The organism is Streptomyces gilvus (assembly GCF_022513565.1).
GTDB lineage: Bacteria > Actinomycetota > Actinomycetes > Streptomycetales > Streptomycetaceae > Streptomyces > Streptomyces gilvus.
This window is the reverse complement of sequence record NZ_JAKWBE010000040.1, coordinates 1-56652: the sequence shown is the minus strand read 5'-3', so window position 1 is coordinate 56652 and position 56652 is coordinate 1. Positions and strand designations below refer to the sequence as shown.

Annotated in this window: 53 protein-coding genes and 2 pseudogenes (1 of these 55 only partly in view); 33 read left to right on the top strand and 22 right to left on the bottom strand. The window is 70.4% G+C overall.

Going from position 1 to position 56652, the window contains the following annotated elements:
• The 4 genes from MKW14_RS37325 to MKW14_RS37310 form a co-directional block, all read left to right on the top strand.
• On the top strand, positions 1-1035 hold the 3' portion of the coding sequence (locus MKW14_RS37325; RefSeq protein WP_240870688.1) for an extracellular solute-binding protein. It extends 246 nt beyond the left edge of the window; the window shows 1035 of its 1281 coding nt (coding positions 247-1281); the start codon falls outside the window, past its left edge; the stop codon is at positions 1033-1035.
• A 99-nt stretch (positions 1036-1134) separates the two neighbouring features.
• Complete coding sequence (locus MKW14_RS37320) at positions 1135-2127, top strand: carbohydrate ABC transporter permease (protein WP_240870686.1); 993 nt, start codon at positions 1135-1137, stop codon at positions 2125-2127.
• Positions 2124-2969, top strand: coding sequence for a carbohydrate ABC transporter permease (locus MKW14_RS37315; RefSeq protein WP_240870684.1), 846 nt, complete (start codon positions 2124-2126; stop codon positions 2967-2969). Before MKW14_RS37320 ends, MKW14_RS37315 begins: the two co-directional genes overlap by 4 nt.
• 8 nt (positions 2970-2977) lie before the next feature.
• Entirely contained in the window at positions 2978-4465 is a 1488-nt protein-coding gene (locus tag MKW14_RS37310; protein WP_240870682.1) for a glycoside hydrolase family 3 protein, read from the top strand.
• A gap of 152 nt (positions 4466-4617) precedes the next feature.
• Here the strand turns inward: MKW14_RS37310 and nagB are convergent, their stop codons facing one another.
• A complete protein-coding gene (gene nagB, locus MKW14_RS37305; RefSeq protein WP_240870680.1) occupies positions 4618-5403 on the bottom strand; it encodes a glucosamine-6-phosphate deaminase in 786 nt (261 codons plus the stop codon).
• Positions 5404-5603: 200 nt separating this feature from the next.
• Here nagB and MKW14_RS37300 point away from each other — a divergent pair, with 200 nt between their 5' ends.
• The 3 genes from MKW14_RS37300 (at position 5604) to MKW14_RS37290 (ending at position 9174) form a co-directional block, all read left to right on the top strand.
• Positions 5604-6674: an SIS domain-containing protein gene (locus MKW14_RS37300; RefSeq protein ID WP_240870678.1), complete on the top strand. Its 1071-nt coding sequence runs from the start codon at positions 5604-5606 to the stop codon at positions 6672-6674.
• A gap of 34 nt (positions 6675-6708) precedes the next feature.
• On the top strand, positions 6709-7341 hold the full coding sequence (locus MKW14_RS37295; RefSeq protein WP_240870676.1) for a TetR/AcrR family transcriptional regulator: 633 nt from the start codon (positions 6709-6711) through the stop codon (positions 7339-7341).
• A 366-nt stretch (positions 7342-7707) separates the two neighbouring features.
• Entirely contained in the window at positions 7708-9174 is a 1467-nt protein-coding gene (locus MKW14_RS37290) for a sensor histidine kinase (protein WP_133044755.1), read from the top strand.
• Between the two features lie 193 nt (positions 9175-9367).
• Here the strand turns inward: MKW14_RS37290 and MKW14_RS37285 are convergent, their stop codons facing one another.
• Together MKW14_RS37285 and MKW14_RS37280 are read right to left on the bottom strand one after the other, a co-directional pair.
• Positions 9368-9625 (bottom strand): WhiB family transcriptional regulator, encoded by a 258-nt coding sequence (locus tag MKW14_RS37285; RefSeq protein WP_006142322.1) that lies wholly within the window; start codon positions 9623-9625, stop codon positions 9368-9370.
• Between the two features lie 321 nt (positions 9626-9946).
• Positions 9947-10915: a diacylglycerol/lipid kinase family protein gene (locus MKW14_RS37280; RefSeq protein ID WP_240870675.1), complete on the bottom strand. Its 969-nt coding sequence runs from the start codon at positions 10913-10915 to the stop codon at positions 9947-9949.
• 171 nt (positions 10916-11086) lie between these two features.
• Between MKW14_RS37280 and MKW14_RS37275 the strand changes: the two genes are divergently transcribed.
• Entirely contained in the window at positions 11087-11536 is a 450-nt protein-coding gene (locus MKW14_RS37275; RefSeq protein ID WP_240870673.1) for a hypothetical protein, read from the top strand.
• An 8-nt stretch (positions 11537-11544) separates the two neighbouring features.
• Here MKW14_RS37275 and MKW14_RS37270 read toward each other — a convergent pair whose 3' ends face one another.
• From MKW14_RS37270 to MKW14_RS37260, 3 genes are all read right to left on the bottom strand, one after another.
• Complete coding sequence (locus MKW14_RS37270) at positions 11545-12672, bottom strand: RNA polymerase sigma factor SigF (protein WP_240870671.1); 1128 nt, start codon at positions 12670-12672, stop codon at positions 11545-11547.
• Positions 12673-12689: 17 nt separating this feature from the next.
• Entirely contained in the window at positions 12690-13103 is a 414-nt protein-coding gene (locus tag MKW14_RS37265; protein WP_004925829.1) for an ATP-binding protein, read from the bottom strand.
• A gap of 259 nt (positions 13104-13362) precedes the next feature.
• Positions 13363-13623, bottom strand: a complete 261-nt coding sequence (locus tag MKW14_RS37260) for a UBP-type zinc finger domain-containing protein (RefSeq protein WP_240870668.1) — start codon at positions 13621-13623, stop codon at positions 13363-13365.
• Positions 13624-13685: 62 nt separating this feature from the next.
• Between MKW14_RS37260 and MKW14_RS37255 the strand changes: the two genes are divergently transcribed.
• The 7 genes from MKW14_RS37255 (at position 13686) to MKW14_RS37225 (ending at position 21325) form a co-directional block, all read left to right on the top strand.
• A complete protein-coding gene (locus MKW14_RS37255) occupies positions 13686-15281 on the top strand; it encodes a Na+/H+ antiporter (RefSeq protein ID WP_240870665.1) in 1596 nt (531 codons plus the stop codon).
• Between the two features lie 123 nt (positions 15282-15404).
• Complete coding sequence (locus MKW14_RS37250) at positions 15405-15902, top strand: Pycsar system effector family protein (RefSeq protein ID WP_240870662.1); 498 nt, start codon at positions 15405-15407, stop codon at positions 15900-15902.
• A 182-nt stretch (positions 15903-16084) separates the two neighbouring features.
• Positions 16085-16819, top strand: a complete 735-nt coding sequence (locus tag MKW14_RS37245; protein WP_240870660.1) for a hypothetical protein — start codon at positions 16085-16087, stop codon at positions 16817-16819.
• Positions 16816-18981 carry a hypothetical protein gene (locus MKW14_RS37240; protein ID WP_240870657.1) on the top strand — a complete coding sequence of 722 codons (2166 nt, stop codon included), beginning with the start codon at positions 16816-16818 and terminating at the stop codon, positions 18979-18981. The genes MKW14_RS37245 and MKW14_RS37240 overlap by 4 nt, the downstream gene beginning before the upstream one ends.
• Before the next feature lie 29 nt (positions 18982-19010).
• Complete coding sequence (locus tag MKW14_RS37235) at positions 19011-19979, top strand: hypothetical protein (RefSeq protein ID WP_240870655.1); 969 nt, start codon at positions 19011-19013, stop codon at positions 19977-19979.
• A 16-nt stretch (positions 19980-19995) separates the two neighbouring features.
• Entirely contained in the window at positions 19996-20586 is a 591-nt protein-coding gene (locus tag MKW14_RS37230; protein WP_240870651.1) for a hypothetical protein, read from the top strand.
• A complete protein-coding gene (locus tag MKW14_RS37225; RefSeq protein ID WP_240870649.1) occupies positions 20579-21325 on the top strand; it encodes a hypothetical protein in 747 nt (248 codons plus the stop codon). Before MKW14_RS37230 ends, MKW14_RS37225 begins: the two co-directional genes overlap by 8 nt.
• 3 nt (positions 21326-21328) lie before the next feature.
• Here MKW14_RS37225 and MKW14_RS37220 read toward each other — a convergent pair whose 3' ends face one another.
• Together MKW14_RS37220 and MKW14_RS37215 are read right to left on the bottom strand one after the other, a co-directional pair.
• Positions 21329-22234 (bottom strand): 1-aminocyclopropane-1-carboxylate deaminase/D-cysteine desulfhydrase, encoded by a 906-nt coding sequence (locus MKW14_RS37220; RefSeq protein WP_240870646.1) that lies wholly within the window; start codon positions 22232-22234, stop codon positions 21329-21331.
• A gap of 22 nt (positions 22235-22256) precedes the next feature.
• Positions 22257-22847 (bottom strand): N-acetylmuramoyl-L-alanine amidase, encoded by a 591-nt coding sequence (locus MKW14_RS37215; protein WP_240870643.1) that lies wholly within the window; start codon positions 22845-22847, stop codon positions 22257-22259.
• Between the two features lie 299 nt (positions 22848-23146).
• On the opposite strand from MKW14_RS37215, the gene MKW14_RS37210 reads away from it, so the two are divergent.
• The 7 genes from MKW14_RS37210 (at position 23147) to MKW14_RS37170 (ending at position 29393) form a co-directional block, all read left to right on the top strand.
• Positions 23147-24553 (top strand): family 2B encapsulin nanocompartment shell protein, encoded by a 1407-nt coding sequence (locus tag MKW14_RS37210; RefSeq protein ID WP_240870640.1) that lies wholly within the window; start codon positions 23147-23149, stop codon positions 24551-24553.
• Positions 24554-24666: 113 nt separating this feature from the next.
• Positions 24667-25764: a family 2 encapsulin nanocompartment cargo protein polyprenyl transferase gene (locus tag MKW14_RS37205; protein WP_240870639.1), complete on the top strand. Its 1098-nt coding sequence runs from the start codon at positions 24667-24669 to the stop codon at positions 25762-25764.
• A 189-nt stretch (positions 25765-25953) separates the two neighbouring features.
• Positions 25954-26556 (top strand): GNAT family N-acetyltransferase, encoded by a 603-nt coding sequence (locus tag MKW14_RS37200; protein ID WP_240870637.1) that lies wholly within the window; start codon positions 25954-25956, stop codon positions 26554-26556.
• A 647-nt stretch (positions 26557-27203) separates the two neighbouring features.
• Complete coding sequence (locus MKW14_RS37185; protein WP_240870634.1) at positions 27204-27617, top strand: YciI family protein; 414 nt, start codon at positions 27204-27206, stop codon at positions 27615-27617.
• A 6-nt stretch (positions 27618-27623) separates the two neighbouring features.
• Positions 27624-28829, top strand: coding sequence for an RNA polymerase sigma factor (locus tag MKW14_RS37180; protein WP_240870632.1), 1206 nt, complete (start codon positions 27624-27626; stop codon positions 28827-28829).
• A 10-nt stretch (positions 28830-28839) separates the two neighbouring features.
• A complete protein-coding gene (locus MKW14_RS37175; protein ID WP_240870630.1) occupies positions 28840-29154 on the top strand; it encodes a DUF952 domain-containing protein in 315 nt (104 codons plus the stop codon).
• Positions 29151-29393: a hypothetical protein gene (locus MKW14_RS37170; protein WP_240870628.1), complete on the top strand. Its 243-nt coding sequence runs from the start codon at positions 29151-29153 to the stop codon at positions 29391-29393. The genes MKW14_RS37175 and MKW14_RS37170 overlap by 4 nt, the downstream gene beginning before the upstream one ends.
• On the opposite strand, the gene MKW14_RS37165 is transcribed toward MKW14_RS37170, so the two are convergent.
• Genes MKW14_RS37165 through MKW14_RS37155 form a run of 3 tightly spaced genes read right to left on the bottom strand, consistent with a single transcriptional unit; the run spans position 29380 to position 30956 of the window.
• Entirely contained in the window at positions 29380-30126 is a 747-nt protein-coding gene (locus MKW14_RS37165) for a VOC family protein (RefSeq protein WP_240870625.1), read from the bottom strand. The two genes, MKW14_RS37170 and MKW14_RS37165, sit on opposite strands and share 14 nt — an antisense overlap.
• Complete coding sequence (locus tag MKW14_RS37160) at positions 30123-30536, bottom strand: VOC family protein (protein ID WP_240870624.1); 414 nt, start codon at positions 30534-30536, stop codon at positions 30123-30125. The genes MKW14_RS37165 and MKW14_RS37160 overlap by 4 nt, the downstream gene beginning before the upstream one ends.
• 15 nt (positions 30537-30551) lie before the next feature.
• Positions 30552-30956: a helix-turn-helix domain-containing protein gene (locus MKW14_RS37155; protein ID WP_240870622.1), complete on the bottom strand. Its 405-nt coding sequence runs from the start codon at positions 30954-30956 to the stop codon at positions 30552-30554.
• 113 nt (positions 30957-31069) lie between these two features.
• On the opposite strand from MKW14_RS37155, the gene MKW14_RS37150 reads away from it, so the two are divergent.
• From MKW14_RS37150 to ppk2, 3 genes are read left to right on the top strand one after another with little or no spacing between them, the layout of a single operon-like run.
• On the top strand, positions 31070-32224 hold the full coding sequence (locus tag MKW14_RS37150) for an inorganic phosphate transporter (RefSeq protein WP_240870620.1): 1155 nt from the start codon (positions 31070-31072) through the stop codon (positions 32222-32224).
• A gap of 16 nt (positions 32225-32240) precedes the next feature.
• Positions 32241-32474: a hypothetical protein gene (locus MKW14_RS37145; RefSeq protein ID WP_240870616.1), complete on the top strand. Its 234-nt coding sequence runs from the start codon at positions 32241-32243 to the stop codon at positions 32472-32474.
• Between the two features lie 29 nt (positions 32475-32503).
• Positions 32504-33412, top strand: a complete 909-nt coding sequence (ppk2, locus tag MKW14_RS37140; RefSeq protein WP_240870612.1) for a polyphosphate kinase 2 — start codon at positions 32504-32506, stop codon at positions 33410-33412.
• A 417-nt stretch (positions 33413-33829) separates the two neighbouring features.
• On the opposite strand, the gene MKW14_RS37135 is transcribed toward ppk2, so the two are convergent.
• Both MKW14_RS37135 and MKW14_RS37130 read right to left on the bottom strand, forming a co-directional pair.
• A complete protein-coding gene (locus MKW14_RS37135) occupies positions 33830-34063 on the bottom strand; it encodes a hypothetical protein (RefSeq protein WP_240870610.1) in 234 nt (77 codons plus the stop codon).
• Between the two features lie 547 nt (positions 34064-34610).
• Positions 34611-38666: pseudogene (locus tag MKW14_RS37130) on the bottom strand (RHS repeat protein); the annotation flags it as partial.
• A 2-nt stretch (positions 38667-38668) separates the two neighbouring features.
• On the opposite strand from MKW14_RS37130, the pseudogene MKW14_RS37125 reads away from it, so the two are divergent.
• A pseudogene (locus tag MKW14_RS37125) lies at positions 38669-39379 on the top strand (site-specific integrase); the annotation flags it as partial.
• A 7-nt stretch (positions 39380-39386) separates the two neighbouring features.
• Here MKW14_RS37125 and sodN read toward each other — a convergent pair.
• A complete protein-coding gene (gene sodN / locus MKW14_RS37120; protein ID WP_004983535.1) occupies positions 39387-39782 on the bottom strand; it encodes a superoxide dismutase, Ni in 396 nt (131 codons plus the stop codon).
• A gap of 145 nt (positions 39783-39927) precedes the next feature.
• Here sodN and sodX point away from each other — a divergent pair, with 145 nt between their 5' ends.
• Entirely contained in the window at positions 39928-40359 is a 432-nt protein-coding gene (gene sodX, locus MKW14_RS37115; protein ID WP_240870693.1) for a nickel-type superoxide dismutase maturation protease, read from the top strand.
• On the opposite strand, the gene MKW14_RS37110 is transcribed toward sodX, so the two are convergent.
• Complete coding sequence (locus MKW14_RS37110; protein WP_240870606.1) at positions 40245-40892, bottom strand: CGNR zinc finger domain-containing protein; 648 nt, start codon at positions 40890-40892, stop codon at positions 40245-40247. The genes sodX and MKW14_RS37110 overlap by 115 nt on opposite strands.
• A gap of 113 nt (positions 40893-41005) precedes the next feature.
• Between MKW14_RS37110 and MKW14_RS37105 the strand changes: the two genes are divergently transcribed.
• Complete coding sequence (locus MKW14_RS37105; RefSeq protein WP_240870604.1) at positions 41006-41779, top strand: class I SAM-dependent methyltransferase; 774 nt, start codon at positions 41006-41008, stop codon at positions 41777-41779.
• A gap of 112 nt (positions 41780-41891) precedes the next feature.
• Here the strand turns inward: MKW14_RS37105 and MKW14_RS37100 are convergent, their stop codons facing one another.
• Genes MKW14_RS37100 through MKW14_RS37090 form a run of 3 tightly spaced genes read right to left on the bottom strand, consistent with a single transcriptional unit; the run spans position 41892 to position 44628 of the window.
• Positions 41892-42644, bottom strand: coding sequence for an amino acid ABC transporter ATP-binding protein (locus MKW14_RS37100; protein WP_165954883.1), 753 nt, complete (start codon positions 42642-42644; stop codon positions 41892-41894).
• A gap of 50 nt (positions 42645-42694) precedes the next feature.
• The gene (locus tag MKW14_RS37095; RefSeq protein WP_240870602.1) at positions 42695-43630 is read right to left on the bottom strand and encodes an amino acid ABC transporter permease; all 936 of its coding nucleotides are present in this window, start codon (positions 43628-43630) and stop codon (positions 42695-42697) included.
• A gap of 32 nt (positions 43631-43662) precedes the next feature.
• Positions 43663-44628 carry an ABC transporter substrate-binding protein gene (locus MKW14_RS37090; protein WP_240870600.1) on the bottom strand — a complete coding sequence of 322 codons (966 nt, stop codon included), beginning with the start codon at positions 44626-44628 and terminating at the stop codon, positions 43663-43665.
• A gap of 571 nt (positions 44629-45199) precedes the next feature.
• Between MKW14_RS37090 and MKW14_RS37085 the strand changes: the two genes are divergently transcribed.
• From MKW14_RS37085 to MKW14_RS37070, 4 genes are all read left to right on the top strand, one after another.
• Complete coding sequence (locus MKW14_RS37085; protein ID WP_240870598.1) at positions 45200-46423, top strand: NAD(P)-dependent malic enzyme; 1224 nt, start codon at positions 45200-45202, stop codon at positions 46421-46423.
• Between the two features lie 245 nt (positions 46424-46668).
• The gene (locus MKW14_RS37080) at positions 46669-47634 is read left to right on the top strand and encodes a zinc-binding dehydrogenase (RefSeq protein WP_240870597.1); all 966 of its coding nucleotides are present in this window, start codon (positions 46669-46671) and stop codon (positions 47632-47634) included.
• 108 nt (positions 47635-47742) lie between these two features.
• Positions 47743-47952 (top strand): helix-turn-helix domain-containing protein, encoded by a 210-nt coding sequence (locus tag MKW14_RS37075; protein ID WP_016437953.1) that lies wholly within the window; start codon positions 47743-47745, stop codon positions 47950-47952.
• Complete coding sequence (locus tag MKW14_RS37070; protein WP_240870596.1) at positions 47952-48524, top strand: Clp protease N-terminal domain-containing protein; 573 nt, start codon at positions 47952-47954, stop codon at positions 48522-48524. Before MKW14_RS37075 ends, MKW14_RS37070 begins: the two co-directional genes overlap by 1 nt.
• 715 nt (positions 48525-49239) lie before the next feature.
• On the opposite strand, the gene MKW14_RS37065 is transcribed toward MKW14_RS37070, so the two are convergent.
• Together MKW14_RS37065 and MKW14_RS37060 are read right to left on the bottom strand one after the other, a co-directional pair.
• The gene (locus tag MKW14_RS37065; protein WP_240870595.1) at positions 49240-50298 is read right to left on the bottom strand and encodes a PadR family transcriptional regulator; all 1059 of its coding nucleotides are present in this window, start codon (positions 50296-50298) and stop codon (positions 49240-49242) included.
• Between the two features lies 1 nt (position 50299).
• Positions 50300-51328 carry a DUF4097 family beta strand repeat-containing protein gene (locus tag MKW14_RS37060; protein ID WP_240870594.1) on the bottom strand — a complete coding sequence of 343 codons (1029 nt, stop codon included), beginning with the start codon at positions 51326-51328 and terminating at the stop codon, positions 50300-50302.
• 138 nt (positions 51329-51466) lie between these two features.
• Here MKW14_RS37060 and MKW14_RS41825 point away from each other — a divergent pair, with 138 nt between their 5' ends.
• Complete coding sequence (locus tag MKW14_RS41825) at positions 51467-52510, top strand: hypothetical protein (protein WP_240870593.1); 1044 nt, start codon at positions 51467-51469, stop codon at positions 52508-52510.
• 470 nt (positions 52511-52980) lie between these two features.
• Here MKW14_RS41825 and MKW14_RS37050 read toward each other — a convergent pair whose 3' ends face one another.
• Together MKW14_RS37050 and MKW14_RS37045 are read right to left on the bottom strand one after the other, a co-directional pair.
• Positions 52981-53160, bottom strand: a complete 180-nt coding sequence (locus tag MKW14_RS37050; protein WP_153482227.1) for a DUF6104 family protein — start codon at positions 53158-53160, stop codon at positions 52981-52983.
• An 85-nt stretch (positions 53161-53245) separates the two neighbouring features.
• A partial coding sequence (locus MKW14_RS37045; protein ID WP_240870592.1) for a multifunctional oxoglutarate decarboxylase/oxoglutarate dehydrogenase thiamine pyrophosphate-binding subunit/dihydrolipoyllysine-residue succinyltransferase subunit occupies positions 53246-56652 on the bottom strand: 3407 nt, incomplete at its 5' end.

Here is a 56652-nt window from a genome sequence, read left to right as displayed (position 1 = left end):
AAGCTCGACGCGGTCCTCGCCACCGACAAGGTGCCGGACGTGGTCGAGATGGGCAACACCGAGATGCTGAGCTACATGGTCAAGGGCGCCTTCGCCCCCGTCGACCCCGCGAAGTTCACCAACTCCTCCGCCTGGCTGGACGGCCTGAAGGCCTCGGTGACGTACGACGGCAAGACCTACGGCGTCCCGTACTACGCGGGCGGCCGGGTCGGCAACTGGCGCAAGGACGTCTTCGCCTCGGTGGGCGTGAAGTCCACGCCGAAGACGTACGCCGAACTCACCGCCGACCTCGACAAGGTGCAGGCGAAGGAGGGCGACAAGTTCTCCGCCTGGTACCAGCCCACCCGTGACTGGTACGCGGCCATGTCCTTCGTCTACGACGCCGGCGGCTCCATCGCCAAGCAGGACGGCGGCCAGTGGAAGGGCAACCTCTCCTCGCCTCAGTCCATCAAGGGCCTCACCGAGTTCAAGAACGTCATCGACAAGTACATGCACGGTGACAAGACCAAGGACGAGTCCGACCGCTACATCGTCTACGGCCAGGGCAAGTCCGGCATGATCTTCGGCGCCGCCTGGGAGGGCGCGACCGCCGCCGACCCGAAGAACGACAAGACCGGCAAGCTCAAGAACAACCTCGAGAACTTCGTGATGCCGGGTCCGTCCGGCAAGAACATGCCCGTCTTCCTGGGCGGTTCGGACCTCGCCATCCCGGTCAAGTCCAAGGCGCAGGGCGTCGCCGCCGAGTGGATCAACGCCTTCACCGGTCCCTCCGGCCAGAAGGGCCTGATGGCCAAGGGCAACCTGCCCAACAACAAGACCGACCTCCAGGCCCTGAAGAGCGACCCCGCCACGGCGGTCCCGGCCACCGCGGCCGAGTCCAACTGGTTCGTCCCGATGGCGCCCGGCTGGGGCCAGGTCGAGAAGTCCCAGGTGCTGCAGACCATGCTGCAGAACATCGGCACCGGCAAGCAGTCGGTCGAGGCCGCCGCGAAGGCCGCGGACGCCGCGATCGACAAGGTCATCAACACCAAGTGACCGGAGAGCAGGGCCCTTTCGACCCCCGGGCACCGTTCGGGGCGGGGGCCCTGCTTCTCGTACGACCGTACGACCTGAGGGACCGCTGAGGAGCGCGCGATGAGTGCCGCAGACACCACCACCCCTGCCAAGGTGCCGCCGCCGCGGCCGGCGCCGCCGTCACCACCGTCCGCCCCGAACGCGCCACGCAGAGGCCGTATCTCGGGCGGCGCGGCCACCCCGTGGCTGCTGCTCGCCCCCTGTCTGCTGATCCTCGCGCTGGTCATGGGCTACCCCATGGTCCGCCTGGTCACCCTGTCCTTCCAGAAGTTCGGGCAGTCCCAGCTGTGGGGCTTCCAGCCGGCCGAGTGGGTCGGGTTCGCCAACTTCACCGGGGTGCTGAGCGACACCACGTTCTGGCAGGTCGTGCTGCGCACGATCCTCTTCGCCGCCGGGTCGGTCATCTTCACGATGGTCCTCGGCATGCTGGTCGCGCTGCTGCTGCAGCGGGTCTCCGGCTGGGTGAAGACCATGGTCAACATCGTGCTGGTGGCCAGCTGGGGCATGCCGATCATCGTCGCCACGACCGTCTTCAAGTGGCTGTTCGACAGCGACTACGGCATCCTCAACGCGCTGCTCAGCAAGCTGCCCGGCGTTGAGCTGATCGGTCACAACTGGTTCGCGAGCGGACCGCAGGGTCTGGCCGTCATCATGCTGCTGGTGGTCTGGGGAGCCGTGCCCTTCGTCGTCATCACCCTCAGCGCCGGACTCACCCAGGTCCCGGCGGAGTTGGAGGAGGCGGCCCGGCTGGACGGCGCGGGCTCCTGGGGTGTCTTCCGGTACGTCACCCTGCCCATCCTCAAGCCGATCATCGTGATGCTCACGACCCTGTCGGTCATCTGGGACATGGGCGTCTTCCCGCAGGTCTTCGTGATGCGCGACGGCCATCCCGAGGACGAGTTCCAGCTCCTGACCACCTACTCCTACGACCGCGCCTTCCAGGTCAACGACTACGCGCAGGGCTCCGCGATCGCCCTGATCACCGTGCTGTTGCTGCTGGGCGTGGTCGCCGTGTACATGCGCCAGATGCTGAAGATCGGAGAGGTCGAATGAGCGCGATCTCCACTGGGGGGCGTCCCCGGAAGTCCAAGCTCGGCTGGAACCTCCTCGGTCTCCTCGTCTTCCTGACCGCCGGCTTCCCCGTCTACTGGATGCTCAACACGGCCATCAAACCGGCCAAGGACACCATCGACCCCGACCCGAGCCTGTTCCCGACCGGCTTCACCCTGGCCAACTTCCGCCGGGCGCTGGCCATCGCGGACTTCTGGGGCCCGGTCGGCCGCAGCCTGATCGTCTCCCTGTCCGTCGTGGTGATCGGCATGGTCGTCGGCCTGCTGGCGGCGCTCGCCATCTCCCGGTTCGCCTTCCGCGGCCGCAAGGTGGTCATCGTCGGCATCCTCGCCGTCCAGATGGTCCCGCTGGTGGCCATGATCATCCCGGTCTTCCTGCTCCTCAACGACCTGGAGCAGTACGACAAGCTCTCGGGCCTGATCATCACGTACCTGACCTTCATCCTCCCCTTCACGGTGTGGACGCTGCGCGGCTTCATCGTCAACATCCCCCGGGAACTGGAGGAGGCGGCGATGGTCGACGGCTGCTCCCGCACCGGCGCCTTCATCCGCGTGGTCTTCCCGCTGCTGGCCCCCGGCATGGTCGCCACCTCGGTCTACGCCTTCATCCAGGCCTGGAACGAGTACATCTACGCCCTCATGCTGCTCAGCCAGCAGCACCAGACCGCGACCGTCTGGCTCGGCAACTTCACCACCAAACACGGCACCGAGTACGCCCCGATGATGGCCGGCGCCACCATGATGGCCGTGCCGATCGTCGCCCTCTTCCTCCTCGTCCAGCGCAAGATGGCCGCGGGCCTGACCGCGGGCGCCGTGAAGGGATAACGCCCCCGATGACGACAATCGCCAGCGGCTCCGACACCCTGACCCGCGACGCCCTCACGGTCCTGCAACCGGGCTTCACCGGCACCACCGCCCCCGACTGGCTGCTGCGCCGCCTCGGGGAGGGCCTCGCCTCCGTCGGCCTCTTCGGCCGCAACATCGCCTCCCCCGAACAACTGGCGGCCCTGACCGCGCAGTTGCGCGCCGAGCGGGACGACGTGCTCGTCGCCGTCGACGAGGAGGGCGGTGACGTCACCCGCCTGGAGGTGCGCACCGGCTCCTCCTTCCCCGGCAACAACGCGCTGGGCGCGGTCGACGACGTGGAACTGACCCGGCAGGTCGCCGCCGAGTTGGGCCGCCGCCTCGCCGCCTGCGGGGTGAACCTCAACTGGGCCCCCTCCGCCGACGTCAACTCCAACCCCGCGAACCCGGTCATCGGCGTGCGCTCCTTCGGCGCCGACACCGAGTTGGTGGCCCGGCACACGGCGGCCTATGTCACCGGCCTGCAGTCCGCCGGGGTCGCCGCCTGCACCAAGCACTTCCCGGGCCACGGGGACACGGCCGTCGACTCCCACCACGCGCTTCCCCGCATCGACGTCCCCGCCGAGGTGCTCTCCGCCCGCGAACTCGCCCCGTTCCGCGCGGCCCTCGCCGCCGGCACCCGCGCCGTCATGAGCGCCCACATCCTGGTCCCGGCCCTCGACCCGGCCCGCCCCGCGACCCTGTCCCACCCGGTCCTGACCCGGCTGCTGCGCGGCGAACTCGGCTACGACGGCCTGATCGTCACCGACGGCATGGAGATGCAGGCGATCGCGGCCACGTACGGCATCGAACGCGGCAGCGTCCTCGCGATCGCCGCCGGAGCCGACGCGATCTGCGTGGGCGGCGGCCTCGCCGACGACGAGACGGTACGAAGGCTGCGCGACGCCCTGGTCACGGCGGTCCGCTCCGGCGAACTCGCCGAGGCCCGCCTCGCGGACGCGGCGGAACGCGTACGGACGCTGGCCCGCTGGACGGCCGCCGCGGGCGCCGCCGACACCAGGACGCCGGCCGACGAGGAGGTGGGCCTGCGCGCGGCCCGCCGCGCCCTGCGGCTGACGTCCGCCCAGCCCTTCACGCCCCTCACCGAACCGCCCTACGTCGCCGCCCTCAGCCCGGTCGCGAACATCGCCGTGGGCGCCGAGACCCCCTGGGGCGTGGCCGCGGAACTCTCCCGGCTGCTCCCGGGCACGGAGACCGGCACGTTCGCCGGAGAGGACGCCGGCCTGGCGACCCTGGCCGCGGCCGGCCGTCGCCGGATCGTGGCGGTGGTCCGCGACGAACACCGTCACCCCTGGATGGGCAGGGCCCTGGACACGGTCCTGCGCACCCGCCCCGACACCATCGTGGTCGAGATGGGCCTCCCCCAGGCCCCACCCCGAGGCACCCTCCACATCGCCACCCACGGAGCGGCCCGCGTCTGCGGCCGAGCGGCGGCGGAGATCATCGCGGGGGAGTAGCCGGTAGTTTGCTCGTCAAGACGTCAGGCGCCGGTCCCTCAGAGGGACCGGCGCCTGACGCGCCCCCTCAGGGGCGCGGGGCTGTGTCCGATATGCGGCTCCGCCGCGCGAGCGCGACCAGCCCCCACCGACCCGCACCCCGCACCAAACCGCTAAATCCCCTGCCAATCCGGCTTGTTCGCATAAGTGTGCCGGAAGTAGTCAGCCAGCTTGAGCTTCGACGCCGCAGCCTCGTCCACAACCACCGTCGCATGCGCATGCAGTTGCAACGCCGACGCCGGACACACAGAGGCAAGCGGCCCCTCGACCGTCGCGGCCACCGCCTCCGCCTTCCCTTCCCCCGTCGCGAGCAGCACCACGTGCCGGGCCTCGAGAATCGTCCCGATCCCCTGCGTGATCACATGGTGCGGCACCGCCTCGACGTCCCCGTCGAAGAACCGCGCGTTGTCCACCCGCGTCTGCTCGGTCAGCGTCTTGATCCGCGTCCGGGAGGCCAGCGAGGAGCACGGCTCGTTGAAGCCGATGTGCCCGTCCGTCCCGATCCCGAGCAACTGCAGGTCCACGCCCCCGGCGCCCGCCAGCGCCGCGTCGTACGCCGCGCACGCGCCCTGCACGTCCTCGGCCGTCCCGTCGGGCCCCAGGAACGCCTCCATCCCGATGCCGAGCGGCTGAAGCACCTCGCGCCGGAGCACGGAGCGGTACGACTCGGGGTGCTCGGCCGGCAGGCCCACGTACTCGTCGAGCTGCGCTATCCGCGCCCGTGAGACGTCCACGGAACCGGCGCGCACCAGGGCCGCCAGCGCCTCGTACACGGGCAGCGGAGTCGACCCCGTGGCCACGCCGAGCAGCGCGTCCGGCTTGCGCCGCAACAGCCGTGCCATGGCCTCGGCGACGAGCTCGCCGCCCGACCTGGCGTCCGGAACGATGACAACTTCCACGCTGGGCCCGCCGTTCTGAAGAACTAGTGGTTTAGACCAATCTGTGCGGGGCCAATCTAACAGAGCGGGATCCCGCGGCCCAGGTGTGTCCAGGCGCTGAAACCGCCCGCTCAGGAGCCGTTCACGCGCCGGACGGGCACCATGGGGGCCGGGGGAGTGCAATGGGTACCGCAGCGCAGCCCGATCCAGGAGGAACCACCATGACCGCCACGCCACCGGAGCCGCAGACCGACGTCCCGGGCCGGATCATGGCCCGTGAGATGGCCGAGCAGCCCGCCGTACTGCGCCGGATCCTGGACGAGGGCGCCCCGGCGATCCGGCAGGTGGCCCAGGAGATCGCCGCCCGCAGGCCCCGCTTCGTCCTGCTGACCGCGCGCGGCACCTCCGACAACGCCGCCCTGTACGCCAAGTACCTGCTGGAGATCCGCCTCGGCCTGCCCTGCGGACTGACCTCGATGTCCACCACCACGGCGTACGGCGCCCGCCCCGACCTCACGGACGTCCTGGTGATCACCGTCAGCCAGTCCGGCGGTTCCCCGGACCTGGTGGCCTCGACCCGGGCGGCCCGCGAGGCCGGCGCGATCACCCTCGCCGTCACCAACAACCCCGGTTCACCGCTGGCCGGCGTCTCCGAGTACCACGTCGACATCATGGCCGGACCGGAGAAGGCGCTCCCGGCGACCAAGACGTACACCGCCTCCCTGCTCGCCCTCTACCTCTTCGTCGAGGGACTGCGCGGCGGCGACGGCGGCGCCGCGAAGCTGCTCCCGGACCTCGCCGAGCAGCTGCTGGCCCGGCAGGACGAGGTCCGCGCCCTCGCCGCCCGCTACCGCTTCGCCGAGCGCATGGTCATCACCTCCCGCGGCTACGGCTATCCCACCGCCAAGGAGGCCGCGCTCAAGCTGATGGAGACCAGCTACATCCCCGCTCTCTCCTACTCCGGCGCCGACCTGCTGCACGGCCCGCTCGCCATGGTCGACAACGTCTCCCCGGTCATCGCGGTGGTCACCGACGGCAAGGGCGGCGAGGCCCTCCAGCCGGTCCTGGACCGGCTGCGCGGCCGCGGCGCCGACCTGTTCGTCGTCGGCCCCCGGGAGCAGGTCGAGCGGGCCTCGGCCGGTCTGGTGCTGCCCACCGAGGGCGTCGCCGAGGAGGTCCAGCCGATCCTGGAGATCATCCCGCTCCAGCTCCTCGCCTACGAGGTCACCATCGCCCGCGGCCAGGACCCGGACGCCCCCCGCGCCCTGGCGAAAGTCACGGAGACCCACTGATCCTTTCGGCGGCGCCCGCTATACAGTTCCGCCCATGGTGGGCGGCGACGAGACGAGCACCCGGGCCAGACCGGTGTCGAGGCCCCGCGGCCGCCCCCGTTCCTTCGACCGCGACGCCGCCCTGGACAAGGCCGTCCTGGCCTTCTGGGAACACGGCTACGAGGCCACCTCCGTCGCCGACCTCACCCGCGTCATGGGCATCGGCGCCCCGAGCCTGTACGCCGCCTTCGGCGACAAACGCGCGCTGTTCGACGAGGTCGTGACCGTCTACCGGGCCCGCTACGGCGCCTTCACCGACCGCGCCCTCGCCGAGGAGCCCACCGCCCGGGCGGCCGTCGAGCGGGTGCTGCGCGAGGCCGCCGCCGAGTACACGGCGCCGGGCCGCCCGCGCGGCTGCCTCGTCCTCCACGCGGCCACCAACTGCACCGCCCGCGAGGTCGAGGAGTCCCTGCGCGCGCGGCGCAACGCCGACATCGCCGCGTTCGAGAGCCGTGTCCGGGCCGGCGTCGCCGCGGGCGAGTTACCTCCCACCACCGACGTGCCCGCCCTGGCCCGGTACACCGGCGCGATGATCCAGGGCATGTCGCAGCAGGCCCGGGACGGGGCGAGCCGGGAACAGCTGGAAGCCCTCGCCGAAATTGCCATGTCCATCTGGCCCCGCACATGAACCCACACGGGTAGGCTGCGTGATGGACACCAGGGCGTCCCAGTAGCCGTCGAGCCGGTGGGGAAATTAACAACAACCAACAGGCTCCAACGCATGGACACGCACAGTGGTCTAGTCCACAATTGAAGCGAACTTCCGCCCTCCCCGCACAGGAGGACGGACCGAGGAACCGGAGCTCTCTGCCCTGACTGCCCCGGCTCCTCGACCTTCGGCCGACCGGGACCGCACACCCCGCGGCCGATACTGCTCCGGGCTGCGGTGCCGGGAGGGTTGAGGGTCCCTCCCAGGCGCCGCGGCCCGCGGGTGTCTTCGAGCCGCTTTTCGGCCACCCACATACCGCCAGGTACGCTCGCACCCGTGCCCTCCATGAACGAACTGGTCCGCCAGCACACCGCCCTCGACGACTCCGACCTCGAGTGGCTCCACCTGCTGGTCTCGGAGTGGCAGCTGCTCTCCGACCTCTCCTTCGCCGACCTCGTCCTGTGGGTGCCCACCAGCGACGGCACCCGGTACGTCTCCGTCGCCCAGATGCGCCCCAACACCGGCCCCACCTCCTACCAGGACGACATGGTCGGACACCTCGTCCCGCGCGGCCGCCGCCCCATGCTGGACGCGGCGCTCGACGAGGGCCGGATCGTGCGCGAGGGCGACCCCGAGTGGCGTGAGGAGGTTCCGGTCCGGGTCGAGTCGATCCCGGTGCGCCGGGAGGGCCGCGTCCTCGGTGTCATCGCGCGCAACACCAACCTGCTCACCGTGCGCACCCCGAGCCGGCTCGAACTGACCTATCTGCAGAGCGCCTCGGACCTCGCGCAGATGATCGCGGCCGGCGCCTTCCCCTTCGCGAACCAGCAGATGGACATGGACGCCGCCCCGCGCGTGGGCGACGGCCTGATCCGTCTCGACGCGGACGGCATCGTCCAGTACGCCTCCCCGAACGCCCTGTCCGCCTACCACCGCATGGGCCTCGCCTCCGACCTCGTCGGCCAGCACCTCGGCCGGACCACCGCCGAACTCGCCCCCACCCGCGGCCCGGTGGACGAGGCGCTCGCCAAGGTGGCCAGCGGCTGGGCGCCCCGCGAGTTCGAGATCGAGGCCCACGACGGGGTCATCCAGTTCCGCGCGATCCCGCTCAAGCCCAAGGGCACCCGCATCGGTTCGCTGGTCCTGCTCCGGGACGTCACCGAACTGCGCCGCCGCGAGCGCGAGTTGATCACCAAGGACGCCACCATCCGGGAGATCCACCACCGGGTGAAGAACAACCTCCAGACGGTGGCGGCCCTGTTGCGCCTGCAGGCCCGCCGTATCGAGTCCGACCGCGGCCGGGAGGCCCTGGAGGAGGCGGTGCGCCGGGTCGGCTCGATCGCGATCGTGCACGAGACGCTCTCCCAGAACCTGGACGAGCGCGTGGAGTTCGACGAGATCGCCGACCGGGTGCTCGCGATGGTCGCCGAGATCTCGCCGGGCAAGGTCACCGGCCGGCGCAGCGGCCGCTTCGGCATCCTGGACGCCGAGGTCGCCACCCCGCTGTCGATGGTTCTCACCGAAGTCCTGCAGAACGCCCTCGAACACGGCTTCCGCGAGGGCGAGACCGGCACGGTCGAGGTCTCCGCCGTCCGTGGCGGCACCACCAAGGAGGCCCGCCTCCTGGTCACCGTCCAGGACGACGGCGTGGGCCTGCCCGAGGGCTTCGACCCGCACACCGCCGGCAACCTGGGCCTGCAGATCGTACGGACCCTGGTGGAGGGCGAGTTGGGCGGTACGTTCGACATGGTGCCGGCGCCGGAGCGGGGGACCCGGGTGATCTTCGACGTACCGGTGCGGGCGCACAAGTAGGCGTGGGGGTGGGCGGCGAGCACAGCAAAAAGCCCCGGATCCGGGGATCCAGGGCCAGTCGCTCGTTGCTGTTCTCTCGTTGCTGCTCTATTGCTAGGCGCACCGGAGGTACTGCGCGCTGCGGCTCGGGGGCGGGAGAAGCGCACTCGCTGTGCGCGCCGCCAAGCTCAGGCTGTTTGCGGGGCGGGTGTTGTCAGGCGGAGGCCTGACGGGCCCGGTTGCGGGCGGCGCGGCGCTTCATGGCACGGCGCTCGTCCTCGCTGAGACCACCCCAGACGCCGGAGTCCTGACCGGACTCGAGCGCCCACTGCAGACACTGATCCATGACGGGGCAGCGACGGCAGACGGCCTTGGCTTCCTCGATCTGCAGCAGCGCAGGACCGGTGTTGCCGATGGGGAAGAAGAGCTCGGGGTCTTCCTCGCGGCAAACGGCGTTGTGACGCCAGTCCATGGCTGCTACCTCTCCTTGGTATTACGTGCGGGTTGCTTGTGAATGTGAACGCTTTCACGAATCCCTCAACAAGTGAAGGGCCGACCGCCGAGTCTTCCTCGGCGTGGTCCTGAGTTTGAAGAGGGGTTCCGGTGATCTGTGGATGCCGGTCTTGCGGGGCTGTCCCGATCGCCACGTAGAGACTCGCAAACCTCAGCGGCGGATACAACCCCTTCCGGAAAGTTTTTTTTGATTCCTCGGTGTCGACTAGGTCACAGCCGTACTTCCATGGGGTGGACCCTGGTCTAAACGTTCGAGTGAAAGGACTTTGGCCCCTTCTACTCACACAATCACACGCAGTGCACGGCGTACGCCTGTGAACGTCACGCTCGTGCGCAGTCCGAGGTGGTCGCCGTCCATCTGAAGGGGGAGGGGCGCCTTCGAATGCAAGGTGAACCCATCCAGGTCGTGCAGGGACACGACGTGCTTGCCGTGGGGTCCCCGCTCGGGGGACGAAGTGAGCAACTGCGTGGCATAACGGGCAGCCGTGACCGTGGACATGCGGCTGACGCCGAGTACGTCGAGCCCGGTATCGAACGAAGCCTTAGGTGACGCGTACACCGGACGATTGCCCAGATACGTCCACGGCGACGTGTTGCAGATTATGGACATCACCAGATCGGTCACCGGTTCCTCGCCGGGGCGCTCCAGCGTGATGGTGCCGTGCCGCCGGTGGGGTTCCTGCAGGAACTGGCGGGCGACCTGGCGCAGGTAAAGGGCGTGTGTGGACTTCTTGCCCAGTTCGCGCTGCTGCTCCACCCGCCCGACCACACCGGCGTCGAAACCGAGCCCCGCGCAGAAGGTGAACCAGCGCGCCGGCACCGCCTCGTCCTCGGTCCCCGGCGTCCCCGAGGCGAGGCCCATGCCGACCGCGCGCTCGCTGCCCTGGTGCAGTGCGTCCAGCACCGCGCCCGTCGCCTCGACGGCGTCGTTGGGCAGGCCCAGGGCGCGGGCGAAGACGTTGGTGGAGCCGCCCGGGACCACGGCGAGCCGGGGCAGGCCGTCCGGATTGGGGCCGGCGTGCAACAGACCGTTGACGACCTCGTTGACCGTGCCGTCGCCGCCGAGGGCCACCACGAGGTCGATGTCGTCGCTGTCGGCGGCCTGCCGGGCCAGGTCGCGTGCGTGGCCGCGGTACTCGGTGGTGACCGCCTCCAGCTTCATCTCGCTCGCCAGCGCGTGGATCAGCACATCGCGTCTGCGTGCGCTTGTGGTGGTTGCCGCTGGGTTGACCACGAGGAGTGCACGCATGAGTTGCAGCGTACCTACTGCCTGGTACCGGGCACAGCGCGAGGTAGGGATCAGGTAAGAGGAGGGGGCGTGAGTCTCGCCACCCGGGGTCGGCTCAACCCCGCCGAGAGGGCCTGCGTCCCCCGGGCCCGCCCCCGGGCCGACCGGCCTGCCCAGGGCTACCCTTCAGGGGTGACCAGTGAGAAGACCCCCGCCACCGAGGAAGACACCGGCCCCCGCCCGCGGCGTCTGACGTACGCCGCCGCGCTCGCCGGGCTGGAAGGGCTCGCGCTGGCCGTCGGGGGCGTCTGGATGCTCGTGGAGGGCCTCGTGGGCGACCCGGACGACCGGGGCTCCGCCGTCACCGGCGGCGTCACCCTGCTCGTCCTCGCCCTGCTGCCGCTGCTCGCCGCGCGCGGGCTGCTCACGCGCAGGAGCTGGAGCCGGGGCCCGGCCGTCATCACGCAGATCATGGCGCTGCCGGTGGCCTACAACCTGCTGCAGGCCGACAGCGTGGCGATCCCGGCGGGGATCGCGCTGGCGGTCGTCGCCGTCGCCGCCCTGGTGCTGCTGGTCAACCCGGCCACGACCCAGGCCCTCGGTATCAAGGGTCCGGGCCGCGCCCAGGACGGCAAGCAGTAGGCGTACGGCTACTCCTCCACCAGCAGCTTCTCCCGCAGCTGGGCCAGGGTGCGCGCCAGCAGACGGGAGACGTGCATCTGGGAGATGCCGACCTCCTGCGCGATCTGCGACTGGGTCATGTTCCCGAAGAAGCGCAGCAGCAGGATCCGCTTCTCCCTCGGCGGCAGGTCCTCCAGCAGCGGCTTGAGCGACTCGCGGTACTCGACGCCCTCCAGCGCCTCGTCCTCGGCGCCCAGGGTGTCCGCGACCGCCGGGGACTCGTCGTCGGTGTCGGGGACGTCCAGGGACAGCGTGGAGTAGGCGTTGGCCGACTCCAGGCCCTCCAGGACCTCCTCCTCCGAGATCGCCAGCTTCTCGGCGAGCTCGTGCACGGTCGGGGAGCGGCCGTGCTGCTGGGACAGCTCAGCGGTGGCCGTGGTGAGCGCGAGGCGCAGTTCCTGCAGGCGCCGCGGCACCCGAACCGCCCAGCCCTTGTCGCGGAAGTGGCGCTTGATCTCGCCAACGACCGTCGGGGTCGCGTACGTCGAGAACTCCACGCCGCGGTCGGGGTCGAAGCGGTCGACGGACTTGATCAGGCCGATGGTGGCGACCTGGGTGAGGTCGTCCAGCGGCTCGCCGCGGTTGCGGAAGCGGCGCGCGAGGTGCTCGACCAGCGGCAGATGCATACGGACCAGCTTGTTGCGCAGCTCCGCGTACTCGGGGCTGCCGTCCTTCAGCCCGCGCAGTTCGACGAACATCGCGCGCGCTCCGCTGCGGTCCTGTGCGTCGTGCTGCGTGGCCCGCTGCACGCTCTGCGCGTCCTGCTGCTCGTCTCGCTCGTGCTCGCTCATCGTCCCGCCCGTTGTCCTTCGCCCAGCCCTCGCCTGCGGCCGGGGCGGGGCGATCCCGTCCGGCCCGTCCGCAGGGGTGCTCGGCGCGGCACCTTCCCGATCCCGCCGGCCGCCGTCGTCCAGGAAGCCGGTCGCCGCCGCGTGGTCCGCGCCCTCCTCCGGATGCGGCCGGGCCTGCTCGGGGATTCCGGCGATACCCGCCGTGGCCTCGATGCCGGCCCTGCCGTCGACGGGCTCCCCCGTGTGACGGGATGCGCCTGTGCCCTCGGCCGGCAGCTCCCGTGTGCCGCGCTCTTCGTCACGCACCGGCCCGTCCCCTGTCCTCACGCCGGCCCGGGTCCCGCGCCGCGCTGTTTGTAGAGGCTGATCGAAACGGTTTTGTCCTCGTCCACGGCGGAGGAGACCTTGCCCGCGAGGGCGGACAGCACGGTCCAGGCGAAGGTGTCGCGCGAGGGGGCGTGACCGTCCGTGGTCGGGGCCGAGACGGTGACCTCGAGCGAGTCGTCGACGAGCCGGAAGACACAGCTGAGCACCGAGCCGGGCACGGCCTGCTGCAGCAGGATCGCGCAGGCCTCGTCCACCGCGATGCGCAGGTCCTCGATCTCGTCGAGGGTGAAGTCCAAACGGGCCGCGAGACCGGCCGTGGCCGTACGCAGCACCGACAGGTAGGCACCCGCGGCCGGCAGCCGGACTTCCACGAAGTCCTGGGTCGCGGGCTCGCCTGCGATCTGGGACACCCTCACCTCCATGGTGGTACAAGCTTTACGGGGCCGAGGGTCGCCCCCCGGGGTAACGCGATGTGTGGTTCAGCGGTGACGCTATCGCGCTCTCAACTTTCCTGTCCCCAGGACCCCGACCCCTTGCCGTCACTCACAGTAAAACTGTGGACACGCTCCGTGTCTAGGGGTCTGCGGCTCCCAATGGGAAGAAGACGCGCCGGGTTGACGTACCCAGACGTCAGACGGTCGAACCGTCCTGGAACCCTGGCGTCCAGGGTCACACAAGTACGTGGTCGACGAAGCACCAACGCCAGTTCTCGCCGGGCTCGAACGTGCGCATGACCGGGTGGCCGGAATCCTTGTGGTGCTCCGTCGCGTGCCGGTTCGGCGACGAGTCGCAGCAGCCGACGTGGCCGCAGGTGAGGCACAGCCGCAGCTGCACCGGGTGCGTGCCGTCCCGCAGACACTCCAGGCACGTCTCGCTGAGCGGACCGGGTTCCGGAAGCGGCAGCGCTTCGGCGTGCGTGCACTGTTTCATGATTGCCAGATTACGACGCCCGCGCGGAGGGCCGCGCGGAAAAACGAGGGTGGGCGAGGACGATGGACGTGATGCCCCTGCTGTTGCTGGTGGCGGGCAGCACCGCGGTCGCCGCGGCCGCGCGCCGCACCCCGGTGCCGGCGCCGCTGTGGCTGGTGGCGGTGGGTCTTGTGGTGTCGTACCTGCCCGGGGTGCCCGACTACACGCTCGATCCGGAGATCGTGCTGCCGCTGGTGCTGCCGCCGCTGCTGCACAAGGAGGCGGTCGAGAGCTCGTACCTCGATCTGCGCAGGAACGTGCGGCCGGTGGCGCTGCTGTCGGTGGGGTACGTGCTGTTCGCCACGTTCGTCGTCGGCTGGATCGTCTATCTCGTCGTACCGGGGCTGCCGCTGCCCGCGGCGCTCGTGCTGGGGGCCGTCGTGGCGCCGACGGACGCGGTCGCGGCGGCCGCCGTCGCCCGGCGGGTCGGGCTGCCCTCCCGGATCACCACGATCCTGCAGGGCGAGTCCCTGCTGAACGACGCGACCGCGATCACCGCCTACCGGGTTGCCGTCGCGGCCGCCGTCGGCGAGGGCGCGTCCTGGATCGGCGGGATCGGCGAGTTCCTGCTGGCGGCGGTCGGCGGTGTCGTGGTCGGACTGGTGCTGATGGCGCCGATCCACTGGCTGCGCACGCATGTGAAGGAGGCGCTGCTGCAGAACACCATGTCGCTGCTGATCCCCTTCGTCGCCTACGCCGTCGCCGAGCAGGTGCACGCCTCCGGTGTGCTGGCGGTCGTGGTCGTGGCCCTCTACATCGGGCACCGCGCGTGGGAGGTCGACTTCGCCACCCGGCTCCAGGAGGAGGCGGTGTGGAAGATGGTCGCGTTCGTCCTGGAGTCGGCGGTCTTCGCGCTCATCGGGCTGCAGCTGCCGGTCGTGCTCAAGGGCCTCGGGGACTACCGGGGCATCGACGCCGCCTGGTACGCGCTCGCCGTCTTCCTGGTGGTCGTCCTGGCCCGGTTCGTCTGGGTGTACCCGGGGACCTTCGTGCCCCGCATGCTGTCCCCGCGGATCAGGGAACGCGAGGACAATCCCACCTGGAGAGGCCCGATCGTCACCTCCTGGGCCGCGATGCGCGGTGTCGTCTCGCTGGCCATCGCCTTCTCCATCCCGCTCACCGTGCACGGCGGCGGCCCCTTCCCGCAGCGCAACCTGATCCTCTTCCTGACCTTCACCACGGTCATCGGGACCCTGGTGGTGCAGGGCCTCACCCTGGCCCCGCTGATCCGCCTGGTGCGGTTCCCCGCCAAGGACGCGCAGGCCGAGACCCTCGCCGAGGCCAACGCCCAGGCCCAGGCCTCCCGGGTCGCCGAACAGCGCCTGGACGAACTGCTCACCGACGAGCGCAACACCCTCCCGCCGCCCCTCGCCGACCGCCTCCGCCAGGTCCTGGAGCGCCGCCGCAACGCCGTCTGGGAGCGCCTGGGCCAGACCAACCCGGTCACCGGCGAGTCCGTCGACGACACCTACCGCCGCCTGTCCCGGGAGATGATCGGCGCCGAACGCGCCATGTTCGTACGGCTGCGCGACGGCCGCTACATCGACGACGAGATGCTGCGCACCCTGCTGCGTCGCCTGGACCTGGAGGAGGCGGCGGCCTACCGGGAGACGGCCTGACCGGGAGTGAGGTGCTCCGCCGGCGGACATGATGGGCCTGAAGGCGCTCGGGGCGGGAGGGGCACGCCTACCTTTGGCGGCGATCTCGACACGACGCGCGACGTGCGGGGCGGGGGAGGGGCTGTGGGGGACGAGTTCGAGCCGGGGGCGGACGCCACGCTGGCGATCGACCAGGTCAGCGCGTGGATCATCTCGGCCGACACCAAGGCCGGGCTGCTGGCGGCCAGTCTCGGAGTACTGGTCGCGGGACTGCTCACTCAGGCGAGCGCGCTGCGGGGCATGGCGCCGCCGCACACGGTCCGGCAGGCGCTGATCCTCTTGCTGGCGCACCTCACGGTGATCTCGACGATGGTGTCGGCGTGGTTCGTCCTGCGCACACTGGCGCCGAGGACCGTGACGAGCACCCCAACGCGGTACGGCTGGCCGTCGCTCGCTCGCACACAGGGACCGGTGACACCCGCTGCGGAGCCGGGACGGGCACGTGCCGAGGCATGGCAGCACGCCGTCGATCTCGCGGCGGTCGCCGAGCTCAAGTTCGCTTCCTTCCGAAGGGCTTTGTCCTGGGCGGTCGGTGCGGGTGGAGGGCTGGTGGCGCTGCTGTTCGTGATCGTTTGGACGTGATTTGATGATTCATTGGCTAAATGTCTGTGACTCTGGTTACTCTCTCAATCTCCTTCCCTGACGCATCGACACCGAGGTCAGACCTGTCTGCCGGTGTGTCGGCGGAAGGAACGATCTGTGGCGCTTGATCTTGGGGGGCGGGCGGCGTGACAGTTTCCCGGCTTTTGCCGATTCACCACGTCATGCTGGGTGTCGACGTTCGAGGGTCCTCGCAGCCGTCGCGTGACGACAGCGTCCTGCCCGCACTGCGGAGGGCGCAGACCACGGCGATCGCCGACGCCCTGAGCCAGCAGGGCGTCGACAGCGACTGCTACGTGCTGCGCAGCCGGGGCGACGGCGGCCGGTACGACTTCCTGCCGCACATCTCGCCGGTCCCCGTGGTGGAAGCCCTCATCGGTCCTCTGCCGCCTCTGCTGCGGCGCCACAACAAGCAATCCTCGGAGGCGATGCGTCTCGGCCTGCGCCTGGTCGTGCACGGCGGGTATCTCGTCCCCACCCCGGACGGCGGCGACGCGGACGGCGGGGACGTCAACCTGCTCCACGGCATGCTCGACGCCGACGAACTGCGTCAGGCGCTGGCCGAAAGCGGCCTTTCCAGTGTGGTGGCCGTGTCGGAGGAGATCTGGAACGGCGTCGTACGGCATGGGCACGGCGATCTCGACCCGGACCTGTTCGGGGAGACCCGGCTCACCGTGAAGGGCGGGAAACAGGTGGCAGCCTGGCTGACACCGGCGCCGCGCGGACCCCGCGCCCCCGGGACGGCCGAGGAGCCGGAGCGGAGTTCCCGTCGAGCCGAGAAGGACACCACTCCCGGCGCCGGGGAGCATCGTGGCGGGGGTGGCATCACCTTCCACGACGTCGTCAAGGCCGAGAACGTGGTCAACGGCCCCCAGATCAATTTCCGGAACACCCCGTGACCTCCGGCGAGCGGCCCTCGGACGGCGGAGGATCCGAGAGCGAGGACGACACCGCGAACCACGCGCCGCACGGTGACCGCGACCAGGCCGAGGGCTCAGAGGACGCCGACTTCCGGCTGGACGAGTTGCGGCGTCTGCGTTCCGAACTCGACGACGACGTGGAGCGGTTCGACCACGCCGGCTCGATGGACTTCCGGAGACGGGTGAAGGCCGAGTCGATCGTCGGGGGCGACCAGTTCGTCCTCAACATGGGCGGCCGGTCCGCGCGCCGCGCGCCCGGTTGGTACCGACTCACCGATACCGAGACGACGGAGATGGAGCAGGTCTACGTCCGCCCGCCGTGCGCGGAACAGGCGGAGGAGACCCTCCGCGCCCACCACGTGCTCGTGCTGCGCGGCCCTCGCCACAGCGGGCGCCGGTTCCTGGCCACCGCCGTCGCCGTCACCCTCCTGCAGCGCGGTGGCCAGTGCCGCTTCCTGGCCCCGGGAACCGACCCGGACGCCCTCGTCGCGGCCGATGTGAAACCCGGCTGTGCGTACGTCCTCGAAACCGGGCTGCGGACGACGGGTGAGCGAGAGCTCACGGGGTTCACCCTCTCCAGGCTGTCCCGCGTCCTCACCGACCGGCGGGCCTACCTGGTGCTGGTCGTCACCGACGCCTCCCCGGTCTCGGTGGACATGGTCACCTGGACGGTGTCGGTGGGCGAACGCCCCGACGGCAGACGCCTGTTACGCAGCCACCTGCTGTACCGGCTGCCGACGGACCGGCGTGCCCTCGCCGACGTCCTGCTCGACGATCCCGAAGTGGCCGAGTGGCTCGCCAGCGGCCCGATACCGGCTGAGATCGCCCACACCGCGCGCGAACTGGCCCGGACCGCGGACGGGACGGTCACCGTCTCCGAGTGCATGGCCCAGGCTGCCGGACGGATCAGACAGGATGCGGCGGGTCTGCTGCAGAACCAGGACCTGCACCGCGAACTGGCCCTCGCGGTGGCCTTCTTCGGGGGCTTCCCCTACGCCACCGTCAACCGTCTCGCGAACCGCCTCGCCGACGTCGTGTACGAGGCCTCCACCCAGGGGCGCGTCAGGCCCCGTCCCTTCCTCGACATGACGCGCAAGGAACGCCTCGAGGCCGTACGGGCCGTCACCTTCACGGCCGCCGTGCACACCCGTTACGGCAGCAGCCCGGCGGAAGTCGTGGACTTCGCCACCCGGGGCCTGGCCTCGGCGCTGATCGACGTCGTCTGGCAGGAGTACGACGCGGCATTGCTGCTGCGCTGGCTCTCGGACCTGGTGCACGACCGCGACGCGGCGGTACGGCGCCGGGCGGCGGTCGTCATGGGACGGCTGTCCTTGCAGAGTTTCGCCGAGATCGCGGAGGAAGTGCTGCAGCCGTGGGCCCTGTCTCCCGACTCGCGGGACAGGGTGGCGGCGGCCATCGCTCTCTCCGTGGCCGTCCGGGAGCCGGCCGTCGCCGCGCACGCACTCGGGCTGGTGGAGTCCTGGAGTTCCGCGCCGAGCCGGTACCGCCGTATGACCGCCGCTCTCGCCTGGGGACTCGCGGTGACTCCGGTGCAGCCTGTCGCCGGTCTCCAGGGGCTCGGGGAACTCCTCGACGCGAAGGACGAGGGAGTGACCTGGGCCGTCAGGTTCGGTCTGTCCGCGGCGTTCACCAGCGGGCTCCACGCGCTCGTGCTGGAGGCGATGGGGACGTGGCTGGACGATGCCGGCGACCCCGCGCGCGGACAGCTCCTCGGCGCGTTCGTGCGGATCTGCCGACTGTACGGCGCGGACGGTCGTCCCGACGCGGTGCACTGGCCCTCCGTGCTCTGGCTGTTCGACCGGTACGGGCAGCAGGGGCCGGGCGGCGACGAACGTCCCGGCGGGACGCGCATCGACGAGGACGTCGTCGACCTCTGGCGAGGCGCCCTCGCCCACCGGGTCACGACACGAGAGAGCCTGAACGTCCTGGAAGCCTGGATCCGACAGGCCGACCGGCACGGCGAGTCGCGCGAGGCCCTGTTGGACCTCGTCGACGAACTGATCGTTGACGACGGCGACTTCCGCCGTCTCGACCACCATCTCCGGCGGCTCGCCCATGAGCCGTCCGATCCCTCCTACACCGCACAACTCGCTCTACAGGAGCTGGACGCGCTGCGCTGAGCGGCACGACACGGATGACAGGAGCCAGTGTGGCCATCAAGGAACCTGTGCGCGGTCCCTTCCCGGTGACCCGTCCCCGCAACATCGAGGACCATGCGCGCCCCGACGCCGGAGAGTGCGCGGTCGTGCTCCTCGGTACCGAGCTTCGGCGCATGCCCAAGGGCGAGGTGCCCACCTCCGGAATCGGCTTCTACCGCCCCAAGGGCAAGTACTGGATCGTGGACCTCAGGGAGCGGACCACCACCCTCACCGTCGAACTCGACAGCGCCGACAAGGGACTGCGCTTCCATGGGTCGATCGAGGTGGACTGGTGTGTCTCCAACGCCGAAGCCGCCGCGGAACAGCACCCTTTCGACGTGCAGCGGATGCTCAGGCGCCGCATCGTCGACGGACTGGGCGCCCAGGCGCGGCACTATGCGCTGGACGCGGTGGGCGATCTGGAGTCGTGGATCAACGGGCAGCGGTTCACCGGGCCGACCGACAAGGGGCTGCTGGAGATCCTGGCGGTGAGCTGCGCGCTGCGCCCCGACGTCGAGGCCACCGGCATCACTCGTACGGGAACGCTCAACGCCATGCAGCGCGACCAGGCCGCCAAGGTCCTCAGCGAGGGCAAGGCCGGCCTGATGGCAGAGGCGATGATCCGCAATCCCGAGGCCGCGTTCGAGTTCTACCGCGACCAACGGGAGGACGAGCGCGCCGCGTTGCTCGTCCATCTGGAGATGGCGAAGGCCGTCGTCGGAGCGGACGGCAGCGAAGAACACGAGAAAGCACATGTGATCAACGAGCTGATCGCGCAGCTGCGTGGCACGCTGCCCGCCTCGGCCACCCAGCTGCCGTCGGCGGGCTCCGCGAACGCCCCCCGGCAACTGGGTGAGGGCCGCTCCCGCCGCCGCGACCGGCGGTCCCGGGAGCGAAGGACCGGGGACGAGGACACCGTGCTGAACGGTGACGCCGACTCGGGCGGTGGAGTGGAGCAGATCCGCGACGGGGACGAGTGACAGGACACCGCACGCGATGATCGAACTGTTCGACCTTTTGGCCAAGGTGCTGGACGAGGCCTTCTCCTGGTTGGTGTACCCGATACGCATCCCGCTGCTGACCGTCAGCTCGACACTGCTCCTCTGGGGCCTGCTGCGCGGGGCCGTGCCGCGGTTGAGCGGAGCGGCCGACTGGACGGGAGCGCAGCTGTCCCAGCTGCTGGGAACCGTGCTGTTCGCACCCGAGTACGCGTGCACTCTGCTGCTCATCGGCCAGGGGCGCGGCATCCCCCTGGTCCTCCGGATCTACGGCGAGTGGGTGGAGAACCTGGCGGACTGGACCGAGAAGGCGGGCCGGGGCCTCGGCCGGGCGATGAAGGCCTGCTCCCGTGTCTCCTTCAAGGCGGTCGGCCTGATCGTCGTGGTCTACCTCGCTCTCTACAACGTGCACGCGCTGGGCAGCCCCGGGGAACCGGCCGCCGCCAAGGCGCCGGTGGTCGTCTGGTGGGACTCGTTCAAGAGCTGGGCCGAAGCCGATGAGCACCATGTCCTGGAGGACGACACGCCCACGACTCCCGCGCCGAGTCCCAAGACCCACCCGTCTCCCCGAAGGAGCAAGCATGGCTGACTCCGACGACTTCTTCTCATCCGCCGAGCAACTACGACAGGAGCAGCAGGACTTCGTCGAGCAGCGGGAGAGGGAGGCGCGAGCGCTGGAGGCCGCGCGGGACGAGTTCACCGAGCGGTTCCACACCCTCGCCCGCGAGAGCGCCGCCCGGCTGCGCACGGCGGGAGTGCCGCTCCGCCGCGTCCCCTTGGAGCCCGCCGCGCCCCGGCCCACCCCGCCCGCCTCCCGCATAGCCCGTGTCTTCTGGGCGCCTCCACCACAGCCGGAGGTGCCTTACCTGCGGGCATGGAAATGGTCGTGGCTCAAACAGAACAAGCGCGAGTACACCCACATCGGTCGATACGCCTCGTGGGGCGGGCACTACGCATACGGCGACAAGGTCGGCGAGTGGAAGGGGTTTCCGATCCTGCTGCTTGACGAGTCGGGTGGTGTCACCATCGGTGTGAGCGCCGCCTACGAGTCGCTGGGCAGCAAGAACGAGTTCCGCGACTACGCCTACCAGCCCGGCGTCGGCGACGGGATCAGGCTGGGGGCCGGCGACCGTATCGACCGGATCACTCCCGAGGGGCTCACCGGCATCATGGGCGAGGACCACTATCCCTACGCGACGGCGGGCGGTGCCGAGTACGCCCGGCAGCAGGCAGCGACGGATCAGTGGAACGCCGAGGCGCGGTCAAGCTGTCTGCAACGCCTTGCCGCGGGTGTTCTGCACATGATCGAGAATCCAGCGGCGGAGTAGGGACTACGTGCCGGCCGACCTCCATGGTCGGCCGGTGATCACACAGGCCACGGTGGTTCCCCGGGGGAACGCCCCCTCCTCGGTGAGGGCGACAAGTCCGTACAGCAACTTGGCGACATACAGACGCTCCACCGCCACGCCATGACGTTCCTCGAAGTCCTCGGCGAAGGCGTCGAGGTCGGTGGGCACGCGCGCGTAGCCGCCGAAGTGGAAGCGTTCGTCCAGGGTCCAGGCGCCGCGGGGGCCGCCGAAGGACTGCTGCTGGAGGGCTCTTATACCGGCGGTGAGGAAGCCGCCTTTGAGGACCGGTATCCCGAGGGCGCGCTGTGCGGGGGACAGGCCTGCGGCCAGGCCCGCCAGGGTGCCGCCGGTGCCGCAGGCCAGGGCGACCACGTCCGCCTGTCCGCGCAGCTCCTCGCCCAGGGCCCGGCAGCCGCGTACCGCCTCCGCGTTGCTGCCGCCCTCCGGGATCACGTACGCGTCCTCGGCGCCCGCCGCGCGCAGCACGCCCGCGAGGACGTCCGGTTCGGTCTTGCGGCGGTACGTCGACCGGTCGACGAAGTGCAGCCGCATGCCGTCGGCCGCGCACCGGGCGAGCGAGGCGTTGAGGGGCCGGTCGGCCAGCTCCTGCCCGCGCACCACGCCGACCGTCGGCAGCCCGAGAAGCCGTCCAGCGGCCGCCGTGGCCCGCAGGTGGTTGGAGTAGGCCCCGCCGAAGGTGACGAGCGGGCGGCCGCCGCAGGCCTCGATGTTCGGCGCGAGCTTGCGCCACTTGTTGCCGATCAGCTCCGGGTGGATGAGGTCGTCCCGCTTGAGGAGAAGACGCAGACCACGGCGGCCGAAACGGGCGTCCGACAGCTCCTGCAGGGGGGAGGGGAGGCGTGGTCGCAGGGTGTCGAGGCCGGTCACGGCTCCATTGTGACCCGGTGCGTCACTTCAGGCGGGCGCGGATGCGCTCGCGCAGCCACGCCATCGTGAAGCCGCGCGGGTCCACCTTGCCCGGCTGCCACTCCAGGTGGCCGATCACCGAGCGTTCCGTCCAGCCGTGGTGCCGGCACACCGCTGCCGCCGCCTTCTCCACGGCCTCCAGCTGGGCCCGGGGCCAGGGATCGTGACCGTCGCCGAGGTTCTCGCACTCGAAGCCGTAGAAGTGGCGGTTGCCGTCGGTGTTCGCCTCGTTGTCGGGCGGCAGCGCCTTCTCGGCGATCACCGCGCGCAGCACGTCGTCGTCGCCCAGGCCCGCGTGGTTGGCGCGGCCGTAACCGACGAGGTGGACCGTGCCGTCCTTGGTGATGACCCCGTGGCAGAGGGGGCCGGGCAGGCCGGCGTAGCCGTCGCGGCAGAGTTCGACCGTGTGCTCGCTGCCGCTGGTCGCCGTGTGGTGGATCATCACGCCGTGCACCGGGCCCCACGGGCCCTTGTGGTTGCGGTTGTGACGTTCCCAGTCGCCGACCCCGACGACGGTGAGGCCCTCCGCCAGGAGCCCGGCCCGAAAAGCGCCCGCGGACATGGGTGAGGCCATGACCGCCTCCTTCGTGCATGCCGTGCCGACGACCGCCCGACGCGACCGCCCGTGCCAGGGCTCTTTACCTGAAGTGAGGGGGTGATTACACATAGTGCCCGCGGTCGCCGAACGGATCCGGCCATTCCGTGTGTCCGGCCGCTGGATGAAAGCCCTCTGTCTGCCCATCGATCCGAAGATCCAACCCCGCTCTTTCGTGTAATGGCACCAGCACGCTCCGTGATGGAAGGCTGGTCCGTGCAGATCGCAATGCGGCGGCTCCGACCGTGCCGCCGCATGACCGGGAGGGCAATTCTCATATGTCGGTAGGCGAAGAGGTCCGTTCGGAACAGGGCAAGCCGCAGCAGAGCCTCGGCACGGCCGCCGCGCGGAACCTGGCCACCACGACCAAGTCCGCGCCCCAGATGCAGGAGATCAGCTCCCGCTGGCTGCTGCGCATGCTTCCCTGGGTCAACGTCCAGGGCGGCACGTACCGGGTGAACCGGCGCCTGACGTACGCGGTGGGGGACGGCCGCATCACCTTCGTGAAGACCGGCGACCGGGTGGAGGTCATCCCCGCCGAGCTGGGCGAACTGCCCGCGCTGCGCGACTACGAGGACGACGAGGTGCTCTCGGAGCTGGCCCAGCGCTGCCGGCAGCAGGAGTTCGCGCCGGGCTCGGTGATCGCCTCCTTCGGCGGCGCGACCGACGACGTCCATCTCCTGGCGCACGGCAGGGTGGAGAAGGTCGGCACGGGCCCCTACGGCGACGACGCGGTCCTCGGCGTGCTCGCCGACGGCGCCTACTTCGGCGACGCGGCGCTGCTGAGCCCGGCCGCCATCTGGGAGTACACCATCCGCGCGGCCACCACGTGCACGGTGCTGACCCTCTCCCGGCAGGACGTCGAACAGGTCGCGGAGCGCTCCGACTCCCTGCGCGAGCACCTCCAGCAGGTGCGCTCGATCCCCGAGCAGCACACCAACAAGTACGGCGAGAAGGCCGTCGACCTCGCCGCCGGCCACAGCGGCGAACCCGACATCCCGCACACCTTCGTCGACTACGAGGCCAGGCCCCGCGAGTACGAACTGAGCATCGCCCAGACCGTGCTGCGCATCCACTCGCGCGTCGCCGATCTCTACAACCAGCCGATGAACCAGACCGAGCAGCAACTACGGCTCACCGTCGAGGCGTTGAAGGAGCGCCAGGAGCACGAGCTGGTCAACAACCGGGAGTTCGGGCTGCTGCACAACTGCGAGTACGACCAGCGGATCCAGCCGCACGACGGTGTGCCCAGCCCCGACGACCTCGACGAGCTGCTCAGCCGCCGGCGCGGCACCAAGCTGCTGCTCGCCCACCCGCGCGCGATCTCCGCGATCGGCCGCGAGCTCAACAAGCGCGGACTCGTCCCCGAGACCATCGAGGTGGCCGGCAACCGCATCCCGACCTGGCGGGGCGTGCCGATCTACCCCTGCAACAAGATCCCGGTCACCGAGGCCCGTACGTCCTCGATCATCGCCATGCGCACCGGCGAGGCCGAGCAGGGCGTGATCGGGCTGCAGCAGGCCGGCATCCCGGACGAGATCGAGCCGAGCCTGTCCGTCCGGTTCATGGGCATCAACGAACAGGCGATCATCAAGTACCTCGTGACGGCGTACTACTCGGCCGCTGTCCTGGTGCCGGACGCGCTCGGGGTCCTGGAGAACATCGAGATCGGCCGCTGGAGGTGACGTTCCTCCACCTCGGAGCCGTGTTTCCGCAGCCCGGCCGGGGTAGATCCAGGTCGTACGCGACCGGCCCGAGCGGAAGCGCCACCGTCCGCGGACTGACCGAGGGGGACCCCATGGCCGAGTTCCTGGCGGAGGCGAAGCGGCACTCCGCCGGGCGGAGGGAGGGCCGCGAGGGCGGGGGAGGGCTCGACGGGGCCGAGGCGACGGCGATCCTGGAGCGCGCCCGGGCGGCCGTCGACCCCGCCCTGCGCTGGGCCATCGACTCCCTGCCCGGCTCCATGCGGCGGATCGCGCTCTACCACTTCGGCTGGGAGCACGCCGACGGGACACCGGCGGCGGGCAACGCGGGCAAGGCGATACGGCCCGCGCTCGTCCTCACCGCGGCCGCCGCGCTCGGCGGCCCTGGGGCGGAGACGGCGGCGGTGCGGGCGGCCGCGGCGGTGGAGCTGGTGCACAACTTCACGCTGCTGCACGACGACGTGATGGACCGCGACACCACCCGTCGTCACCGGCCCACCGCCTGGACCGTGTTCGGCGACGCCGACGCGATCCTCGCCGGGGACGCCCTGCAGGCGCTGGCCCTCAGGCTGCTCGCCGAGGACCCGCACCCGGCGTCCGGGGCGGCCGCGGCCCGCCTCGCGGCCTGTGTCGTGGAGCTGTGCGCCGGACAGCACACGGACACGGCGATGGAGCGGCGCCACCCCGGCGAGGTCACCCTCGACGAGGTGCTGACCATGGCCGAGGCCAAGACGGGCGCCCTGCTGGGATGCGCCTGCGCGCTGGGCGCGCTGTACGCGGGCGCGGCGCAGGAGGACGTCGAGGCGCTGGACGCGTTCGGCCGGCAGGCCGGGCTCGCCTTCCAGCTCATCGACGACGTGATCGGCATATGGGGCGACCCGAGCCGCACCGGCAAACCGGCCGGCGCCGATCTCGCGGCCCGCAAGAAGTCCCTCCCGGTGGTCGCCGCGCTCACCTCGGGCACCCCGGCGGCGGCCGAACTGGCCGAGCTGTACGAGGCGCCGTACGCGAAGGAGGACCTGGAGCGGACCGTGCTCGCCGTCGAGCGGGCCGGAGGCCGGGACTGGGCGCAGGTCCAGGCGGCCGACCGGATGGCCCGCGCGGTGCAGGAGCTGTCCCGCGCGATCCCCGGTCCGGACCGGGCCGGCGGACTGCTCGCGCTGGCGGAGTTCGTGACCCGGCGCAGCAGCTGAGTCCGGCGCCCACCCAGACCCCGGAGCCCACCGGGGCGACCGCGCGGCTCCTGACCCCGCGCGGCCGTCGAGGCTCCGGCGAAGGCGGGTCCCGCACATCCCCACGGTGTGCGGGCCCCGCCGCCCCGTACGTTCCGGATAGGCTCAACCCCCGTACGTTCGAGGTCGGTTGAGACGAGGGGACGGCACATGGGTGTGGTGATCCGGGCGGCGGGCGCGGGCGATCGCGAGACGGTCGTACGGCTGCTGGACGAGGCGTTCCAGGACGATCCGGTCAGCAGTTGGGTCTTCCCCGGCGCGGAGCACCGCCGTGCGCGGCACCCCGGGCTGATGGCCGCCTTCACCGACCTCGTCCTCGCCGAGGGCCGCGTCGACCTCACCGAGGACGCGAGCGCGTGCGCGCTCTGGCTGCCGATGCCCGCCGACCCGCACGCCGACGACTCCGACGAGGACGGCCCCGCCCAGCTCCGCGCCGCCGTCGACCCGGACAACGAGCGCGTCGAGCTGATCGGCCGGCTCACCGAGGACCTCCACCCCACGGGCCGTGCCCACGAATACCTGTGGATGATCGGCGTCACCCCGAAGCGGCAGGGCGAGGGCCTCGGCACGGCCCTCATCCAGCACGTCCTCGCCCGCTGCGACCGCGAGGGCCTGCCCGCCTACCTGGAGGCCAGCAGCGCCCGCAGCCGCGCCCTGTACGAACGCCTCGGCTTCGAGCTCGTCGGCGAACCCCTCACCCTCCCCGACGGCCCCCACATGTGGCCGATGTGGCGCGAACCCCGGTCCGCCTGAGCCCGGGCACGAGCACCAGCCCGTCCGCAACGCGCAGCCCCTGCGGTGCGCGCCGTCGTGGAGCAGGGCGACGGTCTCGTCCCCGCCGGGCAGCCCGGCGTCCGTGGAAGGCCAGGCCCTCCTCCAGGTCGGCACGGACCGGCTCCGTGAAGGAGGCGCGCAATACGGGGTGCCGGGTGGCCACCGGGCGCATCTCCAGCAGGGCCGGACAGCCCGTGCGGTCCGGGGGCAAGGAGTCGGCAGCGGCGTGCTCGGCCGTACCCACGCGCGCAAGCGGTGAGCGGCCTAACCTGAGGAGATGGACGGCTCGGAACACGTCTGCCCCCGGTGCGGGCAGCCCGTCGAGACGGTGGTCAGGCGCCACAAGACGCTCGGGGCCTGGGTCCCGGTCTGGGGGCCGGGCCCGTGCCGCAATGCCGGGTGCGAGGCGTACGTTCCCGAGAGCGGTGAGCGAGACCGGGAGCGGAACGGCGAGCGGGAGCGGCCGACCGCGGGGGAATCCTGAGGACCGCGCGCAGACCGGGCACACGCCGTGCGGGGAGTCCCGTAAAAAATCATCCGGCCCCGTGTCGAGAAGTCCGGCCCGGCTCCGACGTCCCCCGTGAGAGCCGCCCCCCACGGGCGGCCCGAGCCGAAGGAGCAGAGTCATGAAGTACCTGGTCATGGTGGAGTGCACGCAGGCGGACTACGAGGGCATGCGCGGCAAGGCCAACGACATCTCCCCGGCGTGGAGCCAGGAGGAGATCCAGGCCATGTACGCCTTCATGGGCGCCCTCACCGACGACCTCGCCGAGAGCGGCGAGATGATCGACGCGCAGGGTCTGGTCGAGCCGGCCCGGACCCGGCTGGTCGCCCCGGGCGACGACGGGAAGCCGGTGGTCACCGACGGGCCGTACGGTGAGACCAAGGAGCTGCTGGCCGGCTACTGGGTCCTCGACTGCGCGAGCCTGGAGCGGGTCACCGAGATCGCCGAGCGCGTCCTGGAGTGCCCCCAGCCCGCCGGTGCCCGCAGGTACCCCGTGGTGATCCGGCCCATCGACAGCGGTTCCGCGGACGTCTGAGCCGCCGTGCGTCCCACCGCCGAGACCGAGGACCTGCTGCGGCTGCACGCGCCGCAGGTCCTCGGCGCGCTGGTCAGACGGTACGGCCACTTCTCCGCCGCCGAGGACGCCGTACAGGAGGCGCTGCTCGCCGCGGCCGGGCAGTGGCCCTCGGCGGGGGTTCCGGACAACCCGCGCGGCTGGCTCATCAAGGTGGCCTCGCGGCGGCTGACGGACGCCCTGCGCTCGGAGGAGGCGCGGCGGGCGCGGGAGGAGCGGGCCGTGGCGCTGACCGCGGCCCTGGCCACCGGCCCGGACCGCGCGCCGCGCGAGGACGACACCCTCAGCCTGCTCTTCCTGTGCTGCCACCCGGACCTGACCCCGCCCGCCCAGATCGCGCTCACCCTGCGCGCGGTCGGCGGCCTCACGACGGCGGAGATCGCCCGCGCGTATCTCGTGCCCGAGGCGACCATGGCCCAGCGGATCAGCCGGGCCAAGCAGAAGGTGCGGGGCGTGCGGTTCGGGCGGCCGGAGAACTGGGCTCAGCGACTGCCCGCCGTGCTGCACACGCTGTACCTGATCTTCAACGAGGGCTACACCGCCACCTCCGGCGCCGGCCTGCAACGCCGTGACCTGGCCGGCGAGGCGATCCGGCTGACCCGTACCGTCCACCGGCTCCTGCCCGACGACGGCGAGGTGGCCGGTCTGCTGGCGTTGATGCTGCTCACCGATGCCCGCCGCGACGCCCGTTCCGGACCGCACGGCGAACTGATCCCGCTCGACGAGCAGGACCGCGACCGCTGGGACAAGGCCGCGATCGAGGAGGGCGTCGCGCTGGTGACGCGGGCGCTGTCCCGGGGACCGGCCGGCCCCTACGCGCTCCGGGCCGCCATCGCCGCCGTGCACGACGAGGCGCCGTCCGCGCGGGCCACCGACTGGCGGGAGATCCTCGGACTGTACGAGGTGCTGGTGCGCCGGGTCCCGGGCCCCGTCGAACGCCTCAACCGCGCCGTCGCCCTCGCGATGGTCGACGGGCCCGAGGCGGGGCTCGCGGAACTGGCCCTGTTGGAGCCGGGGTTGGGCCACCGCCTGGACGCCGTGCGCGGTCACCTCCTGGAGCGGGCCGGCGCGTACGACCGGGCCCGGACCGCCTACGAGTCGGCCGCCGCGGCCACCCTGAGCCTTCCCGAGCAGCGTTATCTGCGGGAGCGGGCCGCCCGTCTGAGGCCGTAGCGTGATCCCCATGACCGACCCCATCCTGCACCTCACCGAACGCCCCCTGTGGGAAGCCGCCCGCGCGAAGGGCACCTACGAGATCTCGACGCGCGGCCGGACCCTTCAGGAGGAGGGCTTCATCCACTTCTCGACCCGCGCCCAACTCCCCGGCACCGCCCGCTTCTACGACGGCCTGGACGACCTGGTGGTCCTGGTCGTGGACCCGGACCGGCTCGGCATACCCGTGAAGTACGAGGCCCCCGAGCCCGGCGGCGAGGAGTTCCCGCACGTGTACGGCCCGATCCCGGTGGACGCCGTGGTGGCCGTGGAGCCGTGGACGTGAGCGGTTTAGCACGGCGGAGGGCGTGGCGCTGGGCCGTGGGGGTGTGGCTCGGCGCGGTGGTCGTCGGCGGAGCGCTGACGCTGTGGCTGGGGGAGTCGGGTTCCGACTCGCCGGCCGGCTGGGAGAAGGCGAGACCCAGTCTGTCGCCCTCCGTCGCACGGCACGTGCCCACCGACTGCCCGACCTCGGTGCGCACCTCCGGCCCTGACCGCATCATCTGCGTGGTCAGCACGGGGTAGGCAGGCCACCCGTCTCCGGAGCGCGGCCCGTCAGGCAGTACAGCCCGCCCGCCGGGTCGCGCAGCACCGTCCAGCCGAAGCCCTCGGCGGCGAACTCGGCTCCCAGGCGCTCGTGTTCGGCGCGGGTCGCCCCGGCGTCGGCGCAGGCCAGGTCCAGGTGGGCGGTGGTCGGGCGTTCCTCGCCGAGCCGCTGGAGGAGGATCCGGACCGGCAGCCCCGGCGGCGGCTTGATCACGTGGAACTCGGGTCGTGAGCCGGGGACGGACTCCCAGTCCGCCAACAGGGCGCTCCAGAAGGCGACTTCGCCGTCGTACGCGGACGGCGCGAGGTCCACGCACACCTGGTCGAGACGACTGCCGCGCACGACCGGCGGCCGGACCGACTCAGCGCGCCACGGCATGGTGCAGAACAACTGCCCGGCGGGCGAGCGCAGTACGGCCCAGGTCCCGTGATCGGCGACCGTCTCCGCCCCCAGCCGCAGCGCCGCGTCCATGAACTCCCGTACGTCCTCCACCGGGAAGTCGAGATGGGCGCCGCCGGGCCCCGAGGCGACCGCCTGCGCCTTCACGCAGGCGTCGGCTCCGTCGTGCAGAAGGGTGGTGAACTCCTTGTCGTCACCCCGGAGTTCGGACAGCCGTGTACCCGTCACGGCCGTCCAGAACGCGCAGGCGGCGCCGAAGGCCCCGGCCGGGCGGTCGATGAAGGCGTACGTCCACCGGACCCGTCCGCTCACCCCTTGCGCTCCATGAACCGCAGCATGTTCCCGGCCGGGTCCCGGAACGCGCAGTCGCGGACCCCGTACGGCATGTCCATCGGTTCCTGGATCACCTCGGCACCGGACTCCCGGACGCGGGCGAAGAGGGCGTCGCAGTCCTCGGTCGTGAAGTTGACCCCGCGCAGCACGCCCTTGGCCAGCAGCTGCTCCATCGCGTCCCGGTCGGCGGGGGAGAGGTCGGGGTTGGCCGCCGGCGGCTCCAGCACGATCGACACGTCCGGCTGCAGCGGCGACCCGACGGTCACCCAGCGCATGCCCTCGTACTTGACGTCGTTGCGGACCTCCAGGCCCAGGACGTCGCAGTAGAACTCCATCGCCTTGTCGTGATCGTCGACCGCGATGAAACACGTGTTGAGTTTGAGGTCCATGCTTCCAACCTAAGGTCAGTACGGCCGATACGTCCTGGTCGGGCGGGTGTACACCCGTGCGACACACGGCGGGATCTCCGCGCTCTCCTCGTGCGAGCGGGCCCGGTAGGCGCTCGGGGACTCCCCCACCAGCTCCGTGAAACGGGAGCTGAAGGAGCCGAGGGAGGTGCAGCCGACCGCGAAGCAGACCTCCGTGACCGTGAGGTCGCCCCGGCGCAGCAGGGTCTTGGCGCGTTCGACCCGGCGGGTCATGAGGTAGCTGTACGGAGTCTCGCCGTAGGCCTCGCGGAACAGCCGCTGGAAGTGGCCGGGCGACATCAGGGCGGTGCGGGCGAGGGCGGGCACGTCGAGGGGTTCGGCGTACTCGCGGTCCATGCGGTCGCGGGCCTTGCGCAGACGTACCAGGTCCTCACGGTTCACCACGTCAGCATCGCACGATCCTCACCGCTCGGGTGCCTGCACGGTGCCTGCACCTGGAGCGCGCTTCGCCCTGAGTTCGCCTGCCGTACGAAAGCCCTTGCTCCCATGGAGACATGGACCACATCACGTTCCTCGTGGCGGTCGTCATCGTCACGGCCCTGGCCTTCGACTTCACCAACGGATTCCACGACACCGCGAACGCGATGGCCACCTCCATCGCGACCGGCGCGCTCAGGCCGAAAGTGGCGGTGCTGGTGAGCGGGGTCCTCAACATCGTGGGGGCCTTCCTGTCCACGGAGGTCGCCAAGACGATCTCCGGCGGCATCGTCGACGACACCCTCGTCAGTCCGGGGATGATCTTCGCCGGATTGGTCGGGGCGATCCTGTGGAACCTGCTGACCTGGCTGGTCGGGCTGCCCTCCAGCTCCTCGCACGCCCTGTTCGGCGGGCTGATCGGGGCCGTGTGGGTCGGCGCCGGCTCCCACGGCGTGCACGTCGACAAGGTTGTCGAGAAGATCCTGATCCCGGCCGTCGCCTCGCCGGTCGTGGCGGGCGTCGCCGCCCTGATCGCCACCTACCTCGCCTACAAGCTCACCGCCCGTGCCCGCAAAAACTCCGTGACCAAGGGCTTCCGGCTCGGGCAGATCGCCTCCGCCTCGCTGGTATCGCTCGCGCACGGCACCAACGACGCGCAGAAGACCATGGGCGTCATCACCCTGACCCTGATCTCCGCCGGCGCCCTCGGCCACGACGCCGGCCCGCCCGTGTGGGTGATCGCCTCCGCCGGTCTCGCCATCGGCCTCGGCACCTACCTCGGCGGCTGGCGGATCATCCGCACCATGGGCAAGGGCCTGACGGAGATCCAGTCCCCGCAGGGCTTCGCCGCCGAGACGGCCTCCACGACCGTCATCCTCACCTCCGCCCACCTCGGCTTCGCCCTGTCCACCACGCAGGTGGCCTCCGGCTCCATCCTCGGCGCGGGCCTGGGCAGGCGGCTGGCGGAGGTGCGCTGGGGAGTCGCCGGCCGCATGGTGGCCGCATGGCTGATCACGCTGCCGGCCGCCGCGCTGGTCGGCGGTGTCTCGGCGAGCGCCGTCAAGCACGGCGGCAACGTCGGCACGGTCGTCGTCGCGCTGGTCGGCGCCGCGCTCGCCGGCGGCATCGTCCTGCTCTCGCGTCGCAACCCGGTGCACGCGAACAACGTCAACGACCACCACGAGGTGGCCATCCGCACCGAGGCGCCGGCCCGCGTCGGCACGGCCGCCTGAGGCAGGGAGAGCTTCGATGGATCTGGACTGGAACGCGCTCGGCAAGGTGACCGCGGTGAGCATCGGCGTCACCGTCGCCGTGGTCGTCGTCTTCGCCCTCGGCGTCCTCGGCCTCGCCCGCTACGAGGGCGCCCGCGAGGAGGGCGGCGGCACGTCGGCCGTCGGCATGGCCCAGGCCGGGCTGTGCTTCCTCGCCTGCGCGGCCGTGGTGGTGTACGGCATCTACCTGATCGTGCCGCAGTTCCACTGAGCCGCCGAGAACCACCTCAGGAGGACCGCATGACCACCCCGCCCCTGCTGGCCGAACAGGCCGACCTGAAGGTCGACTACACCGACCCCGACGACCCCGTGCTGATCCGCCCGGACGGCTCGCCCATCGACACCTGGCGGGAGAACTACCCGTACGCACAGCGGATGGAGCGCAAGGAGTACGAGTGGCACAAGCGGCTGCAGCAGATCGAACTGCTGAAGCTGCAGAGCTGGGTCAGGGAGACCGGCCGCCGGCTCGTCATCGTCTTCGAGGGACGGGACGCGGCCGGCAAGGGCGGCACCATCAAACGGTTCACCGAGCATCTCAACCCGCGGGGCGCGAGGGTGGTGGCGCTGGAGAAGCCGACGGAGCGCGAGAGCGGCCAGTGGTACTTCCAGCGCTACGTCGAACACCTGCCCACCGCCGGCGAGATCGTCCTCTTCGACCGGTCCTGGTACAACCGGGCCGGTGTGGAGCGGGTGATGGGCTTCTGCTCGGACGACGACTACCTGCGCTTCATGCGCCAGGCCCCCTTGTTCGAGCGGATGCTGGTGGACGACGGCGTCGACCTGGTGAAGTTCTGGTTCTCCGTCTCGCAGAGCGAGCAGCGCACCCGCTTCACGATCCGTCAGGTCGACCCCGTACGGCAGTGGAAGCTCAGCCCCATGGACCTCGCGTCCCTGGACCGCTGGGACGACTACACCGCGGCCAAGGTCGCCATGTTCCGGGAGACGGACACCGAACACGCGCCCTGGACCGTGGTGAAGAGCAACGACAAGAAGCGCGCCCGCGTCGAGGCGATGCGCAGCGTGCTGGCCCGCTTCGCCTACTCCGACAAGGACGAGGAGGTCGTCGGCCGCCCCGACCCCCGCATCGTGGGCGCGGCGGCGGGCCTCCTGGAGGCAGGCGAGGACGACCACGCGGACCGGCCCGGCTAGACCCCGAAGCACGTCGTCGCGTCGGCGACGAGGACTCCCACGAGCAGCGCCAGAGCGGCCGGCTCGCCCTGAAGCGCTGCGATTCCGGCCGACTTCCAGACCGGGGCAGGCATGGGGGCTTCCGATCGGCGGGGTGGTGGCGGGGATGTGCGACCGGTGTCACGGTCCGTGCGGTGCCGTGCCGGGCATGACGAAGGGGCCCGGTCGAGCGGAAGACGACCGGGCCCTCGGAAGTTCGTCAGGCCTTGTGTCAGGCCTTCTTGGTCTCCCAGTAATGGGCCGGGTCGGTGACCTGCGGGGAACTTTCCTGTGGGGCGCTGACCTGGCCTTTTGGGGATGGGTGGCGATGGGGTGCGACGGTCTTGAGCGGGTGTTCTGCGGACTGTGTGCGGACTGGTCGCCGGGCTTCTGAGCGGCCTACCTCTCGGTTTCCTCTCCGCCTTCAGCCTCGTCCGGGCCCCAGTTGGTCTCCTTGATCTCCGTCAGCAGTGCCTTGCGCTCCCGATGGGACAAGGACTCGCCATTGACACTGTGCATACCCCATGGAATGGGGCATGGCCCGTCGTGGCCCGGGTCGGGGCACAGCACTTCGACGATCCGGTCCATCACTTCTTCGTGCTGTGCGGCTGTTGCGATGAGCGCGATCTTCACTTGCCAGAGTTTGGGCTGTTCTGGAGTGTCCTGGGTCGGGTCAGGCAAGACTGTTGTCCTCTGTCCATGGGCGGGGCGGGATAGCACGCTTCCACGGCCCGGTACCGGTAGCCGCGGAGGAGTGCGGTGCCTCCCGGGACACCCATCCCGGGAGGCACCGCTGAGGCTGGGCCGACGCGTCATAGGCGCGCGTCAGCCGGGTGGGTCAGGGACTGCAGCCGCACCAGCTGCCGTAAGTGCCCCTCCATACTTCGCTGTGGAACATGATGCCCCACGAGTAGTGATTGGCGCGTCGCATCCAGTTGGGTGCGTTGTGCCGGTGGATGTTGCGCGGGCTGTAGTTGCCGTCCCACCATTGGCGGAGCGAGCTCTTCGTGCAGTCGTACGCCCTGCAGTGCCGGGGATAGCAGCCGCGCGGAGCTTGTTGCCCTGCGTCCCGCTTCGCGTCTCTGGCGGCGGCTTCCTGGCTGTGGCCTGACCCTGCCCCGTAGATGTATCCGGTGCAGTGTGCTCCCCGGCCGGCCAGCTGGCACTTGGCCTTGCACTTCCACTTGCGGCCGTCGAGGTCGTTCTTATTGACGGGGTCGCCCGGGTATCCGTAGCGGTTGTCGCCGCCACCGAAGACCGGGTCCACAGAAAGGAAGCGTCCGGTGGTCGGGTCGTACAACCGGATGCCCATGAGCATGTCGCCGGTGATCGTCTCTCCGGACCGCTGCCGGACCCCCAGCCATCCGTACCGGGAAGCTGTCGCGTCGGCGCGTACATTGCCGTACTCGTCGGTGTCGAGCGCGATCGGTGCCACAGACGAGTCGAGGGGTAGTTGCAGCGCCACGTCGCCATGAACTGTGGAGAGCTGCAACACCGTGTCGCCAGCAGCGCTCGTCGTGGCGGCCAGTCCTCCTTCCAGTGCAGAGACATTGCGGGTGACGGCGCCAGTCGCGTTGTCCTCCACGATCCACCGTGGGCTGTCGGAGTCGCAGTCGTAGTGGTTCGTCTTGCTGCCTACCTGGGTCCAGGTCCCGGACGTCCTGTCCTCAACGGTCCAGGTGCGGAACCGCAGTGCGGAGTCGATGTCCCAGGTCTGTCGTTGGGTGCCCGCCGTCAGTTGTCGCGCGATGTCATTCGCGAAATAACCAACTGTGACGGAACCCGGCAGCGTGGTGGTACGGCTGAAGGCGTCGTAGACGTAGCCCGTTGCGACGACGCGGTCGGCCGAGTCGTACGTTGTGGTGACTGCTGTTCCGCCCGAGGTCGGGCAGTCCTCGCCCGGTCCGCCCGCCACCGTGTTCAGTGTCTTGCGGTTGGTGCGGGCGTCAAAGCCGTACGCACGGCGGGTGCAAACGGTATCTGCGGTGTCCTGGACCTGCGTCAGGCGGCCTGCTGCGTCGTAGGTGTAGTTCTGGTCGGACCAGCCCGCGTTGCGGGTCGTCTGGTCGTGGACGGATTCTGCGACGCCGTTGCTGTAGACGAGCGCTCCGTCGCTGTCGCGAGTGTAGGAGCGTTCGACCGGCGTACCGGTGGTGTCGGTGCGTATGGCCAGGGAGTATCCGCCAGGCAGTTTCTCGCCGACCAGGAGCCCGTCGGGATCGTAGGTTCCTGTGAAGGATCCGGCGGCGGAGTCAGTGATCGTGGTGGCCAGTCCGCGCGGCTCCACAGTCTGGTCGTAGGTATAGGTCTGGGTGGAAGGCACGCTGTCGGTGACCTTCACCGGCCGATCCAGGCGGTCGTACTCGGTAATTGTGGTACCACCGTCGGCGTCCTTGTACGAGATGAGGCGTCCGAGAGTGTCGTAACCCTTGGTGATCGTCCCGCCGGACGTGGAGGTCACGGATATGACGCGCCCCGTGGAGGCGTCGTACGTGGTCGTGGTGGACGGCACGGCCTGGCCCAGGCCACCGCTCACCGTGACGATCGATGCACGACCGGCAGTGTCGTAGGTCGTGGTGGTGGTGCGTGTGGTGCTGTTGGCCGTGTTGGTGATCGATGCGGTGTTGCCCCAGGAGTCGTACTCGTAGGTGGCCATTTGGTTGGGATTGCTTCCGCCGCCTGTGATGGCGCCGCCGGGCCCTGAGGAGCAGAGCAAGTCGGCCCACTCTGGACGGCCGGCGCAGGTACCGGTGCCGGTGGCGGTGGCGGACCAGAAGGTGGTCACCTGGGTGGCGGTGTCACTCTCGGCCGCGCCGGGAGGGATCTGTTTCGTCACCTGGCCCTTGTCGTCGTACTGGTAGCTGGTGGTGAGGGCGAGACCGGCCGGGTCCTGGATCTTCTTGAGCGGTACGCCGCGTGTCCAGTCGTAGACGGTTTGCGTGACACGGGCGTCGCCCTGGACGGTGGGGTGCTCTCGCACCTGGACCCCGAGGGTCGTGCGGGTGATCTGGTCCCGCACGTTAGCCGTGCCGTCGGTGGGACGGTCGGTGTCGTATTCCTTCACGGTCCAGCTCCGGCCAGTCACGGAGGTACCGGTCGAAGCCAGGGTGGTTGTACCGGACTTGAGATCGGAGGTGAGGTCGATGCGTCGCAGCGGACCGAACTCCTGAAGTTCACGGACGCCTGTGTCGTTGTAGACGGTGATCGTGGACAGGAGCAGGGCACGCTCCGCGGAGCCGAGCTGTCCGATGCCCAGGTCCGCCTGGACCGTCTTGTTACCGGCGGTCAGCCCCAGGGCGACCGACCGGTTGGCTGCAGTGAGTTCTCGGACGGTGTTGCCGAAGCGGTCCGATTCGGCGGTGGAGATGTGTCCGCCTGGGGTGGCCTCATTCACTGTGTGGCCGGACGCGTCCAAATAGCTGATGGTGGCGCGACCGTAGGCTGTGGCTGCGAGACCAGCACCGGTTGAGGAACTGGGTACTGAGTCGGCAGGAAAAACAGCGGTGGCATCCGTCGGCGCGTCCGTTTGGGCCCACGCCTTCACATCGCTGGCGCCCATCTTGTAGGGGGCTGCTGTCCCGGTGAGAGGGACGCCATAGACCAGCGTAGTCACGGCGTTGCCGTCGACCGTGTTCGCGGTGCCCTGCTTGAGCGCGGGGCGCGATGCGTTGAGCAGCATTCCTTCCCCTGCGACCGCCGTGTCACCGGCCTTGCCGTAGGTGAAGGTCCATGGCTGCTCGGTGGTCGACTGGTATCGGACGACCCGTCCGGATGCGTCGTAGGAGTACTGCGTCTGGGTGTCTTGGCTCAGCCTCGGGTTCCACTGCTGGCGCAACTGCCCATTGGTGTCGTAACGGTAAGTCGCGACGGACAGTGCCGTCGACGACGTACCGCCCTTGCCAGTGGCGTACAGCCGGACGTCCTTGACCTGTCCTGTGTAGTCGCCGAAGGCCGTCTGAGTTGCGGTGGTTGAGGTTGCATAGACGAACTCCAGTACGCGGCAACCCTTCGTGGTGGGTGTGGACAAGCAGGTGGCGTTGTCGACTGCAGAGGTCGGAGCCACGATCCGTACCGGTCGTGCCAGGGTCTTGCCGCCTTGGACGACCGTTTCGGATTTGATGGTCGTGCTGGTCGTGGCGAGGCCGTCGAGGCGCGAGGTGGTGACCTGCCAGGCGTCCATTGAGGAGTCGGGCTTGGCGAACTCGGTGATAACGCCTTCACCGTCGCGGAGGGCGAACGAGGCGCTCACGCTGCCAGTCAGGGTGAGATCCGCCGCCCCGGGCTCCGGAACCCAACCGGTGCGGCCCGCGTTCGCAGTGAAACCGACCTTGGTGCCGTCGGTCTTGATAAGGGTGACGGCTGTGTCGGACACGCGGCGAAGGAAAGAGTAGTCCGACTCCGTGAGCTCTGCGGTGACCCCGGAAACCCAGGCGGAACCGAAGAGCGGTACCTGTCCTTCCTGTTCGGCGCCTTCGGTGGGCGTGCGAGAGGAGGCGGTGCGGGTGACGGTCATGCCGTAGTAGGCCACGTCGGAGGCAGAGAGGGTGTAGTCGCCGGTGAGCAGATTGACCGAGCCGGGGCCGACCTCCTGTACCGCAGCGGTGTCAGCAGTGCGGTCGACGACCACGGTCAGCGGTCCTGAGCTGCCCGAGGCACTGTTCGGGCCGGTGAAGTCGGCCTTGATCTGCACCGTGCCGTCCGGGTTGACGGTACTGGAGGCATCCCAGACCAACTGAGCGTTCTTGCCGTTAGTCAGCGGCACCGGCCATGCCGTCAGCGTGCCGCCGCCAGAGGCAATGTCACCGACCGGGATCTTCACCCAACTGTCCGCCTCGGAACGGCGCCAGGAAAAAGAGACGCTGTTGTACTTGCCTGAGTCGGCCTCGGCGGTCAGCGGCAGTCGGCGCGCGGTGCGCTCGCTGTCGGAGGGCTCGATGAAACCGCCCGGTCCGGCGTGGAAGATGTATTCGATCGGCTCGGACTTGTTGTCCGCCTTGTCCACCGCGCGGACCTGGAGGGTGTGCGTGCCGTCTTTCGGAGGGGTGACGCTGATGGCCTTGGCGGCCGTCGACCCGCCGGTGGAGACCTTGGTCCAGGTCACACCGTCCAGGGACCACTCCAGCCAGTTGTGGTCCGAGGCTGGCGGGGTGACTGTGACCGTGCCTGCCTGGCCCGCGCCCTTGACCCAGGAACTCGACGGATAGTCCGTGGAGACGATCTTCGTCGGGGCGGACGGGCCGGATCACCCTCCCGCCCATGCCGGACGAGGAGGTTACCCCGCCCACGGTCGCGCAGGTCGAGGCCATGGCCCGCGTGATGCCGCCGTACATCCGCGCGGCGATCGTCACCCTTGCCGGATCAGGCTTGCGAATAGGCGAGTTGCTCGGCCTGAAGGTGTCGGACGTCGACTTCAAGGCTGGCACCATCCGCGTCGAGCGGCAGCGCCTCCAGTCCGGGAAGATCGGCCTGCCGAAGACCGCCAAGTCGCGGCGTACGGTCCCGGTCGGCGAGGTCGTCACGGACGCTCTCCTCGCGCACCTCGCCGTGCGCCCCTCCAAGCAGTGGCTGTTCACGATGGAGGAGGGCGAGCCCCTCAACTACCGCCGCTGGAAGACGGAGTGGAACTGCGCTCGCAGGACGCTCCAATCAGCGGAGAACGAGGCGGCCGAGCGCGAGGGCCGCAAGCCCGTCGAGCTGCCGCACATGGTGACCCACGACCTGCGCCACTTCTACGCCTCCGCCCTCATCGCCGGCGGTGCGAGCGTCAAGCAGGTCCAGCTGGTTCTCGGCCACGCGTCCGCCGTCATCACACTGCGGATCTACGCGCACCTGTGGCCGGGAGAAGAAGACCGCACCCGGACCGTCATGGACGCCGTGCTCGGCGGCCTGCGGACCGGGTGCGGACAGGTAGGCGATGCGACCCGCGAAACCGCAGGTCAGACGGCCTAGCCATAGATCAAGCCTTCTTGGTCTCCCAGAAGATCTTGTCGATCTGGGCGATATAGTCGAGGGCCTTCTGGCCGGTGGCCGGGTCGGTGGACGCCTTGGCGGCCGACAGGGCCTTCAGGGTGTCGTTGACCAGCTGGTGCAGCTCCGGGTACTTCTCGAAGTGCGGGGGCTTGAAGTAGTCGCTCCAGAGCACCGAGACGTGGTGCTTCGCGAGCTCGGCACGCTGCTCCTTGATGACGGTGGCACGCGCCTGGAAGTGCGGGTCGTCGTTGCCGGCCATCTTCTCCTGGACGGCCTTCACGGACTCCGCCTCGATGCGGGCCTGGGCCGGGTCGTACACACCGCAGGGCAGGTCGCAGTGCGCGCTGACCTTGACCTTGGGGGCAAACAGGCGGGAAAGCATGAAGCATTCCTTCCTCGTGATCGTCTTCTCAGGTGCGACATTACTCCTTGGAGAAGGCGATTTGGCGAGTGCCCCCCAGGGCTTAGGACAAAAGTCCGGGGTCAGACTGAGACTGGTGGAGGAACGGACAGGGGAGGTGCCGGGGATGCCGGAGCTGTCGCAGGACATCGAGCGCGGAAAGCCGCTGCTGCCCTTCGGGGTGGCCGAGGTGACCGGCCCCTCGATGGTGCCCACGCTGCATCACGGGGACCGCCTCGTGGTCCAGTACGGAGCCAGGATCCGCCCCGGCGACGTGGTGGTCCTGCGACACCCCTTCCAGCAGGACCTGCTCGTCGTCAAGCGGGCCGCCGAGCGCCGCGAGGGCGGCTGGTGGGTACTCGGCGACAACCCTTACGCGGGCGGCGACAGCACGGACTACGGCACCGTCCCGGAGGACCTCGTGCTGGCCAAGGCGCGCTTCCGCTACCGCCCGCTGCCCCCTCGGCGCTCGCCGTTCGCGCTCGTGCGCTGGGCGCTGTCGGCCGCCAGGCCCGTCCTGTCCGACCGGTCCGCCTCCAGGCGCTTGCGGGCGCGGTAGGCCGCCACGTTCGCCCGGGTGGCGCACCGGTCCGAGCAGTAGCGCCGGGAGCGGTTGGTGGAGGTGTCCAGGTAGGCGTTGCGGCACGGCGTCGCCTCGCACAGGCCCAGCCGGTCCACGCCGTACTCCGTGAGATGGAACGCCAGGCCCATCGCCGCGATCGCCGCGTAGCCCGCCGTCGCGTTGGAGGGGTGGTCCGCCAGGTGCATGTGCCACAGCGGGCGGCCGTCGTCGTCGCGGTGGTCGTGCCCGGAGATCTGCGGGCTCACCGGGAACTCCAGCAGCAGCGAGTTCAACAGGTCCACCGCCAGCGTCTCGTCGCCCTTGTCCGCCGCCTCGAACACCGACCGCAGCCGCCCCCGGACCGAACGGAAGCGCGTGACGTCGGCGTCGGTGGCCCGCCGGGCCGCCGACTGGTTGGCGCCGAAGAGGTCGCGGACCGCCTCGATGGAGGTCAGGGAGTCCTTGCCCCGGGCCGGCTCCTCGGTGTTCACGAGGCGTACGGCGTAGTCCGAGTAATAGGCCAGTTCCACTTGTAGTCCTTACCGAGGCGCTCTATGGTCATGGGCGGGATAAGTAACGGCTGCCTACGCTCCCAGGGTATTACGCAGCGGGCGTTCCGCGGCCGAACGGAGAAGGGGACTCCATGACCACCACGACCGGAACCGGTACGACGGGCACCGACTGGCAGGCCTGGCAGCAGAGCTGGGACCGGCAGCAGGAGTGGTACATGCCGGACCGCGAGGAGCGCTTCAGGACCATGCTGGACATGGTCGAGGCCTTCGTCGGCCGCGAGCCGCGCGTCCTCGACCTGGCCTGCGGCACCGGCAGCATCACCGCCCGCCTGCTCGACCGCTTCCCGGACGCCACCAGCACCGGCGTCGACCTCGACCCGGCCCTGCTCACCATCGCCCGCGGCACCTTCGAGGGCGACGAGCGCGTCACCCTCGTCGAGGCCGACCTCCAGGACCCGCGCTGGCCGGAGCGGCTGCCGTACGACACCTACGACGCGGTGCTCACCGCCACCGCCCTGCACTGGCTGCGCAGCGACCCCCTGACGGTCCTGTACGGCCGGATCGCCGGGCTCGTCCGCCACGGCGGAGTGTTCATGAACGCCGACCACATGCCCGACGACACCACGCCCCGGATCAACGCGACCGAGGCCACCCACAGCCGCGCCCGCATGGAGCGCTCGATGCGCGACGGCGCCCTCGACTGGGCCGAGTGGTGGGCCCTGGCCGCCAAGGACCCGGTCCTCGCCGCCCCCACGGCCCGCCGCTTCGAGATCTACGGCTCCCACGCGGACGGCGAGATGCCCTCGGCGGCCTGGCACGCGCGCGTGCTGCGCGAACAGGGCTTCGGTGAGGCCCGCGCGGTGTGGGCGTCCCCGTCGGACACGCTGCTGCTGGCCCTGAAGTAGGTGCCCGACGCGAAGGGGCGGTACGGGAGTTCCGTACCGCCCCTTGGCCGTCGTACCGCCGGAGGAGCCTCAGCGGACCCTCAGCGGACCTTCAGAGGAACTTCGGAGGACCTCAGAGGACCTTGGACAGGAACGACTGCGTCCGTTCGTGCTGTGGGTTCGTCAGGACCTCGCGGGGGTGGCCCGACTCGACCACCACGCCGCCGTCCATGAACACGAGGCTGTCGCCGACCTCGCGGGCGAAGCCCATCTCGTGGGTGACGACGACCATCGTCATACCCGACTCGGCGAGGTCGCGCATGACGTCGAGCACGTCACCGACCAGCTCCGGGTCGAGGGCCGAGGTGGGCTCGTCGAAGAGCATCAGCTTCGGGTCCATCGCGAGCGCCCGGGCGATCGCGACCCGCTGCTGCTGGCCGCCGGAGAGCTGCGAGGGGTAGCTGTCGGCCTTGTCGGCCAGGCCCACCCGGTCAAGCAACTGCCGGGCGCGCTCGCGGGCCTCCGCCTTGTTCTGCTTCTTGACCTGGACCGGCGCCTCGATGACGTTCTCCAGCGCGGTCATGTGCGGGAACAGGTTGAAGCGCTGGAAGACCATGCCGATGTCCCGGCGCTTGAGGGCCACCTCGCGGTCCCGCAGCTCGTACAGCTTGTCGCCCTGCTGGCGGTAGCCGACCAGCTCCCCGTCGACGTACAGCCGGCCCGCGTTGATCTTCTCCAGGTGGTTGATGCAGCGCAGGAAGGTCGACTTGCCGGAGCCGGAGGGGCCGATGAGGCAGAACACCTCGCCCGACCTCACCTCCAGGTCGATGCCCTTGAGCACCTCGAGCGGACCGAAGCTCTTGTGCACGCCCTCGGCCTTGACCATCGCGGTGGACCTGTCGCGGGGGACGGCGTCCGTCTTGCCCGGCTTGTCGGTCATGCCGTGACCTTCCTGCTCGAGAAGGTCGTCAGGTGCGCCCTGACCTTCTGCCACGGGGTCGGCGGCAGGGCGCGGCTCGAACCGCGCGCGTAGTACCGCTCGATGTAGTACTGGCCCACGCTGAGCACGGACGTCATGATCAGGTACCAGGCCGCGGCGAGGAAGTACATCTCCACCGGGGCGCCGGAGTTCTGGCCGATGTCCTGGGCGTAGCGGAACAGCTCCGGATACTGGACGGCCGCCACGAGCGAGGTCGTCTTCAGCATGTTGATGACCTCGTTGCCCGTCGGCGGCACGATCACGCGCATCGCCTGCGGGATGACGATCCGGCGCAGCGTCCTGCCGTAGCTCATGCCCAGCGCGTGGGCCGCCTCGCTCTGGCCCTCGTCGACGGCGAGCAGGCCGGCGCGGCAGATCTCCGCCATGTACGCGGCCTCGTTCAGACCGAGGCCGAGCAGCGCCGTCAGCAGCGGCGTCATGAAGTCGGACCAGTAGTTCTTGTAGATCGGCCCGAGGTTGACGTACTCGAAGACCAGGCCCAGGTTGAACCAGAGGAACAGCTGGACCAGGACCGGGGTGCCGCGGAAGAACCAGATGTAGAACCAGGCGATCGACGAGGTCACCGGGTTCTTCGACAGCCGCATGACGGCGAGGATGATGCCGCCGACGATGCCGATCAGCATCGACAGGACCGTCAGCAGGAGGGTCTTGTAGACGCCGGTGAGGATGCGGTGGTCGAAGAAGTAGTCCGGTACCGCGTGCCAGTTGATCTTGCCCTGGCCGAACGCGTAGATGATCGCGACGAGGATCGCGATCGCGATGACGGCGGTCACGTACCGCCCGTAGTGCCGGACCGGGATGGCCTTGATGGCCTCCGGTCCGGCTGACGGCGAGCCCTTCGGCCCGGCCGTCCTGTCGATGTCAGAAGTCACGGGTGTTGCCTCTCAGTGCCCGCCGGGCGCGATCACTTGCCGCCGTTGATCACGGACTCCTTGACGGCGCCGTCCTGCGCGCCCCACTTGGCGAGGATCTTCTCGTACTCGCCGCTCTTGATGACCGCGTTCATCGCGGCCTGCAGCGCGTCGCGCAGCTGGGTGTTGCCCTTGCCGACCGCGATGCCGTACGGCGCCGCCTCGACCTGGTCGCCGACGATCTGGAAGTCCTTGCCGCCGCCGGAGGTCTTCACCGCGTACGCGGCGACCGGGAAGTCGGAGGAGGCCGCGTCCGCGCCGCCCGAGCGCAGTCGGGTCTGGGACTGCTGGTCGTCGTCGAAGGGCTCGATGGTGAGCTTCTTGCCGCTCGGGCACTTCTTCGCCTCGGCCTTGGCCAGGTCCTCGGAGACGGTGCCGCGCTCGACGGCGAGCTTCTTGCCGCACAGGTCGGACCAGGAGGTGATGCCCTTGGTGTCGCCCTTGCGGGTGTAGATCGACACGCCGGCGGTCAGGTAGTCGACGAAGTCGACGCCCTCGCCGACCTTCTTGCCGGTGTCGGGGTCGACGCCCTCCTGCCGGTTCTTGTTGTCCGTCATCGCGGACATCGCGATGTCGTACCGGTTGGAGCGGATACCGGTGAGCAGGGCGTCGAAGGTGCCGTTCTGGAAGTCGAACTTCACGCCCAGCTGCTTGCCCATGGCGGCCGCGAGGTCCGGGTCGAGACCGACGACGTTGCCGGAGCTGTCCTTGAACTCGACCGGGGCGTAGGCGATGTCCGAGCCGACCCGGATGACGCCCTTGTCGCGGATCGAGGCGGGAAGCTTGCTCGCCAGCGGGGCCGAGCTCGCCTGCGCGCTGTTGCTGCTGCCGCCCTTGTCCTTGTTCTTGGTCTGGTCACCGCAGCCGGTGAGAATCAGGGCGCCTGCGACCGCGATCGCACCGACCGCGGCCAGACGGTGGTGCGCGGCGGTCGTACGACGGGTGGAGCTTGCGGTCATCTTGGGTTCCTCCGGCGGATGGGTGGAGTTGCCGATGGGTCGACGAGAACACACACCTTCGGGTGTCGCGACCTCGTGGGTTTACCGCATCCTGCCATTCGGACGGAGCCGTTCAGGGGGCCGAAGATGTCAAAATCGGATAACGGGTGACCTCCGAACCGCCTCAGGTCAGGACAACATGGCAGGACCATCTGCGGGAATCCCTCATTCCGGCCGGAGGATCTCCGGCGTGTCTCGGGATGCGGAACGGGGCCGGGAGGCGTTGATCACTGTTCGACCGCCGGTCAGGCGATCGTCGAGGACGTGTACGCACAATTCGTGACGATTCTCTTCCCCTGTGCGTCACCTTCAGTGCCCGGAGTGTGACCTAGCGCTTAATGGACTCGTCCTCGACGCGGTCGTCCGGTAAGAAGGTTCTTTACACCCCTCATCCGGGGCTCGAGGCGCGTGTGCGGCGCGCCCGTCGCGTATGACCCGTACGCATCAACAGATCGGGGCATGCGCGGTCCCGCCCACTTCTCACCAGGAGTGGCCACCCTCAGACCAATGAAGATTTAAGGGGTAAAACAAAGTGGCAGCGGAGATCGTCAATCCTCGCAGCGACAGCAGTACGGACCAGGACGGCAGGGCGGAGCCCCTCGATTCGTTCGATCCGGCGTTCGCGCTGCACCGTGGCGGCAAGATGGCCGTGCAGGCCACCGTGCCCGTCCGGGACAAGGACGACCTGTCCCTCGCATACACACCCGGCGTCGCGCGCGTGTGCACCGCGATCGCGGAGAAGCCGGAACTCGTCCACGACTACACGTGGAAGTCGTCCGTGGTGGCCGTCGTCACCGACGGTACGGCCGTGCTCGGACTCGGGGACATCGGCCCCGAGGCCTCCCTCCCGGTGATGGAGGGCAAGGCGATCCTGTTCAAGCAGTTCGGCGGCGTGGACGCCGTGCCGATCGCGCTGGACACCACCGACGTCGACGAGATCATCGAGACCGTCGTGCGGCTCGCTCCGTCCTTCGGCGGGGTCAACCTGGAGGACATCTCGGCACCCCGGTGCTTCGAGATCGAGCGCAGGCTCCAGGAGCGGGTCGACATCCCGGTCTTCCACGACGACCAGCACGGCACGGCGGTCGTGACGCTGGCGGCCCTGCGCAACGCGGCCCGGCTCACCGGGAGGGGGCTCGCGGACCTGCGGGCCGTCATCTCCGGTGCCGGCGCGGCGGGTGTCGCCATCGCCAGGATGCTCGTCGAGGCCGGTATCGGCGACGTCGCCGTGGCGGACCGCAAGGGCGTCGTCTCGGCGGACCGGGACGACCTCACGGACGTCAAGCGCGAGCTCGCCTCCTTCACCAACAAGGCCGGTCTCACCGGGTCGCTGGAGGCGGCTCTGGAGGGCGCGGACGTCTTCATCGGCGTCTCCGGCGGTACGGTCGCGGAGGAGGCCGTCGCCTCGATGGCCGAGGGCGCGTTCGTCTTCGCCATGGCCAACCCCAACCCCGAGGTGCACCCCGACGTCGCGCACAAGTACGCGGCCGTGGTGGCGACCGGGCGGTCCGACTTCCCGAACCAGATCAACAACGTGCTGGCGTTCCCGGGGATCTTCGCGGGCGCGCTGCAGGTGCGGGCCTCCCGGATCACCGAGGGGATGAAGATCGCCGCCGCCGAGGCGCTGGCGGGCGTGGTGGGGGACGACCTCGCCGCGGACTACGTCATCCCGTCGCCGTTCGACGAGCGGGTGGCTCCGGCGGTCACCGCCGCGGTGGCCGCCGCGGCCCGTGCGGAGGGCGTCGCCCGCCGCTGACGCGCGGTCGGCCCGGCATGGCCTCGCCCGTTCGGGCGGGGCCATTCCTTTACCCGCCCGCACGTTCACTCGGGTGACGGAGGAAGGGTGACGAGGGCTGGGTGACGAAGGAAGGGTGACGAGGGACGGGTGACGCCGGGCGGGTGGCGGCCGGGCGCGTGACAGGAAGGCGCGTGTGGCAAGAGGGCGTGTGTCACAGGGCCATACGGTTCCGTCGGTTCCGGTCGGCGCCTATCGTCAAGGTCATGTTCGCCGTCTACGCCGCCCGAATCGACCGCGACCAGCCGCTCAACGGCCTTGAACTGGGGGAGCGTCCGGCTCCCGAGGCCCGGCCCGGCTGGAGCACCGTCAACGTCAAGGCCGCCTCCCTCAACCATCACGACCTCTGGTCGCTTCGGGGCGTCGGCCTCCCGGAGGACCGGCTGCCGATGATCCTCGGCTGCGACGCCGCCGGCGTCGACGAGGACGGCAACGAGGTCGTCCTGCACTCCGTGATCGGCCAGAGCGGGCACGGGGTCGGCCCCAGGGAGCCGCGCTCCATCCTCACCGAGCGCTACCCGGGCACCTTCGCCGAGCAGACCGCCGTGCCCACGTGGAACGTCCTGCCCAAGCCCAAGGAGCTCTCCTTCGCGGAGGCCGCGTGTCTGCCGACGGCCTGGCTGACGGCCTACCGCATGCTCTTCACCAACGCCGGTGTACGGCCCGGTGACTCGGTTCTCGTGCAGGGCGCCGGCGGCGGTGTCGCGACCGCCGCGATCGTGCTCGGCAAGGCCGCGGGGCTGCGGGTGTTCGCGACGAGCCGGGACGAGGCCAAGCGGAAGCGGGCCGTGGAGCTGGGGGCCGTGGAGGCGGTGGAGTCGGGGGCCCGGCTGCCGCAGCGCGTGGACGCCGTCATCGAGACCGTCGGCGCCGCCACCTGGTCGCACTCCGTCAAGTCCCTGCGCCCCGGCGGCACGCTCGTGATCTCCGGCGCCACGAGCGGCGACCGGCCCTCGCACGCCGAACTGACCCGTATCTTCTTCCTCGAACTCAAGGTCGTCGGCTCGACGATGGGCACCAAGGACGAGCTGGAGGACCTGCTCTCCTTCTGCGCCGCCACGGGTGTGCGCCCCGTCATCGACGAGGTGCTGCCGATGGACCGGGCCCGGGAGGGCTTCGAGCGGATGGAGTCCGGGGAGCTGTTCGGAAAGGTCGTCCTCACCAACGACTGACCGTCTCTGTCGCTTCGTCAGCCGACGGCCGGCCCGTTTTGTCGGGCCGGCCGTCGACGTTTGTCAACCGGGGTTGACGCGGCCCTGATGTCAACGTAAGTTGACAACATGACCGAAGCAACGGATCTCGCCGAGCGCGCCGGCGACCGCGATCCACGGGTCGGACTGCGCGCCGTCGCCGCCCTGCGCAGGCTGCTGGAGCAGTTGGAGGCGGTGCAGGTGCGCAGTGCGCGCAACCAGGGCTGGTCGTGGCAGGAGATCGCCGCGGAACTCGGAGTCAGCAGGCAGGCCGTGCACAAGAAGTACGGGAGGCATTGATGTTCGAGCGGTTCACGAGGGACGCCCGCGAGGTGGTGCAGAGCGCGGTCGAGCACGCGGAACGGACGGGAGCACGGACCGTCGACCCCGACCATCTGCTGCTGGCACTGCTCGACAGGGAGGGGAGCAGGGGCTCGTTCGCGCTCACCTCGCTCGGGTTGGACGGTGAGCGCAGGGAGTCGGTACGGCGCGCGGTGACCGAGGCGCGTCGGCGGGCCGGCCTGTCCCGGGCCGAGGCCGACGCGCTCGCCGGGCTGGGCATCGACGTGTCGGAGATCGTCGCCCGGGTCGAGGAGGTGCACGGCGTCGGGGCGATGTCCGGCGACCGCAGGGACAAGGGGTGGTGGTCGCAGGGGCGCCGCACCTTCGGGCGGGGCGCCAAGCAGGTCCTCGAACGCGCCCTCCGTTCGGCCGTCGCCCTTGGCGACCGGCACATCGGCGACGAGCACCTCCTGCTGTCGCTGACCCTGCTGCCCGGCGTCCCCGCCGAGGTCCTCGCCGACCACGGGGTGACGTACGAGGCGCTGTCCCGGGTCCTCCATGGCGGGCCCGGCGAGGCGAAGGCCGGCTGAACCGCCCCTGCGGGCGGGGCGGTTGGGCAGTCGGCGGCCACCCCCTGGGGTGGAGCGCCGTGAGGATGGGCCGGCCCTTCGAAGAAGCACCCGTGCCCGAGAGCGTGTCCCAGTCGGCCCGCACCCGTATCCGGGCCGGCGCCTGCGCCGGTGCCCGAGCCCACGCCGGTGTTCGCGCCTCCGTCTCCGCGCCCGTGCCGGTATCCGCGACCCGTCTCCGCGCCCCCGTCTCCGAGCCCGTGCCCGCGCTGGTGTCCGCGCCTGTGCCCGCACGGGTGTCCGGGCCGGCGCCCGAGCCCCTGTCCGAGCCCGTGCCCGCGCCCGCGCTGGTGTCCGCGCCTGCGCTGGTGTCCGCGCCTGCGCCCGGGCCTGTGTTCGTGCCCGTGCCTGCGCCGGGGCCTGTGCCCGCACCGGTGTCCGGGCCGGCGCCTGCGCCCGTGTCCGCGCCGGCGCCTGCGCCCGTGTCCGCGCCGGTGTCCGAGCCCGTGTCCGGGCCTGTGCCCGCACCGGTGTCCGGGGCCGGCGCCTGCGCCGGTGTCCGGGCCGGTGCCGAGCCCGTGCCCGTGCCTGCGCCCGCGCTCGTCTCCGCGCCCGAGCCTCTGCCTGCGTGCGTGCTCGAGTCCGGGCCGCCGGTGTTTGGCCCGACGGACGGGAGGAGTGCCCCCTCTGGCAGTGCGGCTGGTGCCGGTCTGACAGAGGGGCGCAGTCCTCGGCCTCAGCTTCTTGGTGAGCGCAGTATCGCGCCGATGTGCGCCGCCGCCGTGGACAGATGGCGGCGGGCGTCGCGGAGCTGGTCGTCCGTGACGCCGTGGTCGCGGGCGGCGTCACGGATGTCGTCCCGGAAACGGTCGAGCAGACGGTCGAGGTCGCGGGCCGGTTCCCCGGTGGCGTCCTCGTGCGCCCAGGCCGGCTCGTACTCGGCGGGGAAGTCCTCGGGCGTCTGCGAGTACTCCGGGCGTGGCGCGGAGGTGCCGCTGCCGCCCCGCCCGAAGCCCAGGTCCTTGCCGAACTCCTTGCCGAAGTTCATCCCGAAGTCACCGAACTCCTTGGCCAGTTCGGTCAGCCCCTCGCGCACCCCGGCCGGCCAGTCACCCCGCGCGAAGTGGTCCTGTACCTGGTCCTGCACCCGCTTGGCGATGCGCTGTACCTCCTCCTGTGCCTGCGCCCGGGCCCGCTCCTGCGCCTCCTTGGCCTGACGCCGGGCCCGCTGGGCCTCCTCGCGCGCCCGCCGGCTCTCGTCCTTGGCCCGCCGGGCCTGCTCCTTCCACTCCTGCTTGACCCGCCGCATCTCCTCCTTGGCGGCCTGCCAGGACTCCTTGTCGGAGTACTCGGCGAAGTCCCCCAGCGGACCGTCCTGCCGGCCGCGCCCCCTGCCACCGGGACCGCTGCGGGCCTCCGAGGCCGCCGCCCGCATCTCGCGCCGCAGATCGCCCGCGGCGCCACGCACATCGGCCTGGATCTCGGCGGCGAGCTCCGCCACCGACTCGCGGATCTCCAGCTCCAGGTCGGCCAACTCACCGCTGCGGTCGGCCAGTTCGGCGCGGCCGGCGTCCGTGATGGCGTACACCTTGCGGCCGCCCTCGGTGGTGTGGGTGACCAGGCCCTCGGCCTCCAGCTTGGCGAGGCGGGGGTAGACGGTGCCGGCCGACGGTGCGTACAGCCCCTGGAACCGCTCCTCGAGGAGACGGATCACCTCGTAGCCGTGGCGCGGGGCCTCGTCCAGCAGCTTCAGCAGGTAGAGGCGCAGGCGGCCATGGGCGAAGACGGGGGGCATGTCAGAGCACCTTCTTGTCGGTTGTGCCGTCGGCCGGGGCGTCGCTCGCGCCGTCGCCCTGGCCGGAAGCGGAATTGTCCCCCGAGTCGCCGTGTCCTTGGGCCTCGGGGGTGTCCGCGGGGCCGGTCTGCCCGCTCGCGTCGGAGGTCCCGGGGCCGGAATCCGGCGGAGTGTCCTCGACCAGCGGGCCGATGTCCTCCGGCTCCACGTCCCACGGCTCCTCCTCGACCGGTGGCCGGCGCAGCAGGGCGATCGAGCCCGAGACGGTCGTGGCCTTCAGCCTGCCGTTGCCCGCGCCGAGCCGGCCGGTGATGCGCTTGGCGCCCCACTGGCCGCTGACCCGCAGGTCCTCGAAGGCGTTGGAGACCGAGCCGCTCGCGGTGTTCGCCTCCACCTCGGCGTCCGCTGGGTGCGGCAGCCGGATGGCGATCTCGCCCGAGACGTTCGCCAGGGTGATGTCGGTCGGCCGGCTCGTCGGGTCCAGGTCGACGATCATCGAGCCGCTCACCGAGTCCGCCTTGACCGAGGAGCCCGCCTCCACCACGGTCAGATCGCCGGAGACGGAGTTGAAGCGGAGGTCGCCGCGCAGGGCCTGGGCTTCCACGTTCCCCGAGACGGTGTCGGCGCGCACCGGGCCGGTGAGTCGCACGAGTGTGGTGTCGCCGGTGACGCCCTTGACCTCTGTGCGGCCCTCGATGCCGGAGACCACGGCCGCGGCGCCGACCACGCCCACCTCCACGCGGGTGTCGGCCGGCACGGCGAGGGAGACGACGGCGCTGCGCCGCCAGCCCTTGCGGTCGAGCCACTTGAGGAAGCCCTTCCAGGGAAGGTCGTCGTAGGCGACGGTGAGGGTGCCGCCCTGCTGGGTGACCACCAGGGGCGGTCCCTCGATCTCCGAGACTTCCAGACGTGCGGAACCTTCGTCCGTGCCCACCACGTTCACCGTTCCGTTGACGATGCGGACGTGCAGTTCCCTCACGGGCTTGTCGAACGTGAGCTTCCTCGGCTCCCCGACGGACCACTCGGACATGATGCGGACCTCCCCGTCCCAACGCGCCATATCGCGTCTTCTGCTATTCACGATATATCGCGGACACGGAAAGTCAAGACACCTTTTCGGGGTAGCTCACAACAGGACCGAAGGGGCGAACCGCTCTAGCGTGTGAGCATGTCGAGGGAGGCCTTCCGCACCGGTCCGGCCGCCGGGTCCGCGCCCGGCGCCCTGTTGCTGTGCCGCGCCGTGCCGGAGTCCGTCGTCCCCGCGGCCCAGCTCCTCCGCGAGGACATGCTGCTCACCCGGGCCGGTGACGACTGGAGCGTCCTGGTCCCGGAGGGCACGCCCTGGCTGACAGGCGGGGAACCCGTCGACCGTGTCCTGACCGGCTGGGCCACCGCCCTCGCCGTGGGCGCGCCCTGGCCCGTGCTCGCCCTGTGGTGGGACGCCGACCGGGCCGGTTACGTCCTCGCGTCCGGCTTCCGCCGCCCCGTCGGCTATGTCTGGCTCGCCAACGGCACGCCGGCCGGCGAGGACGAGGCGATGCACACCTTCGCCGCTCGCCTGGGCCTGGATCCGGTCCTGGACGTCCAGGCGCTGGACCGTCTCACCGAGCCCGCCCGGCTCGCCGACGCCCGGGCGCGTCTGCGCGCCCTGCTCGCCGTCCTCACGCGCGCGGGAGTGTCGCTGCCGGAGGGGATGGCACCCGGCGACCCCACGGACCGCCTCCGCGAGGCGGCTGGCGCCGCACCGGACGCGCGCCCGGTCGAGTGGCCGGGAAAGCGCGGGACGCCCGCCGCGCACCCGAAAACGACCGACGCGAGCTTGGAAGCGACCGGCGGGAGCATGGCCGGCGCGAGCTTGGAAGCGGCCGGGCAACGCCCGGACCCGACGGGCGTTCCTCCGGAGGAGACGGGCGTCCGCCCGGGATGGAGCGGCGCGAGCTTGGAAGCGGCCGGCGCGAGCTTGGCCGGCGCGAGCCTGGAAGCGACCGGCGCCCACCCGGAGGCGACCGAGGCCGTCCGCCCGGCCCCCTGGCTCCCGTGGCCCGGCACGCCCGGCTCCCGGGCCCTCGCACTGGCCCAGGTGGCGGCGGGCATTCCGCTCACGGTCTGGGGTGTGCGACGCCGCAGTGCCGGCTGGATCACGGCGGGAACGCTGCTGCTGGCGCACGGGGCGCTGGGACTGACGTACGAAACGGTGTGGCCGTGGGACTGACGACCTCCGTCCACCACGACCGGACACCGAGACAGAGCCCGCACCCGAGCTACGACCGCATATCGAGACAACGCCCCGCCCCCGAGCTACGACCGGCTACACGTAGCCCGCGTTCATGAGCGCCGCGAGCGGCTGCCACGCATCGCCCCGGGTGACGGGCGCCGCACCCGGGCGGTCACGCGGGCCCCGTCAAAGGCCCCTGGAGACCCGCAACCTGTGACCCCGCAGCCCCCGGTGACGGGCGCCGCGAGCAGCTGCCACGCATCGCCCCGATTGACGGGCGCCGCACCCCGGTGGTCACGCGGGCCTCGTCAACGCCCCCCCGCCCCGCGGCCACGCACCCCGCGGGTGACGAGCGTCGCGACCGGCGGCCACGCGGTCCCCTCCCCGTCAAACGCCCCCGCGCCCCGCAGCCACCCGCGCCCGTGTCAAGGCCCCCGCGCCCCCCTCAACGCCCCCGCGCCCCATCCCTACTCGTCGTCCTCGTCGTCGAGGCGGGCCAGCCAGGTGGCCAGGCGTTCCACCGGTACCTCGAAGTCCGGGTTCAGGTCGACGAACGCTCGCAGTTGCTCGGCGAGCCACTCGAAGGTGACCTCCTCCTCGCCGCGCCGCTTCTCCAGTTCTTCGATGCCTCGGTCCGTGAAGTACATGCCGTCCAGGATAGGGGTGCGCAAACGGCAGGGCCGCACCCCCACCAGGGGGTGCGGCCCTGCCGCGTGCTGTCCGCGGAAGCGGTTACGCCTCGAACACCTCGCGCACCAGCTGCTCCTGCTCCGCCTGGTGCCGCTTGGCGGAACCGACGGCCGGCGAGGAGCTGTGCGGGCGGGAGATCCGGCGCAGGCGCTCGCCCGCCGGGATGTCCGCGCCGACCGCCAGGTCCAGGTGGTCGATCAGGTTCAGGGCGATGAACGGCCAGGCGCCCTGGTTGGCCGGCTCCTCCTGCGCCCAGAGGTACTTCTCGGCGTTCGGGTACTTGGCGATCTCCGCCTGGAGCTCGGCACCCGGCAGCGGGTACAGCCGCTCGATGCGGATGATCGCGGTGTCCGTGACGCCGCGCTTGGCGCGCTCGGCCTCCAGGTCGTAGTACAGCTTGCCCGCCACGAAGACGACCTTGCGGACCGCGGCCGCGTCCACCGTGGAGTCGCCGATGACCGGGCGGAACTGACCCGAGGTGAACTCCTCCGTCTTCGACGCGGCGGCCTTCAGACGCAGCATCGACTTCGGGGTGAAGACCACCAGCGGCTTGTGGTGCGGGTTGTGCACCTGCCACCGCAGGAGGTGGAAGTAGTTCGACGGGAGGGTCGGCATCGCGACCGTCATGTTGTTCTGCGCGCACAGCTGGAGGAAGCGCTCGACCCGGGCGGACGAGTGGTCCGGGCCCTGGCCCTCGTAGCCGTGCGGGAGCAGGAGGGTGACGCCGGACGTCTGGCCCCACTTCTGCTCCGCCGCCGAGATGTACTCGTCGACGATCGTCTGCGCGCCGTTGACGAAGTCGCCGAACTGCGCCTCCCACAGCACGAGCGCGTCGGGCCGGGCCAGCGAGTAGCCGTACTCGAAGCCCATGACCGCGTACTCGGAGAGCAGGGAGTTGTAGACGTTGTAGCGGGCCTGGTCCTCGGCGAGGTACTGCAGCGGGGTGTACTCCTCGCCCGTCTCGCGGTTGATGAGGACCGCGTGACGCTGGCCGAAGGTGCCGCGCTGGGAGTCCTGGCCGGAGAGCCGGACCGGGGTGCCCTCCAGGAGGAGGGAGCCGACGGCCAGCGTCTCGCCCATGCCCCAGTCGATCGTGCCGTCCTCGACCATCGCCGCCCGGCGCTGCAGCTGCGGCAGCAGACGCGGGTGGACGTGGAAGGTGTCGGGGATGTTGACCTGGGACTCGGCGATCCGCTTCACGGTCTCCGTGGAGATCGCGGTGTTCACGGCGACCGGGAACTCCGCCTGCGGGTCCGACACCGGGCCGGAGGCCGGCTGGGAGGTGACGGCCTCGCGGACCTCCGTGAAGACCTTCTCCAGCTGGCCCTGGTAGTCCTGCAGGGCCTGCTCGGCCTCTTCCAGGGTGATGTCGCCGCGACCGATCAGGGACTCGGTGTAGAGCTTGCGCACCGAGCGCTTCTTGTCGATCAGGTCGTACATCAGCGGCTGGGTGAAGGCCGGGTTGTCCGACTCGTTGTGACCGCGGCGGCGGTAGCAGATGAGGTCGATCACCACGTCCTTGTTGAACGCCTGGCGGAACTCGAAGGCGAGCCGCGCGACGCGGACCACGGCCTCCGGGTCGTCGCCGTTCACGTGGAAGATCGGGGCCTCGATCATCCGCGCCACGTCCGTCGCGTACATCGACGAGCGCGAGGACTCGGGGGCCGCGGTGAAGCCGACCTGGTTGTTGATGACGATGTGGACCGTGCCGCCGGTGCGGTAGCCGCGCAGCTGCGACATGTTCAGCGTCTCGGCCACCACGCCCTGGCCCGCGAAGGCCGCGTCGCCGTGCAGGGCGACCGGCAGGACGGTGAAGTCCGTGCCGCCCTTGTTGATGATGTCCTGCTTGGCGCGGGTGATGCCCTCGATGACCGGGTCGACCGTCTCCAGGTGGGAGGGGTTGGCGGCCAGCGAGACCTTGATCTGCTCGCCGTCCAGGCCGGTGAAGGTGCCCTGGGCGCCCAGGTGGTACTTCACGTCGCCAGAGCCGTGCATCGACTTCGGGTCGAGGTTGCCCTCGAACTCGCGGAAGATCTGGGCGTACGACTTGCCGACGATGTTGGCCAGCACGTTCAGCCGGCCGCGGTGGGCCATGCCGATGACGACCTCGTCCAGGCGGGACTCCGCCGCGCTGTCGAGGACCGCGTCCAGCAGCGGGATGACGGACTCGCCGCCCTCCAGGGAGAAGCGCTTCTGGCCGACGTACTTGGTCTGCAGGAAGGTCTCGAAGGCCTCCGCCGCGTTCAGCCGGCGCAGGATGCGCAGCTGCTCCTCGCGCTCCGGCTTGGTGTGTCCGCGCTCCACGCGGTCCTGGATCCACTTGCGCTGCTTGGGGTCCTGGATGTGCATGAACTCGATGCCGGTGGTGCGGCAGTACGAGTCGCGCAGCACGCCGAGGATGTCGCGCAGCTTCATCATCGACTTGCCGGCGAAGCCGCCGACGGCGAACTCGCGCTCCAGGTCCCACAGGGTGAGGCCGTGCTCGGTGATGTCCAGGTCGGGGTGCTTGCGCTGGCGGTACTCCAGCGGGTCGGTGTCGGCCATGACGTGGCCGCGGACCCGGTAGGAGTGGATCAGCTCGAAGACGCGGGCGGCCTTGGTGACGTCGTCGTCGTGGCTGGCGTCGATGTCCTTGAGCCAGCGGACCGGCTCGTAGGGGATGCGCAGGGCCTCGAAGATGTCGTCGTAGAAGCCGTTCTCGCCGAGGAGGAGGTTGGCGACGGCGCGCAGGAACTCGCCGGAGGCGGCGCCCTGGATCACCCGGTGGTCGTAGGTCGACGTGAGCGTCATGACCTTGGAGATGCCGAGCTTGTTCAGGGTGTCCTGGCTGGTGCCCTGGAACTCCGCCGGGTAGTCCATGGAGCCGACGCCCATGATCACCGACTGGCCGGGCATCAGACGCGGCACGGAGTGGACCGTGCCGAGGCCGCCCGGGTTGGTCAGGGAGACCGTGACACCGGTGAAGTCGTCCATCGTCAGCTTGTTGTCGCGGGCGCGACGGACGATGTCCTCGTAGGCCTGCCAGAACTCGAAGAAGTTCAGCGTCTCGGCCTTCTTGATGGCGGCCACGACGAGCTGGCGGTCACCGTTGGGCTTCACCAGGTCGATGGCGAGACCCAGGTTGACGTGCGGCGGCTTGACCAGGGTCGGCTTGCCGTCCTTCTCGCCGAACGACCAGTTCATCGACGGCATGGCCTTGATGGCCTGCACCATCGCGTAGCCGATCAGGTGCGTGAAGGAGATCTTCCCGCCCCGGGCGCGCTTGAGGTGGTTGTTGATGACGATGCGGTTGTCGAACAGCAGCTTCACCGGGACCGCGCGGACCGAGGTGGCGGTCGGCAGCTCCAGGGAGGCGTTCATGTTCTTCGCGACGGCGGCGGCGGGACCGCGCAGCGTCACCAGCTCCGGGCCCTCCGGGGCGGCGGGCGCGGGCTTGGCGGCCGGCTGGG

Bases quoted from the DNA above. Each gene is read 5' to 3' on its own strand.
- MKW14_RS37160 (WP_240870624.1), bottom strand. From the start codon at position 30,536: ATGGACCTCAAACTCAACACGTGTTTCATCGCGGTCGACGATCACGAC.
- MKW14_RS37150 (WP_240870620.1), top strand. From the start codon at position 31,070: ATGGACCACATCACGTTCCTCGTGGCGGTCGTCATCGTCACGGCCCTG.
- MKW14_RS37285 (WP_006142322.1), bottom strand. From the start codon at position 9,625: ATGGACTGGCGTCACAACGCCGTTTGCCGCGAGGAAGACCCCGAGCTC.
- MKW14_RS37080 (WP_240870597.1), top strand. From the start codon at position 46,669: ATGTTCGCCGTCTACGCCGCCCGAATCGACCGCGACCAGCCGCTCAAC.
- MKW14_RS37185 (WP_240870634.1), top strand. From the start codon at position 27,204: ATGAAGTACCTGGTCATGGTGGAGTGCACGCAGGCGGACTACGAGGGC.
- MKW14_RS37260 (WP_240870668.1), bottom strand. From the start codon at position 13,623: ATGAAACAGTGCACGCACGCCGAAGCGCTGCCGCTTCCGGAACCCGGT.
- ppk2 (WP_240870612.1), top strand. From the start codon at position 32,504: ATGACCACCCCGCCCCTGCTGGCCGAACAGGCCGACCTGAAGGTCGAC.
- MKW14_RS37290 (WP_133044755.1), top strand. From the start codon at position 7,708: ATGAACGAACTGGTCCGCCAGCACACCGCCCTCGACGACTCCGACCTC.
- MKW14_RS37065 (WP_240870595.1), bottom strand. From the start codon at position 50,298: ATGCCCCCCGTCTTCGCCCATGGCCGCCTGCGCCTCTACCTGCTGAAG.
- MKW14_RS37090 (WP_240870600.1), bottom strand. From the start codon at position 44,628: ATGACCGCAAGCTCCACCCGTCGTACGACCGCCGCGCACCACCGTCTG.
- MKW14_RS37100 (WP_165954883.1), bottom strand. From the start codon at position 42,644: ATGGTCAAGGCCGAGGGCGTGCACAAGAGCTTCGGTCCGCTCGAGGTG.
- MKW14_RS37300 (WP_240870678.1), top strand. From the start codon at position 5,604: ATGACCGCCACGCCACCGGAGCCGCAGACCGACGTCCCGGGCCGGATC.
- MKW14_RS37245 (WP_240870660.1), top strand. From the start codon at position 16,085: ATGCTGGGTGTCGACGTTCGAGGGTCCTCGCAGCCGTCGCGTGACGAC.
- MKW14_RS37320 (WP_240870686.1), top strand. From the start codon at position 1,135: ATGAGTGCCGCAGACACCACCACCCCTGCCAAGGTGCCGCCGCCGCGG.
- MKW14_RS37210 (WP_240870640.1), top strand. From the start codon at position 23,147: ATGTCGGTAGGCGAAGAGGTCCGTTCGGAACAGGGCAAGCCGCAGCAG.
- MKW14_RS37145 (WP_240870616.1), top strand. From the start codon at position 32,241: ATGGATCTGGACTGGAACGCGCTCGGCAAGGTGACCGCGGTGAGCATC.
- MKW14_RS37280 (WP_240870675.1), bottom strand. From the start codon at position 10,915: ATGCGTGCACTCCTCGTGGTCAACCCAGCGGCAACCACCACAAGCGCA.
- MKW14_RS37315 (WP_240870684.1), top strand. From the start codon at position 2,124: ATGAGCGCGATCTCCACTGGGGGGCGTCCCCGGAAGTCCAAGCTCGGC.
- MKW14_RS37215 (WP_240870643.1), bottom strand. From the start codon at position 22,847: ATGGCCTCACCCATGTCCGCGGGCGCTTTTCGGGCCGGGCTCCTGGCG.
- MKW14_RS37205 (WP_240870639.1), top strand. From the start codon at position 24,667: ATGGCCGAGTTCCTGGCGGAGGCGAAGCGGCACTCCGCCGGGCGGAGG.
- MKW14_RS37050 (WP_153482227.1), bottom strand. From the start codon at position 53,160: ATGTACTTCACGGACCGAGGCATCGAAGAACTGGAGAAGCGGCGCGGC.
- MKW14_RS41825 (WP_240870593.1), top strand. From the start codon at position 51,467: ATGTCGAGGGAGGCCTTCCGCACCGGTCCGGCCGCCGGGTCCGCGCCC.
- sodX (WP_240870693.1), top strand. From the start codon at position 39,928: ATGCCGGAGCTGTCGCAGGACATCGAGCGCGGAAAGCCGCTGCTGCCC.
- MKW14_RS37200 (WP_240870637.1), top strand. From the start codon at position 25,954: ATGGGTGTGGTGATCCGGGCGGCGGGCGCGGGCGATCGCGAGACGGTC.
- MKW14_RS37310 (WP_240870682.1), top strand. From the start codon at position 2,978: ATGACGACAATCGCCAGCGGCTCCGACACCCTGACCCGCGACGCCCTC.
- MKW14_RS37075 (WP_016437953.1), top strand. From the start codon at position 47,743: ATGACCGAAGCAACGGATCTCGCCGAGCGCGCCGGCGACCGCGATCCA.
- MKW14_RS37255 (WP_240870665.1), top strand. From the start codon at position 13,686: ATGGACGTGATGCCCCTGCTGTTGCTGGTGGCGGGCAGCACCGCGGTC.
- MKW14_RS37225 (WP_240870649.1), top strand. From the start codon at position 20,579: ATGGCTGACTCCGACGACTTCTTCTCATCCGCCGAGCAACTACGACAG.
- MKW14_RS37295 (WP_240870676.1), top strand. From the start codon at position 6,709: ATGGTGGGCGGCGACGAGACGAGCACCCGGGCCAGACCGGTGTCGAGG.
- MKW14_RS37105 (WP_240870604.1), top strand. From the start codon at position 41,006: ATGACCACCACGACCGGAACCGGTACGACGGGCACCGACTGGCAGGCC.
- sodN (WP_004983535.1), bottom strand. From the start codon at position 39,782: ATGCTTTCCCGCCTGTTTGCCCCCAAGGTCAAGGTCAGCGCGCACTGC.
- MKW14_RS37070 (WP_240870596.1), top strand. From the start codon at position 47,952: ATGTTCGAGCGGTTCACGAGGGACGCCCGCGAGGTGGTGCAGAGCGCG.
- MKW14_RS37060 (WP_240870594.1), bottom strand. From the start codon at position 51,328: ATGTCCGAGTGGTCCGTCGGGGAGCCGAGGAAGCTCACGTTCGACAAG.
- MKW14_RS37175 (WP_240870630.1), top strand. From the start codon at position 28,840: ATGACCGACCCCATCCTGCACCTCACCGAACGCCCCCTGTGGGAAGCC.
- MKW14_RS37230 (WP_240870651.1), top strand. From the start codon at position 19,996: ATGATCGAACTGTTCGACCTTTTGGCCAAGGTGCTGGACGAGGCCTTC.